41 protein-coding genes and 11 tRNA genes are annotated in these 44,806 nt (G+C 44.2%); 46 read left to right on the forward strand and 6 right to left on the reverse strand.

What is annotated here, in order from left to right:
• The first annotated feature begins 7 nt into the window (after positions 1-7).
• From ACQ4N8_RS20010 to ACQ4N8_RS20100, 19 genes are all read left to right on the forward strand, one after another.
• Positions 8-83 (forward strand) — tRNA-Asn (locus ACQ4N8_RS20010).
• A gap of 3 nt (positions 84-86) precedes the next feature.
• Positions 87-162 (forward strand) — tRNA-Thr (locus tag ACQ4N8_RS20015).
• Between the two features lie 8 nt (positions 163-170).
• Positions 171-245: transfer RNA gene (locus ACQ4N8_RS20020), tRNA-Glu, on the forward strand.
• Between the two features lie 65 nt (positions 246-310).
• Positions 311-386 (forward strand) — tRNA-Val (locus ACQ4N8_RS20025).
• Between the two features lie 7 nt (positions 387-393).
• Positions 394-468 (forward strand) — tRNA-Gln (locus ACQ4N8_RS20030).
• 10 nt (positions 469-478) lie between these two features.
• Positions 479-554, forward strand: a tRNA-Lys gene (locus ACQ4N8_RS20035).
• Between the two features lie 32 nt (positions 555-586).
• Positions 587-670, forward strand: a tRNA-Leu gene (locus ACQ4N8_RS20040).
• A 5-nt stretch (positions 671-675) separates the two neighbouring features.
• Positions 676-750, forward strand: a tRNA-Gly gene (locus ACQ4N8_RS20045).
• A gap of 6 nt (positions 751-756) precedes the next feature.
• A tRNA-Arg gene (locus ACQ4N8_RS20050) sits at positions 757-833 on the forward strand.
• Positions 834-886: 53 nt separating this feature from the next.
• Positions 887-963: transfer RNA gene (locus ACQ4N8_RS20055), tRNA-Pro, on the forward strand.
• Between the two features lie 13 nt (positions 964-976).
• A tRNA-Gly gene (locus tag ACQ4N8_RS20060) sits at positions 977-1,050 on the forward strand.
• A 582-nt stretch (positions 1,051-1,632) separates the two neighbouring features.
• Positions 1,633-4,428 carry a phosphoenolpyruvate carboxylase gene (gene ppc, locus ACQ4N8_RS20065; RefSeq protein ID WP_430706118.1) on the forward strand — a complete coding sequence of 932 codons (2,796 nt, stop codon included), beginning with the start codon at positions 1,633-1,635 and terminating at the stop codon, positions 4,426-4,428.
• Positions 4,429-4,635: 207 nt separating this feature from the next.
• Positions 4,636-5,211 (forward strand): RNA polymerase sigma factor SigW, encoded by a 576-nt coding sequence (sigW, locus tag ACQ4N8_RS20070; protein WP_430706119.1) that lies wholly within the window; start codon positions 4,636-4,638, stop codon positions 5,209-5,211.
• Between the two features lie 132 nt (positions 5,212-5,343).
• Entirely contained in the window at positions 5,344-5,964 is a 621-nt protein-coding gene (locus tag ACQ4N8_RS20075) for a zf-HC2 domain-containing protein (RefSeq protein WP_430706120.1), read from the forward strand.
• A 246-nt stretch (positions 5,965-6,210) separates the two neighbouring features.
• Positions 6,211-7,041 (forward strand): diadenylate cyclase CdaA, encoded by an 831-nt coding sequence (gene cdaA, locus ACQ4N8_RS20080; protein ID WP_430706121.1) that lies wholly within the window; start codon positions 6,211-6,213, stop codon positions 7,039-7,041.
• A complete protein-coding gene (locus ACQ4N8_RS20085; RefSeq protein ID WP_430706122.1) occupies positions 7,034-8,404 on the forward strand; it encodes a CdaR family protein in 1,371 nt (456 codons plus the stop codon). The genes cdaA and ACQ4N8_RS20085 overlap by 8 nt, the downstream gene beginning before the upstream one ends.
• A gap of 106 nt (positions 8,405-8,510) precedes the next feature.
• Positions 8,511-9,851: a phosphoglucosamine mutase gene (glmM, locus tag ACQ4N8_RS20090; protein ID WP_430706123.1), complete on the forward strand. Its 1,341-nt coding sequence runs from the start codon at positions 8,511-8,513 to the stop codon at positions 9,849-9,851.
• A 720-nt stretch (positions 9,852-10,571) separates the two neighbouring features.
• Positions 10,572-12,404, forward strand: a complete 1,833-nt coding sequence (gene glmS / locus ACQ4N8_RS20095; RefSeq protein ID WP_430706124.1) for a glutamine--fructose-6-phosphate transaminase (isomerizing) — start codon at positions 10,572-10,574, stop codon at positions 12,402-12,404.
• A gap of 211 nt (positions 12,405-12,615) precedes the next feature.
• The gene (locus ACQ4N8_RS20100) at positions 12,616-12,819 is read left to right on the forward strand and encodes a helix-turn-helix domain-containing protein (protein WP_430706125.1); all 204 of its coding nucleotides are present in this window, start codon (positions 12,616-12,618) and stop codon (positions 12,817-12,819) included.
• A gap of 142 nt (positions 12,820-12,961) precedes the next feature.
• On the opposite strand, the gene ACQ4N8_RS20105 is transcribed toward ACQ4N8_RS20100, so the two are convergent.
• From ACQ4N8_RS20105 to ACQ4N8_RS20115, 3 genes are all read right to left on the reverse strand, one after another.
• Positions 12,962-13,579 carry a pyridoxamine 5'-phosphate oxidase family protein gene (locus ACQ4N8_RS20105; RefSeq protein WP_430706126.1) on the reverse strand — a complete coding sequence of 206 codons (618 nt, stop codon included), beginning with the start codon at positions 13,577-13,579 and terminating at the stop codon, positions 12,962-12,964.
• A 129-nt stretch (positions 13,580-13,708) separates the two neighbouring features.
• Positions 13,709-15,040: a metallophosphoesterase gene (locus tag ACQ4N8_RS20110; RefSeq protein ID WP_430706127.1), complete on the reverse strand. Its 1,332-nt coding sequence runs from the start codon at positions 15,038-15,040 to the stop codon at positions 13,709-13,711.
• A 78-nt stretch (positions 15,041-15,118) separates the two neighbouring features.
• Positions 15,119-15,982 carry an SDR family oxidoreductase gene (locus ACQ4N8_RS20115; protein ID WP_430706128.1) on the reverse strand — a complete coding sequence of 288 codons (864 nt, stop codon included), beginning with the start codon at positions 15,980-15,982 and terminating at the stop codon, positions 15,119-15,121.
• A 266-nt stretch (positions 15,983-16,248) separates the two neighbouring features.
• Between ACQ4N8_RS20115 and ACQ4N8_RS20120 the strand changes: the two genes are divergently transcribed.
• The 7 genes from ACQ4N8_RS20120 (at position 16,249) to ACQ4N8_RS20150 (ending at position 23,298) form a co-directional block, all read left to right on the forward strand.
• Positions 16,249-16,851, forward strand: coding sequence for a cysteine hydrolase (locus ACQ4N8_RS20120; protein WP_430706129.1), 603 nt, complete (start codon positions 16,249-16,251; stop codon positions 16,849-16,851).
• 219 nt (positions 16,852-17,070) lie between these two features.
• Positions 17,071-17,790: an IclR family transcriptional regulator gene (locus ACQ4N8_RS20125; protein WP_430706130.1), complete on the forward strand. Its 720-nt coding sequence runs from the start codon at positions 17,071-17,073 to the stop codon at positions 17,788-17,790.
• A gap of 226 nt (positions 17,791-18,016) precedes the next feature.
• Positions 18,017-18,589 (forward strand): PTS sugar transporter subunit IIA, encoded by a 573-nt coding sequence (locus ACQ4N8_RS20130; RefSeq protein WP_430706131.1) that lies wholly within the window; start codon positions 18,017-18,019, stop codon positions 18,587-18,589.
• A gap of 86 nt (positions 18,590-18,675) precedes the next feature.
• Complete coding sequence (locus tag ACQ4N8_RS20135) at positions 18,676-19,503, forward strand: PRD domain-containing protein (protein ID WP_430706132.1); 828 nt, start codon at positions 18,676-18,678, stop codon at positions 19,501-19,503.
• A 99-nt stretch (positions 19,504-19,602) separates the two neighbouring features.
• Positions 19,603-21,030: a PTS transporter subunit EIIC gene (locus tag ACQ4N8_RS20140; protein WP_430706133.1), complete on the forward strand. Its 1,428-nt coding sequence runs from the start codon at positions 19,603-19,605 to the stop codon at positions 21,028-21,030.
• A gap of 33 nt (positions 21,031-21,063) precedes the next feature.
• A complete protein-coding gene (locus tag ACQ4N8_RS20145) occupies positions 21,064-21,813 on the forward strand; it encodes a ChbG/HpnK family deacetylase (RefSeq protein WP_430706134.1) in 750 nt (249 codons plus the stop codon).
• Between the two features lie 69 nt (positions 21,814-21,882).
• Positions 21,883-23,298 (forward strand): glycoside hydrolase family 1 protein, encoded by a 1,416-nt coding sequence (locus tag ACQ4N8_RS20150; RefSeq protein ID WP_430706135.1) that lies wholly within the window; start codon positions 21,883-21,885, stop codon positions 23,296-23,298.
• 85 nt (positions 23,299-23,383) lie between these two features.
• Here ACQ4N8_RS20150 and ACQ4N8_RS20155 read toward each other — a convergent pair whose 3' ends face one another.
• Positions 23,384-23,935, reverse strand: a complete 552-nt coding sequence (locus ACQ4N8_RS20155) for a helix-turn-helix domain-containing protein (RefSeq protein WP_430706136.1) — start codon at positions 23,933-23,935, stop codon at positions 23,384-23,386.
• 146 nt (positions 23,936-24,081) lie between these two features.
• Here ACQ4N8_RS20155 and ACQ4N8_RS20160 point away from each other — a divergent pair, with 146 nt between their 5' ends.
• From ACQ4N8_RS20160 to ACQ4N8_RS20205, 10 genes are all read left to right on the forward strand, one after another.
• On the forward strand, positions 24,082-24,483 hold the full coding sequence (locus tag ACQ4N8_RS20160) for a DoxX family protein (RefSeq protein ID WP_430706137.1): 402 nt from the start codon (positions 24,082-24,084) through the stop codon (positions 24,481-24,483).
• A gap of 23 nt (positions 24,484-24,506) precedes the next feature.
• Positions 24,507-25,166: an alpha/beta hydrolase gene (locus tag ACQ4N8_RS20165; protein ID WP_430706138.1), complete on the forward strand. Its 660-nt coding sequence runs from the start codon at positions 24,507-24,509 to the stop codon at positions 25,164-25,166.
• A 7-nt stretch (positions 25,167-25,173) separates the two neighbouring features.
• The gene (locus tag ACQ4N8_RS20170) at positions 25,174-25,944 is read left to right on the forward strand and encodes a DODA-type extradiol aromatic ring-opening family dioxygenase (RefSeq protein WP_430706139.1); all 771 of its coding nucleotides are present in this window, start codon (positions 25,174-25,176) and stop codon (positions 25,942-25,944) included.
• A 346-nt stretch (positions 25,945-26,290) separates the two neighbouring features.
• On the forward strand, positions 26,291-26,941 hold the full coding sequence (locus ACQ4N8_RS20175) for an ABC transporter permease (RefSeq protein WP_430706140.1): 651 nt from the start codon (positions 26,291-26,293) through the stop codon (positions 26,939-26,941).
• A gap of 16 nt (positions 26,942-26,957) precedes the next feature.
• Entirely contained in the window at positions 26,958-27,887 is a 930-nt protein-coding gene (locus ACQ4N8_RS20180; protein WP_430706141.1) for a glycine betaine ABC transporter substrate-binding protein, read from the forward strand.
• Positions 27,888-27,913: 26 nt separating this feature from the next.
• A complete protein-coding gene (locus tag ACQ4N8_RS20185; protein WP_430706142.1) occupies positions 27,914-28,681 on the forward strand; it encodes an ABC transporter ATP-binding protein in 768 nt (255 codons plus the stop codon).
• On the forward strand, positions 28,678-29,286 hold the full coding sequence (locus ACQ4N8_RS20190) for an ABC transporter permease (protein ID WP_430706143.1): 609 nt from the start codon (positions 28,678-28,680) through the stop codon (positions 29,284-29,286). The genes ACQ4N8_RS20185 and ACQ4N8_RS20190 overlap by 4 nt, the downstream gene beginning before the upstream one ends.
• A gap of 23 nt (positions 29,287-29,309) precedes the next feature.
• Entirely contained in the window at positions 29,310-30,278 is a 969-nt protein-coding gene (locus ACQ4N8_RS20195; RefSeq protein WP_430706144.1) for a zinc-binding alcohol dehydrogenase family protein, read from the forward strand.
• A 60-nt stretch (positions 30,279-30,338) separates the two neighbouring features.
• Positions 30,339-31,181 carry a Sir2 silent information regulator family NAD-dependent deacetylase gene (locus ACQ4N8_RS20200; protein ID WP_430706145.1) on the forward strand — a complete coding sequence of 281 codons (843 nt, stop codon included), beginning with the start codon at positions 30,339-30,341 and terminating at the stop codon, positions 31,179-31,181.
• Between the two features lie 26 nt (positions 31,182-31,207).
• Positions 31,208-32,119: a protein-ADP-ribose hydrolase gene (locus tag ACQ4N8_RS20205; RefSeq protein WP_430706146.1), complete on the forward strand. Its 912-nt coding sequence runs from the start codon at positions 31,208-31,210 to the stop codon at positions 32,117-32,119.
• A gap of 28 nt (positions 32,120-32,147) precedes the next feature.
• Here ACQ4N8_RS20205 and ACQ4N8_RS20210 read toward each other — a convergent pair whose 3' ends face one another.
• Positions 32,148-32,495 (reverse strand): winged helix-turn-helix transcriptional regulator, encoded by a 348-nt coding sequence (locus ACQ4N8_RS20210; RefSeq protein WP_430706147.1) that lies wholly within the window; start codon positions 32,493-32,495, stop codon positions 32,148-32,150.
• A 164-nt stretch (positions 32,496-32,659) separates the two neighbouring features.
• Between ACQ4N8_RS20210 and ACQ4N8_RS20215 the strand changes: the two genes are divergently transcribed.
• The 9 genes from ACQ4N8_RS20215 to ACQ4N8_RS20255 all read left to right on the forward strand — a co-directional run bounded on the left by ACQ4N8_RS20215 (position 32,660) and on the right by ACQ4N8_RS20255 (position 42,283).
• Complete coding sequence (locus ACQ4N8_RS20215) at positions 32,660-33,505, forward strand: SPL family radical SAM protein (RefSeq protein ID WP_430706148.1); 846 nt, start codon at positions 32,660-32,662, stop codon at positions 33,503-33,505.
• 184 nt (positions 33,506-33,689) lie between these two features.
• Entirely contained in the window at positions 33,690-34,022 is a 333-nt protein-coding gene (locus tag ACQ4N8_RS20220) for a hypothetical protein (protein ID WP_430706149.1), read from the forward strand.
• A gap of 451 nt (positions 34,023-34,473) precedes the next feature.
• Positions 34,474-35,307 carry a TnsA endonuclease N-terminal domain-containing protein gene (locus ACQ4N8_RS20225; protein WP_430706150.1) on the forward strand — a complete coding sequence of 278 codons (834 nt, stop codon included), beginning with the start codon at positions 34,474-34,476 and terminating at the stop codon, positions 35,305-35,307.
• Positions 35,297-37,501 carry a hypothetical protein gene (locus tag ACQ4N8_RS20230; RefSeq protein WP_430706151.1) on the forward strand — a complete coding sequence of 735 codons (2,205 nt, stop codon included), beginning with the start codon at positions 35,297-35,299 and terminating at the stop codon, positions 37,499-37,501. The genes ACQ4N8_RS20225 and ACQ4N8_RS20230 overlap by 11 nt, the downstream gene beginning before the upstream one ends.
• Positions 37,498-38,109: a hypothetical protein gene (locus ACQ4N8_RS20235; protein WP_430706152.1), complete on the forward strand. Its 612-nt coding sequence runs from the start codon at positions 37,498-37,500 to the stop codon at positions 38,107-38,109. The genes ACQ4N8_RS20230 and ACQ4N8_RS20235 overlap by 4 nt, the downstream gene beginning before the upstream one ends.
• Positions 38,099-38,770 (forward strand): ATP-binding protein, encoded by a 672-nt coding sequence (locus ACQ4N8_RS20240; RefSeq protein ID WP_430706153.1) that lies wholly within the window; start codon positions 38,099-38,101, stop codon positions 38,768-38,770. The genes ACQ4N8_RS20235 and ACQ4N8_RS20240 overlap by 11 nt, the downstream gene beginning before the upstream one ends.
• A 78-nt stretch (positions 38,771-38,848) precedes the next feature.
• A complete protein-coding gene (locus ACQ4N8_RS20245; RefSeq protein WP_430706154.1) occupies positions 38,849-39,157 on the forward strand; it encodes a hypothetical protein in 309 nt (102 codons plus the stop codon).
• Between the two features lie 6 nt (positions 39,158-39,163).
• Entirely contained in the window at positions 39,164-40,549 is a 1,386-nt protein-coding gene (locus ACQ4N8_RS20250; RefSeq protein ID WP_430706155.1) for a TnsD family Tn7-like transposition protein, read from the forward strand.
• 81 nt (positions 40,550-40,630) lie between these two features.
• The gene (locus ACQ4N8_RS20255) at positions 40,631-42,283 is read left to right on the forward strand and encodes a TnsD family Tn7-like transposition protein (protein ID WP_430706156.1); all 1,653 of its coding nucleotides are present in this window, start codon (positions 40,631-40,633) and stop codon (positions 42,281-42,283) included.
• Positions 42,284-42,727: 444 nt separating this feature from the next.
• Here ACQ4N8_RS20255 and ACQ4N8_RS20260 read toward each other — a convergent pair whose 3' ends face one another.
• Positions 42,728-42,868: an HIRAN domain-containing protein gene (locus ACQ4N8_RS20260; protein WP_430706157.1), complete on the reverse strand. Its 141-nt coding sequence runs from the start codon at positions 42,866-42,868 to the stop codon at positions 42,728-42,730.
• 538 nt (positions 42,869-43,406) lie between these two features.
• Between ACQ4N8_RS20260 and ACQ4N8_RS20265 the strand changes: the two genes are divergently transcribed.
• The gene (locus ACQ4N8_RS20265) at positions 43,407-44,708 is read left to right on the forward strand and encodes a hypothetical protein (RefSeq protein WP_430706158.1); all 1,302 of its coding nucleotides are present in this window, start codon (positions 43,407-43,409) and stop codon (positions 44,706-44,708) included.
• Positions 44,709-44,806 lie beyond the last annotated feature (98 nt).

Below are 44,806 nucleotides of genomic sequence, written 5' to 3' on the forward strand. Positions count from 1 at the left end.
GCAATATTCCCTGATAGCTCAGTTGGTAGAGCACTCGACTGTTAATCGAGTTGTCACAGGTTCGAGTCCTGTTCGGGGAGCCATATGCTCTCATAGCTCAGTAGGTAGAGTGCATCCATGGTAAGGATGAGGTCACCGGTTCGATCCCGGTTGAGAGCTCCATTACATAAGGCCCGTTGGTCAAGGGGTTAAGACACCTCCCTTTCACGGAGGTAACAGGGGTTCGAATCCCCTACGGGTCACCATTTTCTCTTATTGCTTCGACTTGGGTCAGGATTCTCTGGTTTGAAGTTAATGCAAGTCCCAGAACGGAGGCTTAGCTCAGCTGGGAGAGCATCTGCCTTACAAGCAGAGGGTCGGGGGTTCGATCCCCTCAGCCTCCACCATGAACATTGGGGATTAGCCAAGCGGTAAGGCAACGGACTTTGACTCCGTCATGCATAGGTTCGAATCCTATATCCCCAGCCATTTTTATTAAGAGCCATTAGCTCAGTTGGTAGAGCACCTGACTTTTAATCAGGGTGTCGAAGGTTCGAGTCCTTCATGGCTCACCATTTTACCCTTAGGTAAAATCATTAGGATTTGTGCGCGTGTGGCGGAATTGGCAGACGCACTAGACTTAGGATCTAGCGTCTTTGACGTGGGGGTTCAAGTCCCTCCACGCGCACCATTTATGCGGACGTGGCTCAGCGGTAGAGCATCGCCTTGCCAAGGCGAGGGTCGCGGGTTCGATTCCCGTCGTCCGCTCCATATTATGCGCCCTTAGCTCAGCTGGATAGAGCGTTTGACTACGAATCAAAAGGTCGGGAGTTCGAATCTCTCAGGGCGCGCCATTTAAATTTAATAAGTTTGGCGTTTCAACGCGCTGTAACTGTACTTTGATTAACGGGACGTAGCTCAGCTTGGTAGAGCACCTGGTTTGGGACCAGGGGGTCGCATGTTCGAATCGTGTCGTCCCGACCATTTATATTCAGGTGCGGGTGTAGTTCAATGGTAGAACTCCAGCCTTCCAAGCTGGTAGCGTGGGTTCGATTCCCATCACCCGCTCCATACATAACAGCAACATCATCTAATCCGATGATGTTTTTTGTTATAATTTTGCGAAAATCAGTACGACCTGGGGCATTCAACCATGATTTCCTATACTTCTATCCTTGCATTTTATTGCTTTACCGTGTTAGGGTAGTTAGGCCGGGTAAAATAACCGACACGTGGCTCTGCATACGGTTTAAGGAAAGCAACATTTTCCTCGGCAGCCAGAAGTACTATAGGGCCGTTCTCATTATCATGCATAATTATGAGGCCGTACCTCTGCAACTAACGCCCGAAATGCTTACGTAACAAAGGCTCCCGGCCTTGGATTCGATTGGTGATATAAATCATTGCGGATAATTAGTCAGAGTGCATGACTTGGGAAAGTCAAGGTTTCGTAAATTCTTACAAATTAAGTGAAGATTTTCAGGGAAGTTTATTGTATTATGTTAAGAAACGTCTTGCGACGTCCGTTTAGCCTAGCAGGGGCCCCGAGTGGCCGTGAAACTTGCGATATCGATAAGGGAAGCCCATAAGTGCTTTCAAATATGTTAAGCCAAGTTTTAGAAAGACGGAATAGGGATGAAATGGGGGAGAAACATGACTGAACTAACGGTTACCGCAGGTAAAGGCAACGCAAATAACCTGCTCCGGCGAGACATTCGTTTTTTGGGCAATATTCTAGGAGAGGTCCTTGTGCATCAGGGCGGCAACGAACTCTTGGATATTGTCGAGAAGATACGTGAAGCCAGTAAATCGCTGAGAGCCGTATTTTTACCGGAACTGCACGAAGAGTTTAAAGAATTGATCAATTCTCTGGAACCCGGAATTCGTCATCAGGTCATCCGTGCCTTTGCTATCTACTTCCAACTCGTGAATATCGCCGAGCAAAATCACCGGATCCGCCGTAAAAGGGATTATGAACGTTCGGCAGGGGACTCGATTCAACTTGGGACGATCGAGGCTGCCGTGAAGGATCTGAAGGATCGTGGATTCAGCTACTCGGAAGCCCAGGAAATTTTGAGCGGGATGTCCCTGGAACTGGTGATGACGGCTCACCCTACCGAAGCGATGCGGCGTGCTATCCTGGATATCCATAAACGTATTGCGGACGACGTGATGCAGTTGGATAACCCGACGCTGACTTACCGGGAACGGGAACAGCTTCGCGAGAAGCTGCTTAATGAAGTCATTACCCTCTGGCAAACCGATGAGCTTCGCGACCGGAAGCCGACCGTGCTCGATGAAGTGAGAAACGGAATGTACTATTTCCATGAAACGTTGTTTCATGTACTTCCCGAAGTATATCAGGAGCTGGAGCGCTGCCTGACCAAATATTATCCAGAACACTATTGGCACGTTCCTACCTACCTGCGCTTCGGCTCCTGGATCGGCGGCGACCGGGACGGCAATCCGTCCGTTACCTCTGACGTGACCTGGGAGACGCTGCGGATGCAGCGGAAGCTGGCTGTACGCGAGTACCAGCGGATCCTGTTCGAATTGTTCAAGCATCTCAGCTTCAGCACCAGCATCGTGGACGTTACCGATGTGCTGATGGCATCCATCCAGCGGGATCGCCTCGAGGTCACGTTGCGAAAGACGCAGCAGTGGAACAACGATAAGGAGCCTTATCGCATCAAGTTGACTTATATGACAGAGAAGCTGCATAACCTTTTGGACGATACGACTAAAGAAACGCCGGAACGTTATGCCGACGTGAATTCGTTTATCCAAGACCTGAAGATCATCGACCGCAGCTTGCGTCATCATTATGCGGATTATGTGGCCGATACCCATATCAAAAAACTGATCCGCCAGGTGGAGCTATTTGGTTTCCATACGGCTACCTTGGATATCCGCCAGCACAGCAAAGAGCATGAGAACGCCATGACGGAAATATTGGCCAACATGAACATTGTGGCTAACTATGCCGAATTGGAAGAAGAAGAGAAAGTGCGATTGCTGGAGCGCTTGCTGAATGATCCGCGTCCGTTGACTTCGCCATACCAGGAGTATAGTGAAAGCACGAAGGAATGCCTGGAAGTGTACCGCACGGTTTATCTGGCGCAAAAAGAATACGGCCAACAGTGCATCACCAGCTATCTGATCAGTATGACGGAGGCGGCTAGCGATATTCTCGAGGTCATGGTTTTCTCGAAAGAAGTAGGCCTGTTCCGTAAAGAAGCCGACGGAACGGTGACCTGCACGCTGCAATCCGTACCGCTGTTCGAAACGATCGACGACCTGCATGCCGCACCGGGCATCATGCGCCAGTTGTTCCGTATGCCGATTTACCGCCAGTCAGTGGCTGCGATGAACGACCTGCAGGAGATCATGCTCGGTTATTCCGACAGCAACAAGGACGGCGGCGTCGTCACGGCTAACTGGGAGCTGCGCGTCGCATTGAAGCAAATTACAGCGGCCGCCACCGAGTTCGGCGTGAAGCTGAAGTTCTTCCATGGCCGCGGAGGCGCGCTGGGCCGCGGGGGCATGCCGCTCAATCGCAGCATCCTCGTACAACCGCCGGAAACGATTGGGGGCGGGATCAAAATCACCGAGCAAGGCGAAGTGATCTCTTCGCGCTACTCCCTGCGGGGCATCGCCTACCGCAGCTTGGAGCATGCGACGTCAGCCTTGATTACTGCGGCGATTCAAGCTAAGCTGCACCAGGAGTCGAATCCGGAAGAAGAACGTTGGGAAGAGATCATGGCGGGCATTTCCGAAACGTCGTTGGACAAATATCAGGATCTGGTATTCCGCGAGCCGGACTTCCTGAAGTTCTTCCGCGAATCGACGCCGCTGGTTGAGGTGGGCGAGCTGAACATCGGCTCCCGGCCATCCAAACGCAAGAATAGCGATCGCTTTGAAGACCTTCGCGCGATTCCATGGGTGTTTGCCTGGACGCAAAGCCGGTATTTGTTCCCGGCATGGTATGCGGCCGGTACCGGCCTGATGAATTTTTATCAGAACAAGGAAGAGAACCTCAAGGTATTGCAGGACATGTACCGGAACTTCTCCTTCTTTACGTCCATCGTCGATACGTTGCAGTTCGCGTTAATCAAGGCTGATCTTGTCATCGCCAAGGAATATGCGAAAATGTGCTCCGATACGGACGTTAAAGAGCGCATCCTGGGGCAAATCGAAGAGGAGTTCCATCGGACGCGGGACATGGTGCTGAAGATCGCGGGCATTTCCGAAATCCTCGACAATGTTCCGGGATTGCAGGAGTCGATCCGCTTGCGTAATCCATACGTCGATCCGCTTAGCTATTTGCAGGTTCAGCTGTTAAGCGAACTGCGCACCGTTCGCGATCAAGGGCAGGATGATGCCGAGCTGCTGCGGGAAGTATTGCTTACCATTAATGGAATTGCCGCCGGACTCCGGAATACGGGTTGATACCCGGGCAGACAAGAAGAACATACGGCCGGGCCTTCTCGAGAAGGCCCGGCTTTTGCTTAATGTATTGCAATTTGCGGAAAGTTGCATTAACATTTGAATGAAGTGCCGACGACGGAATGTGCCCTTTGTCAAGCGCAAGGGGAACGAAAGCCGGACATGCAAGGTGCAAGCGTCTGAGCCCTTCCAAAGGATCTGGGGGAAAATATGGTGGTGGAACATTTCGATGCAAGACTGGTGAAGCTGGCCCGGAAAGGGGACCAGGGAGCGTTCGCCGAACTTGTCGATTTATATAAGGATAAGCTTTTTCATTTGGCATACCGGATGTTGTCCAACCGGCACGAGGCGGAGGATGTCGTTCAGGAGACGTTTTTAAGGGTGCACAAAAATTGGAGCCGGTATGACGATAAGCAGAAATTCTCCACGTGGATTTACCGGATTGCGACCAATTTATGCATTGACCGGCTGCGTAAGCGCAAGCCGAGCTATTATCTGGATGCCGAAATGAACGATCAAGAAGGAATGGATGGCTATACGCTGATCCCGGGGGATGAACGGACGCCGGAAACGGAATACCTCTTGTCGGAAACGCAGCAGACGATTCATCAAGCGATCGAGGGGCTGCCGGCCAAATACAAGTCGGTGATCATGCTGCGTTATCTGCAGGAAATGTCGCTGCAGGAAATTAGCGACGTGCTGGACATGCCGGTAACGACCGTGAAGACTCGCGTGCATCGGGGCCGCGAATTTTTGCGCAAAAAATTGGAACACAAAATGTTCTGATTCGGGAATCTTAATCGGACTTTTTTTATGAAACGATTTGACAGCCGCAACGTATTGTAAGGTAGGACGACTATATTCCCGCCATGCACTCCGCTTTTTCGCATAGATTGAACACTGAAAGGATTGGCTGATATGGAATGCAAACAAGCCTCCTCATTGATGCATGATTATTTGGACGGCGAATTGAGCCGCGACCATGCCGAACAGCTGAAGCAGCATCTTATGATTTGTCCCGATTGCCAGAAGGAATTCAGGGAACTGGAGCAAACCGAGATGATGTTGTTCGCCACCATTAAACAGCATACCAACCTATCGGCTCCCGATGAATTGGTGAACCGGATCATCAGCCAGATCCCGAATCAGCCAAAGCAACAGGCTTGGATCCTATGGATTAAACGCCATCCGGCATTGACGGCAGCGGCGATGTTTTTGCTGGTCATGCTGTTTAGCGCCGTATCCTTCTGGGATACCGACGATCAACTCGTCGTAAAAGGGGCGGACCTCGACCAGGTTATCATTCAAGGCGATACGGTCACCGTACCGAGCAATTCCAAAATTGCCGGCAACTTGACGATAGAAAACGGCAAAGCCGAGATCTATGGTGAGGTTGAAGGTAATTTGACGGTCATTGACGGTACTTACTACCAGGCTTCCACGGCGCATATCTCGGGCGAGGTCAAGCAGATCGACCAGGCGCTGGATTGGATCTGGTACCGGATCACCAACACGTTTACGGAAGTCGCTTATAGGTAAGGAAGGCAGTGTACGATGAATTGGCGCCTCCCATTGGGGAATCGGCGCTTTTTTATTTGTGTTCCTGCAGGAAAAAAATGCATTAGATACGAAATGATCCTATTTTTACTGGAGGCTTGCATCTGACTTGTGAACGTTATAACCTAGTAGTTAGGGGAACCTTATAGAGACAAGCATTTATGCTGTACATATCGTTTCCTTGTCGGCGGGCCATACGCCCGCAAGGAACATTCCGGGGGTCACACCATGAACTATTTTACGAATCTGACTTGGCAGGATAGCATCAAGGATGTCGTTGATATTCTGATCGTTACCTATATTATGTACCACTTAATACTGCTTCTGCGCGGAACGAGAGCCATTCAACTGCTGAAGGGGATTCTCGTTTTGATCGTGATTTGGGCCGTAAGTACGTGGTTCGATTTGTATACGTTGAAATGGCTGATGAATCAGATGTTTACGTTTGGCGTGCTGGCGATCTTTATTATTTTCCAGCCGGAGCTCAGACGCGCGTTAGAGCAGCTTGGACGGGGCAAGCTGTTCGGCCGGAATAGCGCCGATGAGGAAGAGTTCGGGAAGGAAATCGGCGAGATCATTAAGTCCGTGAATTATTTATCGCGTAGAAAAATAGGTGCCCTTATTGTTTTTGAACGCGAAACGGGACTTAATGAATACACTGAATCGGGCATTCCGATGCAGTCGATCATTTCTTCGCAGCTTCTGATCAATATATTCATTCCCAACACGCCGCTTCATGATGGGGCAGTCATCATCCAAGGCCATAGAATCTCCGCGGCCGCTTGTTATTTGCCTTTGTCGGAGAATCCGTTTATCAGCAAGGAGCTCGGAACCCGGCACCGCGCCGCCATCGGGATCAGTGAGGTCGGCGATGCCGTCTCTATCGTTGTTTCCGAAGAAACGGGGCAAATCTCGCTGGCGATCGACGGACAGGTCGTTCGGGACATTAACGAAGAATCCCTAATCTCCAAGCTATATGAGGAATTGGGTCCTAATTCCGGCACTACGGAGAAACGCGGGCCTTTCCGCAGAAGGAAGGAGGCCGGCAAAAATGGATAAATGGCTGACGCATAACAATTTCGCGAAAGTCATCGCGCTTGTTTTCAGCATTATTTTATGGGCCATGGTGCATTTGGACAGCGGGACTCCCGTGGATACAACCACGCTGGCACAACCGAAGATGATCGATAACGTGAAGATCGAAGTGACCGGGTTCGACGAGGAGAAGTACGTGCTGTACGATCTGGAGCCCAATACGGTCCGCATGGAGGTCAAAGGAAAACGCATCGATCTGACGACGAACTTTTCCGATTATAAAGTCAAGTTGAATTTGGAAAATGTAGGTCCCGGGACATTTACGCTTCCGTTGACCCATGAGCTTCCTCCCGGGGTGCAGCTGATTTCGATGGATCCCTCGATCGTCAAGGTCACCATCGAGGCCAAGGAGACCCGGACCGTCCCCGTGACCATCGTCACAAAAGGGGAGCCGGCCGAAAACCTGGTTCTGGGTACGCCGATTATCTCGGGGGATGGGACCGTAGACGTAACTTTGCCGGCCAGCGAAGCGGAAGAGCTGGGCAAGGTTCAGGGGACTGTGGACGTAACCGGGTTGAAGGAATCGGTCAAAGGAAAAAGCGTCAAGCTGACGGCATATGATAAGCAAGGGGAAGCAATGGATAACGCGGAGATTTCTCCGGGCTCCGTGGATGTCGATGTACCTATTAATAAACTGTATAAAAACGTGCCTCTGGAGGTGCGCAGAACGGGCCATTTGCCGGCGGGTTATGTGCTGGCCGGAATCGATACCGACGTAGAAGGCGTGGTCCTGTACGGCACCAAAGAAGCGCTGGAGGGTATATCCTCCTATCCGGTCACGGTCGATCTGAGCCGATTTGACGGGTTGGCTGAGACTAAATTCTCGGTGGACTTGACTCCTCCGGAAGGTTTTGAGAAAATCGAGCCGAGCTCCGTCACGGTCACATTGAATGTCATGCCGGCTGGCCAAAGGCAGATCGACGGTATACCGGTCACGCTCAAGAACGGGAATTCGCTTTATGACGTGAAATGGATCAAACCGGCCGATCATCGAATATCGCTGACGCTCCTGGGGACGAACGAGACGCTGAGCGCTCTGAAGCCGGAAGACATTGAGGTTACGGCCGATTTGACGAATCTCGGACCAGGCGCCCACACCGTTCCGGTGGAGATTAAGCTGCCGGCTTATGTGGAACTGGCCGAACCCGGCCAAACGCCGACGGTTGACGTGGAGCTAACGGAAAAAGGGAACCCGGCCTCAGGGGTACCTGAAGATCATGCAAATCAAGCGGAGAACGGCCAGAACCCGGCCGGAAATGAAACGCCTCCTCTTCATGAGGAGAACGGCGCAAACAAAGGAAATGACACGTCCGGCGAAGGCGAGTAATTTCGCGATAAACGGCACCAACGAAATTGGGATGTAGACCGGACAGCGGACCTTAGGGTCGGAATTCGCGGTACGGTCCTTTGCAAAATGTTGAAGGAGTGAAATCATGGGGAAGTATTTTGGAACGGATGGAGTAAGAGGGATTGCCAATAAAGAATTAACGGCGGAGCTGGCTTATCAGATCGGACGCTGCGGAGGATACGTGCTGACGGGCCAGGCGCACAAGCCTAAGGTCGTGATCGGGATGGACACGCGGATTTCCGGCGTCATGCTCGAGTCCGCCTTGGTGGCGGGGATGCTGTCGATCGGTGCGGACGTAATCCGTCTGGGCGTGGTTACTACGCCGGCCGTGGCTTACTTGACGCGGCTGCTGAAAGCGGACGCCGGCGTGATGATCTCGGCCTCTCACAATCCGGTGGAGGACAACGGAATCAAGTTTTTCGGGAGCGACGGCTTCAAGCTGTCCGACGAAACGGAACTGGAGATCGAAGCGCTGCTCGACAAGGAAAGCGATGAGTTGCCTCGTCCGGTAGGGGGAGGTTTGGGAACGGTCACGATCGACAACGATTCCAAGCTGAAATATTTGGAGCATCTGAAGACGACGATCACCTCTTCGTTCAAAGGGCTCAAGGTCGTTCTGGACTGCGCTAATGGAGCGGCTTACGAGTTGGCACCGATGCTGTTCCGCGAGCTGGGAGCGGAGGTGCATACCCTTGCCGCGGAGCCTAACGGCTTGAATATCAACGACCACTGCGGATCAACGCATCCGGAACGGCTGAAGGAGGAGGTCGTCCGCCTGGGCGCCCATCTGGGCCTGGCCTTCGACGGGGATGCCGACCGTCTGATCGCGATTGACGAGCAGGGGGAAGAAGTGGATGGCGACTATATCCTGTGTATCTGCGGCGACGCGATGAACAGGGCCGGCAGGTTGAAGGACAGCACGGTGGTGTCGACCGTCATGAGCAACTTCGGGTTTTACAAGGCGACGAAGAAACTGGCGTTGAACACCCAGCAAACCGCAGTCGGCGACCGCTACGTCATGGCGGAAATGCTGCGCGGCGGATATAATCTGGGCGGGGAGCAGTCCGGGCACGTGATCTTCCTGGACTATAACACGACCGGGGACGGGATTCTGACGGCCATTCAACTGGTGGATACGCTGCTCTCCTCCGGCCAGCCGCTGAGCGAGCTAAAGAAGGTTATGAAGCAGTATCCGCAGGTGCTCGTCAACGTCCGCGTGCAGGACAAGAGCAAATTCGCCGGAAATCCGGCGATTGCTGAAGCGGTTGCCGACGTGGAGCGCGAGCTTGGCGATAACGGCCGCGTGCTCGTACGTCCGTCGGGAACCGAGTCGCTAATCCGCGTCATGGCCGAAGGGCCGGAGAAAACGGAGCTGGAGAAGCTGGTTTCGCAGATCGTGGATGTCGTGGAGAAACAACTGGTATAACGCGATCATATAGATCAATCGTTCATTTAGGTCCAGACGGACCGCCGGACGGGAGAGATTCCCGACGGCGGTTTTTGCTTTAGGTCCAAAGGGGAACCGGACGAGTCTTATCGATCAGGACAACTTGATCATTGCCAAAACGTGTGAAGGTGCATATAATTAAGCATATTCGAGAAAAGAAAGCGAGGGTCGTAAGGTTACCGGAAGTTAAGCGCCAGAGCTACATTTCGCGCGTACGCCGGATCTACGGGATTACATTAAAGCTAGAGGCAACGGATGCATCGCCAATCAGCAGGGGCGGAAGGCCAGCCTGCAAGCGACGGATGGGGCCTTAAGCTTGTAGATTCGATCGGAACGGCAAATGATAGCTGACGAGGTGGAGGTGTTCGGAATGTTCGGCGGGGGCCTCCCGGTGTTGCATCGCACCGTAACCGCATCGGCAAAAGGAATGGGCGACCGTTCCCACAAACCGTGCGGGCAGATGGATAATAACATTCATAGGAAAATCATGAGTGTACGTAAGCAAGCAACGCGGAAGAAAGCCGCGGTAGACGGAGCAACATGGACATTCGTGAAAAATGGCTGAAAATCGAAAATAGCATCATTCACTTTTTTGACAATTGAATAGTTCTGTCTCGGTGTACCGCGCAAGGATTCTTCCGCATTCGCTCTTACGGCCAAAAACCATCTTGTAAGAATGAAACGGAGGAAATAAATATTATGTGTGGTATTGTTGGATACATTGGGAATCGGGATACGCAGTCGGTGTTGATTGATGGACTTAAAAAGCTGGAGTACCGCGGGTACGATTCGGCCGGCATTGCGGTGTTTACGTCGGAAGGACTGAAAATCGCGAAATCGCTGGGCCGGCTGGCTAACCTGGAATCGAAGCTGGAGGATGCGCCGCTATCGGGATCAGCCGGGATCGGCCATACCCGTTGGGCAACGCACGGCAAACCGTCTGACGTCAATTCTCATCCGCATACCGACCACAGCCAGAAGTTTTCGGTCGTGCATAACGGCATCGTCGAGAACTACCTGGAACTGAAGGAAGAACTGATCGAACAAGGGTATGTGTTTGTATCCGAGACGGATACGGAGGTCATTTCCCATCTGGTGGCCCGCGAATATCAAGGCGATATCGTGAAGGCCGTTCAGAAAGCGATCAGCTATATGCGCGGCGCGTTTGCGCTGGGGGTGCTGACGGAGTATGAGCCTAACAAGCTTGTCGCTGTCCGTCAAGCCAGCCCGCTCATCATCGGTCTCGGCGACGGGGAGAACTTTATCGGTTCCGACATTCCGGCATTGTTGAATTACACGCGCAACGTGTATATTTTGAATGACGGCGAGATGGCGGTACTGACGAAGGATGCTGTCGAATTGATGACCATTGAAGGGAATTTTATTTCTCGGGAAATGATTCGTGTCGATTGGGACGCGGTGACCGCGGAAAAGGGCGGTTTCGATCATTTCATGCTGAAGGAGATCCACGAACAGCCTAAGGCTTACCGCGACACGATGCTGGGCCGGATCGACGAGAGCGGACGCAAAGTCGTGCTTCCGGGACTCAAGCTGACAGACGAGAAAATCCGCAGCTTGACGGGCATCCACGTGATCGCTTGCGGTACGGCCTATAATGCCGGACTGGTCGGCGGGACCGCCATTGAGCAGCTGGTGCGGATTCCGGTGATGAACGACGTCGCCTCGGAATACCGTTACCGTTCGCCGCTCATTACGCCGGAAACGCTCGTGATCGTCGTCAGCCAATCCGGCGAGACGGCCGATACGCTGGCCGCGCTGCGCGAAGCGCAAGCCAACGGCGCGCACGTTTTGGCGATCACCAATGTGGTCGGGAGCTCGATCGCCCGCGACGCGGACGACGTGATTGCGACGCTGGCCGGACCGGAAATCGCCGTCGCTTCGACGAAGGCGTATACGTCGCAGCTGATCGCGTTCTACCTCCTTGGCCTGTACATGGCCCAGGTGCGCGGCACGCAAAGCGCGGACGAAGTCGCTCATGTGATCGCGGCGATGCATTCGCTGCCGGAGCAAGTGGAAAGCATGCTGGCCAAGGCGGATACGGTGAAAGCTTACGCTGAGCAAATCGCCAGCCATGAGCATCTGTTCTTCATCGGCCGCGGCCTCGACTATGCCGTCGTGCAAGAAGGTTCCCTGAAGCTGAAAGAGATCTCTTACATCCACTCCGAAGCGTATGCGGCGGGTGAGTTGAAACACGGCACGCTGGCCTTGATCGAAGAGGGCGTTCCCGTGATCGCCTTGGCGACGCAGGATACCGTGCTGGAGAAAACCGTCAGCAACATCAAGGAAGTGAAGGCCCGCGGTGCGGACGTCATGGCCATCACGCACGAGGAGCACGTTCCCGGCCTGCTGAAGTCCGTCGACCAAGCCATGGCCATTCCGAAGACGCTGCCATTGCTGACGCCGGCCCTGTCCGTCGTACCGCTGCAGTTGCTCGCCTACTACGCTGCCCTGGCCCGCGGCAACGATGTCGACAAGCCAAGAAACTTGGCGAAGAGCGTGACGGTGGAGTAAACTTTGAACTACGCATAAATATTTGATTCATTACAATAAAGTATTGCTCTGAACAATAAAGTTTTGATCTGTATAAAGAAATAACAAAAAAGTTGTGTTCTAACTCTTAATGGCATCAATACAGTCATAAGAGCGGAATTACACCTATCATCATGAGCCGTCCTCCTATTCAGAGGACGGCTTTTTATGAAATGAATGGGGGGCTTGTTTGATGAAGAGCATTGGCGAGAAAGTAAAGCTAATACGTGTAAAGTATGATTTAAACCAAATTGCTTTTGCGGAGAAAATCGGGATTTCCCAGGGGAGACTTAGTGAAATCGAACAGGGAAAAACAAAGCCCTCTGCTGAGACTCTGAGAGAGCTTAGGAAACATTTTGGAGTTGATTTAAACTGGTTATTTGACGAAGAAAACTGACATATCGTTATAGAGAACAGAGTAACTTGTGTAATTTACTCCGCATATCCTCAAGTCATCGATGATCGGGAATAATGAATATCTTAGAGAGTATAGTTAAACTTAAAAGCTGCCATCGCTACAAATTAATTCTTTAGTGACTTTACCATTCATACCGCAGCGTCGTTTCTTGTCTCTCGTTTGAAAACTCATAGATGGATGCCAAGCCATGATCGATATAGAACATTGTCAATATGGGGTTATCTGCCGAGCCATAAATCTTTTTTATGTTCGGAAACCTGTCCAGAGTGAGTTTTAATAAATTGTAGTTGTATTCAAAAACAACTTTGGCGCTTATTCTTAGCGATTCGGTGTAATCCGAGTTGCTGGAGACAAATTCAATATAGGGATATTTCTGCAGATCTTCATACAAAGAAGCATTGGTATCGGTCTGAAAATAGATTCTGCCGTTTTCGTATAGTTGAAATTGAATCGTCCGTATCGCTGGCTTCCCATCAATTCCAACCGTTGCCATCTGTACTTCTTTGTGGTCGGTCAAAAACTCTACAATTCGTTTCATGTTGTCATCGAGTCCTCTATAATCTTGCACAAAAATAGGAGCAGTATCTTCAGAGTTGATTTTGTTGAGGGGTGGTGCAGGGCTAGCGGTTGTGGTAGGTTTCACCATTGGTGTTGAAGCAGGCAGGACATTGTTGTTATCCGAGCATGCTGAAAATATTAATGTAAACATTAGCAATGCTGATAATGTGTGAAACTTCATTATATATTACTCCCCCTTTACATACTGAAAAGCTAATATAACCCCCAGAGCACAGACATGTAAGTAAGCACCTTTTTATTATTGACTAACCTATCACGAACAGTGGTTGTTGCTTAAGAAACCAAAAGATCATTTAGCTGAAGATAATTGTATGGAGGTGCGATTATTTTCTTTGGTATCTTTCAACATGCTTAAGACATAAGTCTTTAGGAATTGGGGTTTCGCCGTGTTCCATAACTTGATCCCATCCGAATAAATGAAATTTTTATCCATTTCATTTACTGTGCCGGCAAAGTAATGCAGATTTAGTTCCGTCATAACCCGGGCCATCTTATCTCGTTCTTCATCTGAGTAATTTTGTGAGGAGAGCGATTTATAGACTTTATCATAAGAGTTCTGCCGGAAGAAATCAGTCGAGTACTCTGTGAATTTCGTAAGGTCCACATTATTAGGTTTTGCAGATCTCCCCCAACTTTCAACATCAATCTTCTTGGTGGTGTATTCCAGGACTGCGGACGAATCCATATAGTGAAGGTCTCCAAACTGATGAGGATAGACTACAAAGGCACTTGTAGCAACATCAATCATCTGGTCTTGGGAACGAATGTCTTGTATGTGGCTGTGACCGGATAGCACAAGGTTTATCCCGGCAGCTTTAAGCTGTGCAATTACTTGTTCATTGTTGTTGATCGTAAATCCCAGTGAGGAAAGTTCGCTGTGATCAATGAGATTGTGATGCATTACGGCGAAGACTTGTGTTCCAGCTTTTTTGGCTAATGCGCCCTGTTCACCTATCCATGCGAGTGTTGATTGTGATAGTTCCCCCTCCGTTACAGGGTAGCCGACATCTAAGTTTCGGTCATATATGCTTGTATCTAGCATCAAAACCCAAAGATTGTCGGACAATTTGGCGAGATAGCTTAGAGAATCCTGATCTCTGTCCACTGCTTGGTTATAGCCAAGATCGGCGTAGATTACTTCGAATTGCTGAGGTGAAATGTAATCCGTTTTTAGCTGCTCTTCCTCTTTAAAACTTCTTGCCCAAGGATTCAGGATATCATGGTTACCAGGAATAACATAAACTTCTATACCCGAATTTTTAATAATGCCAAGTTTTTTTGCAAGTTCTTCATGGCTGACTTTTTCACCATTGTTTGTTAGATCTCCGCTAAGAATCACTGCCTTTGGTCTGGCATTAATCACTTGCTGCATCCAAGCATCCAATAACTCTTCAGAATAGTTAAGCATTTTGGAGTCACCACTCTTAATAAAGGCCTGAAAGGCTTCTCTGTTATCGTGAAGAGAGTGACTTATATAGTGAAGATCGGTAGCTACGTAAAAATTGGTTATCGCATATAGATCGTTAATGGAATTTGCTTTATTTGCAGAAGAATTGCATCCGACTATAGTAAGCAGGCAGCAGAGGAAGATAATTTTGAACGAAGATTTCTTAAATCTCATCTGCTTGGGATACCTCCACAACTCATATATATAAAATGCTGATCGATACAATAAGATGAGCTGTTATATCGATGCGATTCACACATTTTGGAGAGCATTGTTATAGTCGGTCTCGCCAGTTAAACCAAAATCGATATAAATAATTTGACCACTTAAATAGCTGCAGATATCACTTCCTACAACCACTAAAGGATAACCCATTTCCTCAGGTTTTCCGGGGCGACCATTCCAGCTCTTCAAGAATAAATCATGCATGAGTTGTTCGCCACTTTCTTCACTGCCATCCTGGCTTACAGCTAGATTGAAATCCTTAGTTAAGCCGCTGGTTGTATAACTTGGGGCGACAGCATTAATGCGAATCTTTCTGCCAATAAACTCTTCCGAACGAACCTTAGACTTCACATAGGCGTTTAAACATTGTTTAGAGAAGCAATAGGCGTCTGAAGAATAACCATCAGAGAATATTTCAAGGTGTTCATCGACCCAATTAGATTGAGCTTCGAATGTAGGACAAGCAAGGATCTCGCTAATTAAAGACATCTTAGACTCCCATCCATATCCACCTGAAGATGAAATGAATGACACGGATCCACCATCAGCAATTCGGGGCAATAAAGTTTCAACAATATATCGTTGTCCTATAAAGTTAACAAGCTGAATTAATTTTTCTTTTCCTTTAATGAGAGCCATTCCATGGCACACAAATAAAGCATCAATAGTTTTAGGCAACTCGGCGATAGCCATGTCGATTGTATTTTTATTCGCAAGATCACCCTTGATGGCTTCATAAACTGGCAAATCAATGTCACTGCGGTCGATTGCATAAACATTAGCGCCGAAGGCTATTAATAATTCTGTAGCAGCTCGTGACATACCAGAAGCAGAACCTGTAATTACAACATTTTTTCCCTTATATCCAAATAAGTCCACTATAGTTTTCACGTTATACCTCCTAGTAATTAATTTCACATAAGTGTTAATTGCACTATATAGTCGTTATACCGGTAGTGCAATAAGGCACCTTTTTATTACTAAGTAACTTAATAGTTACTTTTAAGGCTATGCTCACAAAATAAAATCCCTATATTTGATATTTTAATTGACCTTGTATCTTTATTTGACATTTTTAATGAGTAATCCTATACTTAATAAGGATTAATTGCTCTGACTAATTTCACAAACCACCTAAAGGGAAGGATAGATAAACCATGAAGTTTGATATCCATAAAACAGCCTTGCTGATTATTGACTTGCAGAATGACAACCTTATTAAAGGAGGGAAATTCGAAACATCCGGAGCTGTAGAACACGCTGAGAAACAGAATGTGGTTGAGAATATTAAGGCGATCGCAAATAAAGCGAGAGAAGTAGGCGTACCGGTTTTTCATAACCATTTCGTAGTGGAAGAAGGCGCGAAGGGTATTGGGAATAGAGCTCCAATATTCAGAGCAATTGCAGAAACGGGAAGTATTGTAAGAGGAACTTGGGGAGCTGCGCCTGTCACTGGAGTGGAGCCACAAGAAGGTGACTTTGTAATCGAGAAGTCCCGTATGAGTGCTTTTAATGGTACTCAACTGGATACTTTACTGAGAGGGCTAGGTATTGAAAATATTATTGTGACAGGTGTATGGACGAATATGGCTGTTGAGCACACCTGCAGAGATGGTGCGGACTTTGGTTACAACGTTACTATTGCGACGGACGGTACAGCGACAATCAATGAAGAGTGGCAGAGAGCGGCTTTAGACTACGCAATGAACAACATAGCAACCAAAATGACTACTGAGGAAATCATCGAAAGTTTAGGATAAACAAAAGGCTGCATAGCCAATGTTATCTTGGTACAGTTCTAAACCGGATTGAATTGCCACGGAGAGGTTGCGCTATGTCCAAGGAGCAGCTCAGTTTGTTCGGTACTAGTTACCGTTCATATGAGCTGTTCCTTTGTTAAAAGGTCTCCTTTAAATTGATTAGTCACTTGGTTATAATGAATGAACGATAGACTAACTATGTTTAGGAGACGGATCATTGTGAATGAGGTTGGCACTTTAAAAAAGGGCATTGATATATTGTGGTTAATCATTGAAAAAGGCAGCCTGTCAGTACTTGAGATCATGGAGATGCTTTCGTTAAACCGAAGTACTACATATCGGCTGGTTAATACGTTGGAGCAAAACCATTTAATTGAGAAGAACAGCGATAGCACCTACTCTGTATCAGGACAACTGATCCAGAGTCTTCAGGACAATAGCTTTAATTTCGACTTGGACTCCAGTATTCTTCGGGTTTCAGATGAGTTTAGAGAGTTAACAGGAGAAACTGTATTTATTGGTATTTTAAGCGGTGCTCACGTCATTGCAACTCATATTATCCCCGGCCGCTACGCTACAAGGACGCATTATGAAAGAGGAGATAAGCTTCCGGCGTATCAAAGTGCCATAGGGAAATGTATATTAGCGTTTCAACCGCCTAACATACAAGAACAATATATAGCAAATTTGTCTGATGAACAGAATGCTTCCTTTACTATGCTTGAACAGGTCAAATCAGCCGGGTTTTCCATTGATAATGAGGAAACAGAACCAGGGGTTCGTTGTATTGCAGCACCAATTTGGAGAGCCGGACGAGTTGCTGCTGCAGTAGCAATATCGGGACCTTCGGTTCGAGTATCAAGAGAAATGGATGAAGAGAACAGTAAACTTGTTCGGCGGTTTTCTCACCAAATTTCAGCTGCTCTAACCGAAAGATAACAAAATTTCAAAGCAGAGAATTCAAAAGAAAACGCATACTTTTCTACTTGTCAAAGGTAACTTAATATGATACTTTAATTATGGGATTGTTACTGAAAAGGCATAACCCAAAACATGTAGAATTGGACATGTTTTGGGCTATGCCTTTTTATATTATTCCATAATTTATGCTATATAGGTGTTTGGTTGTAGTGAATAACGGATATCCTAAAAGGAGTGCAGAGTCATGGGAAAAGAGAACTTTTCTGTAGAGCAGACTGGAAGTAAAAAAGGCTTATTTGGTAGGTTCATTAATAAAGTTTCTGGAGCATCACAACAAAAACCAGGAGGTGAGCAAGGTTCCGTTGATATTATTGTTTCCAGTCCGATGAAAGGTCAAGTTGTTCCACTTAGCGCTGTGAATGATGAAGCATTTTCGTCGGAGGCAATGGGAAAGGGAATTGCTATTATTCCAAGTCAAGGTAAAGTTTATGCGCCAGTAGATGGTGTAATGACAAATATTTTCCCTTCTGGACATGCTCTTGGAATTACGGGTGTAAGCGGTGTTGAAGTACTGATTCACGTCGGCCAAGATACCGTGAAGTTAAAAGGAAAATATTTTAATCCAATGGTAAAACAGGGTCAAAAAGTTAAGAAAGGTGATTTGTTGCTAGAATTTGATGTGGAGGGTATTAAGTCTGCAGGCTTTGATGTTACAACACCGATAATCATATCAAACACTGGGGATTTTTCAGGGGTTCAGGTAATTAGTAAAGATATCGTTGATCACACTGAACAATTGCTACTTGTCTCTACTTAGAAGTGGACTTAACTTGATGGGTAAGAACGTTTCGCTCTTAGTCTTGAACATTACCCTACAATTAGACGATTAAAGGTGGGGTCCCTATGAAGGTGATCAAAAAGATTAATAACAATGTAGCCTTGTGTGTAGATGGAAATAATAATGAATTAATTGCTTTTGGTAAAGGTATTGGATTTCCAACTATGCCATATGAAATATCTGATTTGAGTCAAATTTCAATGACTTTTTACAGAGTCGATCGTAACTTGTATCAATTTATACAGGAAATTCCAGAGAACGTGTTTGAAGTTGCGGCCCTTATTGTAAAAAAGGCACAGTCAGAAATTAAAAGTAATTTAAATCCCAACCTTGTAGTTGGTCTCGCGGATCATATTAACTTTGCACTTATCCGGATGCAGAATTATAAAGAAATGCAAATGTTGTTTTCTTATGACGTACAACAGCTGTATCCCAAAGAAACAGAGCTCGGAAAATATGCGGTTGAACTTGTTCATGAGAAGTTGTCGATAAGATTACCCGATAGTGAAATCACGAACATTGCAATGCATTTCGTTAACGCAGAAGAAGAAAGGGAGCCTGACGAGGGTATTGCCACGGAGGCGCTGATCTTAGAAATCGCCGAAAAGATTGAAGATTTCTATTCTATAGTTATTGATAGAAAAGACTTTAACTATAATCGTTTTGCTACTCACTTGAGATATTTCTTGAAGAGAGTAAACAATAAATCGCAATTTAAAGATGATAACGCTTCCCTCATAGAAGCAATTAAAGAATTAAATCCCCAAGTCTACGAATGTGCTTATTTGATCGCAAAATTTATTGATGAAAAACTTGACTCTAAATGTACAGAAGATGAAATATTGTACTTGATGATGCATATATATCGTATCGTTCGTAATTCAAAAATTTAAATGGGATTGTAACTCGTAATGGAGGCATTACCCAAAGTTGATGTGAGTGATTGCTCATATTAGCTTTGGGTTTTTTTATTAAATTTAGGGGTGATAAACATGGCTCAAAACGAAAAAATTGAAAAGACAGCTAGTGAGGTATTAAAGGCAGTCGGGGGAACAAACAATATCACAACAGTTACTCATTGTATGACCAGATTGCGATTTAACCTTAAAGATGAGAGTATTCCCAATGCAGAGGAAATCAAAAAAATTCCAGGAGTCTTAGGTACAGTAAGCGCCGGAGGGCAGTTCCAAGTAGTGATTGGGCAGACCGTTGATCAAGTTTACAAGTCTCTGAGCTCAATCGCTGGACTCGACAATAATGCAAAATCTGAGGAGAGTTCTGAAGGGCAGAAAAAACAAATTACTTTAAAATCAATTGGAAGCGGTATCCTTGATGGTATTGCCGGCTGTCTTACGCCTCTGATCCCACTACTGTTAGCCGCCTCCATGTTTAAGTTACTTGTAGCATTACTCGGCCCGAGCATGCTTGGAGTGATAAATGAATCCAGTGATTTATATACTTTGTTGACATTTGTAGGAGATGCGGGTTTCTACTTCTTCCCAATTGTAGTTGGTTTTACGGCTGCCAGAAAGTTCGGCGCAACGCCAGTATTAGCCATGTTTTTAGGTGGAATTATGATCCATCCTACCCTTATTGATATTGCGGCTAAAGGAACTGACTTTTCTGTATTTGGAATTCCAAGTAAAGTGCAAAACTATTCCAGTACTATTCTGCCGATTATCATGTCAGTGTGGGTCATGTCTTACATTGAGAAGTTCTTTAAAAAGTATCTACCTAATACAATGAAAACGATTTTGGCGCCATCTTTAACTATTCTTATTATGCTTCCCATTGCTCTTACGGTCCTTGGGCCGGCAGGCTCCTTTGTAGGAAGTTATGTCAGCAATGGACTACTAGGTTTGTCTGGTGTTACAGGCTTCCTTGGAGTGGCTATTATTGCGGCCATCTATGAGTTTCTGGTAATGAGCGGAATGCATATTGTACTGTTGACTGCGCTGATCCTTGCTTTTTCTACAAACGGACATGAAGCTTTAGTTACTCCTGCTGCTGTGGTAGCCAGCTTGGCTGTTGCGGGAATGTGTCTGGGAGCAGGTCTTCGCATTAAAGAGAAGGACCAGCGGGGTCTCTCAATCGGCTTTTTTATAGCTTCACTTATTGGCGGAGTGACGGAACCCGGGCTTTATGGTGTAGGCATGCGGTATAAACGTCCTTTTCTGGGATTGATTATCGGTGGATTTGCTGGCGGCCTCTATGCCGGAATCACAGGAGTCACTGCTTATACACTGATCCCGGTAGCAAGCTTTTTGGCTGTTATTGGATTTGCAGGCGGACCAATGTCCAATTTGGTAAATGGCATTATTGCTGCAACAATTGCTTTTATTGTGTCCGCAATCGCTACGTATTTCCTTGGATTTAAGAAAGATGATCCTATTGTAGTGAAAGGTACCGAAAATCATTAAAAAACGTGGTATTTCGTAGTGGGGGAGAACATTATGATCAAATTATTAGTAAGAGCTGATGACTTAGGGTATTCCGAGGGAGTAAATTATGGCATTGCTAAAAGTGTAAAGGAAGGCATTATTGGAAGCGTGGGAGTAATGCCCAACATGCCTACTGTTATTCACGGGCTGGATCTGCTAAAAGGTACAAATGTTTGTCTGGGACAACACACCAATATATGTCTCGGCAGACCGCTTACGCCTCCTTCCTTAATACCGAGCATAACAAATGAAAATGGGGAGTTTAAATCATCGCGAGATTACCGTCAAACAAAAGAAGACTTTGTCGTTCTGGATGAAGTTATTTTAGAAATCGAAGCACAATTTCATAGATTTGTCGAACTTGTCGGCGAGCCTCCGCGTTATTTTGAAGGACATGCCGTGTTCAGCGCTAATTTCTTTAAAGGATTGGAAATTGTCGCGGAAAAATACGGCCTTAAATATTCAGGGTTCTCTATGGACGGCAGTCCGGTGAAGATTGGGAGCAAGGATATTAAATTCCATATGGACAGTATGAAGCCTGATTACGTTCCGTTTGAATCGTTAAGAACAGCTTTGGAAAATGCACAAAAAGATGAGTATCATATGTTTATTTGTCATCCTGGATATTTAGACGGATATCTTCTGAAAAATTCGTCACTTACCTTGCCTAGACCCATGGAAGTCGATATGTTGTGCGATCCAAAGACAAAAGAATGGATAAATGAATCAGGAATAGAGTTAATCACTTACGATGACCTATAAGTGGGTTAAAGAAGATACATTCGCATTGGAATAAATTTGAATTTTACATTATAAAGGTGGGAAATAAAAATGAGCTTACAATTTCCGAAGAATTTTTTGTGGGGCGGTGCCGTCGCCGCTAACCAGTTAGAAGGAGCTTATCAGGAAGATGGTAAAGGCTGGTCTATACAGGATGTAACGCCTCACGGTATAAAAACACTTCCAACTGACATTCCAGTCGAAGAGAATCTTAAGTTGGTGGGGATTGATTTTTATCATCGTTATAAAGAGGATATCAAACTATTTGCCGAAATGGGCTTTAAGGTGTTCCGTACCTCTATTGCTTGGTCACGTATTTTTCCAAAAGGGGACGAAATGGAGCCGAACGAAAAAGGACTGCAGTTCTACGACAATTTGTTCGACGAATGCAGAAAATATGGTATAGAGCCGCTAGTCACAATTTCTCATTATGAAACACCGTTGCACCTTGCACGAGAATACAACGGTTGGGCAAATCGCAAGTTGGTGGGCTTCTATGAAAGGTATGCCCGTACGATATTTAGCCGGTATAAAGATAAGGTGAAGTACTGGCTGACTTTCAATGAGATTAATTCAATCCTGGAGGCTCCTTTTATGAGCGGGGGAATTAGCACTCCAAAGGAAAAACTAACTATGCAAGAATTGTATCAGGCTTGCCATCATGAGCTTGTTGCGAGCGCAATGGCTGTGAAGATCGGGCATGAGATTAATCCGGAGTTCAAAATCGGTTGCATGGTGCTCAGTATGCCTGCGTATCCACTTACCCCTAATCCGAGTGACGTGATTAAGGTTTTGCAATACGATCACAAAAATCTGTTCTTTGGCGACGTTCATGCACGAGGGTGTTACCCAAGTTACATGAAACGGTTTTTTAAAGAGAATGGCATAAGTATCCATTTCGAGCCAGGAGACGAAGAAATTTTAAAACATACAGTGGATTTCATTTCTTTCAGCTACTACATGAGCATATGCGAAACGGCCGACCCAGAGAAGCAAGTTAGAGGGGAGGGCAACTTGTTTGGAGGAGTGCCTAATCCATACTTGAAATCGAGCGAATGGGGGTGGCAGATCGATCCTCAAGGCCTACGGTATGTTTTGAACACGTTCTACGACCGTTATCAAAAACCACTATTTATCGTTGAAAATGGACTGGGTGCTGTTGATCAATTGATCACGGATGATAGAGGAGAGAAGACAGTCTTTGACGATTACCGGATCGAGTATTTAAAGCAACACCTGATTCAAGTTGCGGAGGCCATCGAAGATGGAGTGGAACTTATAGGTTACACGGTATGGGGATGCATTGACATCGTTAGTGCGTCGACTGCTGAAATGAAAAAACGATATGGCTTAATCTATGTTGATCGTAATGATGACGGATCAGGAACGCTTGAACGTTATCGGAAGAAGTCATTTTACTGGTATAAGGACGTCATAGAAAGTAATGGGCAGAGCCTGTTCCTCTAGACGGACTAGAACAAGATTACTTAAGTGACATATAAATTGCGAAAAGCCCTGCTCGGCCATCCAGGCACGATCGAGGGCTTTTCACCTATATGAGGTCTTGTCCGTTCTCATTCTCCGTGTAGATGGAAATCAGCACGATCGCCGTATCCTCACCTATATTCCTTACTAAATGGGGGGTACACGCGTTCCAACTGAAAGAATCGCCTTCTTTAAATTCCGCACCGTCCTCCCCTTGTTCCGCGTATATTCTTCCTTTAATGACTACATGGACTTCCTCGCCTTCATGAGCATGTGGAACTTCTCCTGTCGAAGCTCCAATTGGGAATTCCACAAGCATCATTCTCACATTCTTTGTCGAGCTCAAATGCTCAACCCTTAAATGCTCAGGGCCGCTCGTTGTGATTGTTCGTCCGTCTTTGCGAACAATCCGCATCCGTTCGTCCTTTTTTAAAAGTAAATAAGCCAGCGGTACCTTCAAGGCTAGGGCGATACTTTCCAACGTCGAGATGGAAGGGGAGGTCTTATTCGTTTCTACCTGACTCATAAAGCCCTGGGATAGGCCGGTTGCTTCGCATATCTGGGCGATAGTAATATTTTTTCGCTTCCGGATTGCTCGTATTGTAGAGCCAATATCCATCTGATCACACCTTTAAAATATTTGTAATACGAAACTTAATTTCATATTATCAATTTTTTTGTTGACAAGTCAATGCGGTCTGTATTAAATTACTCATATAGAAATTATATTTTTATTACTAATATTTTATGAAGGGAAGAATTTGTATGACAAAATCGAATGTTGTTTCGATTATTATGCGAGTGGTGCTGGGCATCATATTCGTATTCCATGGTGTAGATAAGTTTCAAATGGGACTTAGTAATGTAGAAGTATGGTTTAGCTCCTTGGGAATACCTGGATTCCTGGCTTATGTCGTAGCGGTGATTGAACTTATTGGCGGTATCATGTTGATTGTGGGGTTGTTTGCTCGTTATGTATCGGTGATTCTTATTGTTACACTCATTGGTGCAATTATAACAGCGAAGCTATCGGCCGGGCTTCTTGGCAATGGACAAATGGCTGGATATGAACTGGACCTTGGGTTTATTTTAGTTTTGTTGCATCTAGTAATAACAGAGTCTCATCTCTCGATCGACCGTATTATTTTTAACAAACGAAATCCATAATCTACAAGGTAAGGGTGGTCATGATGAATACGACTTATCAATATGACATTCATATACCGGCTAACCTGGAGCACAACAGGAAATATCCCGTCATTTTTACTTTACATGGCAAAGGCTCGAATGAACGAAATATGTTCGGTCTGGCCGCACCGTTAGCCGAAGATTTTATCATCATCGGAATACGAGGGAATCTGCCCCTTGGACCCGGGTTCCAGTACTACGAATTAAAAAGCCTTGGCAATCCGATTAGGGAAATGTTTGATGGAGCGGTTACTCAACTCGAAGCTTTCATTCATGATGCGACGGATAAGTATCCGATTGATCCGAATAAACGGTATTTGCTCGGCTTTAGCCAAGGTGCGATTCTATCTATGTCGCTTGCACTTACGATGGGAGATCAATTAAAGGGGATCGTAGCATTGAACGGGTACATCCCTGAATTTGTGAAGACGGAGTATTCACTACGAAACCTGAAGAAAGTTTCGGTTTTTGTTTCGCATGGGGAGTATGATTCCGTTTTCCCTGTTCGGATCGGCCAAGAGACGGCTGCATATTTGCAGGATCAAACAGAGCATTTGACTTTCAAGTTATATCCGACTGATCATGGGGTATCGGAAGAAAACCAGCTTGATTTTCTAAAGTGGCTGAAGAAGGATGCCGAGTCTAGTCTAAATAAGGAGTGAGAGATACATGCTGCCATCCTATTTTTTTGCACACGGCGCACCATCCATCGTGCTTGAAGATAATGATTATACACGTCTGCTTAAACACTTTAAAGACGATACGCCAAAACCGAAAGCGATTGTTCTCTTCTCCGCCCATTGGGAGGAATCGGTACAAACAGTCAGCGCAGCTGAAACTTATGAAACCATCTATGATTTTGGCGGATTCCAAGATGAGCTTTACCAGATGACATACCCGGCCAAAAGCGATCGTAAAATCGTGAATCAAATTCAAGCGTTGTTTGCTAAGCATGGTGTTGAGAATGTTCGAAATGAGACAAGAGGTTTGGATCACGGGGCTTGGGCAGTCCTCAATCTGCTGTATCCGGATGCGGATATTCCTGTCGTTGCCTTGTCCGTCAATCGATATCTGACTAACGAACAGCAATATCAGATCGGCAAGGCGCTTGGAGAGCTTCGCGAACAGAATGTTCTGATCATTGGCAGCGGAGGAACCGTTCATAACTTGGGACGATTAAATTGGCGGTCCCAAGGAGTTGATAACTGGGCAGAGCAGTTTGATACCTGGATCCAAAGTAGAATCGAATCTTGGGATACGGATTCGTTGTTTAAATATCGTGAGTTGGCTCCTAACGCCCAGGTTGCCGTACCGACAAGTGAGCACTTCATTCCGCTTCTTCTGGCCATGGGAGCGGGCGATACCAACCGTAAAGCGAAGTTTCTTCACCGTAGCTACCAATATGGGAACCTGAGCTTAAGTTGCTGGCAGTTTAGTTAACGTTAGTTAAAGGGACACTAGTAAGTACACTAGCAGTTCCGAAAAATTGCTAGTTATTATCATCAATTCTGCGAAATATGTCGATATTCTCAAAACTGTGTTCCAAAGGACAGATTTAGCCGGGGGATAACCGACTAAACTGTCCTTTTAATATTTCGATAATGAATACAATCGATACACTTTCGGTAAAATATAACAATTATGCGGCAGCAATCAGCGGCAATACCCAGTAGTCACAAAAAGGTAACTATATAATAAAAAGGTGCCTTCTTCATTAATGAAGGCATAGAGCTTAAAATCAATTTGAGCGATACGTAACGGTTTGATATTAAAGGGTGGGATCAGTTTGGATGGCGGTTTGTTTACACAGATAGCAGATTACTTTGCTAAGGATGCGGGTGATTATTTTTATTCGGTTGGAGAACACTTCCGGATTAGCGTCATTGCGATATCGATATCGTCCATTCTTGGCGTTTCCTTCGGATATTTATGTACCAAGTTTAGTAAGTCGGAAAAGTGGATCGTCTCCCTCTTTCAAATTTTGCGGATTATTCCGAGTTTGGCGATTCTTATTCTTTTGATACCGGTCATGGGTACAGGGGTTCGGCCAGCGATGACAGCGTTGGTCTTACTGGCGATCCCTCCGATCCTTATGAATACAATTACCGGACTGCAGGAAGTGCCTGCATTCATGCTGGAAACTGCCTATGGTATCGGGATGACGGAACGACAGGTATTGTGGAGAGTGAAGTTTCCACTGGCTTCCCCTCTTATTTTAACCGGTATCAAAACCGCCGTTATTGAGATTGTTGCTAGCGCGACTTTGGCTGCCAAGATCGGGGCAGGCGGGTTAGGAAGTCTTATTTTCACTGGTCTGGGGTTAAACCGGACAGATTTGCTGTTAATTGGCGGCATTTCGGTTGCAATTCTTTCCATAGTTTCAGGGTTATTGATTGATTTGGCGGACAGGTGTCTGTTCAAATATAAAACCAACTAGAAAGTAGGGCTAGGCAATGAAAAAGAACAAAATGTCATCGATGATCGCAATGCTGATTCTGATCCTTACGGTTACGGCGTGTGGATCGAATAACGCGACCAATTCAAATGCAAGCTCAAATGCGGATACGGCTTCGAGTTCAACGATCCGTGTCGGTTCCAAAGACTTCACGGAGAACCTTATTGTCGCTGAATTATACGCTTTGGCGCTTGAAGATGCTGATTTTAAAGTGGAAAGAGTTTTTAATATCGCTGGGTCGGTCATTCATACCTCTCTGATTAACAATGAGATTGATATGTATCCTGAATACACGGGTACCGGGCTGTTGACCATTTTGAAAAAGGATTTGATTACGGATCCTGAAGAAGTGTATAAAACCGTAAAAGAGGCGTACAATCAGGAGTTCCAGGTAACTTGGCTGGATTACTCGCAGGCGAACGACGGGGCAGGACTGGTTATTCGTACGGATGTCTCGAAAAAGCTGGGCATTACCACGATCTCCGATCTGCAAAAATATGCAAACGAACTTCGATTTGCATCGCAGGGAGAAGTGGACCAGCGGGAAGACGGAATTCCTGCGCTTGAGAAGGTGTACGGTCCGTTGAATTGGAAATCCTCGAAGGTGTACGATAACAGCTTGAAATACGAAGTGCTGAGCAACAATGAAGCTGACGTTGCACCGGCTTATACAACGGAAGGACGGCTGGTTGACACGGAGCAATTCACCTTGCTTGAAGACGATAAGCAGGTTTGGCCTCCTTATAATTTAGCTCCTGTTGTACGAAATAATGTTCTGGATGAAAACCCGGCGATTGCTGAGGTCATCAATAAAGTTAGCCAGACTTTGGATACCAAAACCATTACGGAATTAAACGCTAAGGTGGATGTCGATAAAGAAGAGTACGAGGATGTAGCTAAAGAGTACTACGATTCCATTACAAAATAAGTGGAATTGACGGAGGGCAGCGCGTAATGCCTACAGCGATTGAATTTAATAATGTGAGCAAAAAATATAACCAAGCCGGATACTATGCAGTGGACCATGTAAGTTTGTCCATTGAAGAAGGGGAGTTCATTACGATTTTGGGCTCCTCCGGTTCCGGAAAAACGACATTGCTTAAGATGATTAACCGTCTTTATGAACCCAATGAGGGGACGATTCGTTTGTTTGGAGAAGACATTGCCACGGTAGATCCCGTAATCGTAAGAAGGCGGATCGGGTATGTCATACAGCAGGTCGGACTGTTTCCCCATATGACTATAGCTCAAAACATTGCGACCGTTCCCAAGCTGCTAAAATGGAGCAAACCCGATATTGAAGCTAGAGTAGTAGAGTTGCTGACACTTGTGGGGCTGGACCCTAAGGAATTTAGGAACCGCTACCCGTCGCAGCTATCTGGCGGCCAACAGCAGCGTATCGGACTGGCGAGAGCTTTGGCTGTGGATCCGAAGATTATGCTGCTGGATGAGCCTTTTGGCGCTATTGATGCCATTACACGAATGAATTTACAGGATGAGCTTTTGCGGCTTCATGGGGGACTGAATAAGACGTTTCTCTTTGTCACCCATGATATTAATGAAGCGTTCAAGCTGGGAACCAGGGTCATTATTATGGATAAAGGACGGGTCTGTCAGTTTGATACTCCAAGAAACATCATTAGGCATCCTGCTGATGATTTTGTTTCATCGTTAATTGATTCCTCAAGGAAGCAAGAACGATTTTGGGAGGAATTGGAGTGATCGAGTACGCTCTTGAACATCCGGACAAATTGGGTAAGGCGCTCTTAGAACATTTAGAGATGGTGACCATCTCATTGATGTTCTCCCTCATCGTGGCCTTTATCTTGACAGTATTGGCTATGTATTCGAAGACGGTTTCCAATATACTGGTCCATATCTTTTCGGTGATTTACACGATTCCCAGCTTGGCCGTATTTGCTGTCATGATTCCAGTAACCGGATTAGGTACCGAAACGGCTGTTATTGTTCTCGTGCTCTACAATCAATACTTGCTTCTTCGCAATTTTATTGCTGGCTTAAACCATGTTGATCCTTCAATCATAGAGGCGGCGACGGGAATGGGGATGAGAACCATTCAGGTGTTCTTTCAAGTGAGACTGCCGCTATCCAAGAAAGCGATCTTTACAGGAATCCGGCTTGCAGTCGTGTCAACGATAGGGATGGCTACCATTGCTGCGTTGATCAACGCAGGAGGCTTAGGTGATATCCTGTTAGACGGGCTTCGCACCCTGAATGTCGATAAAATGGTGTGGGGCAGCGTCTTGTCAGCCGGTTTGGCTATTGGAGTAAATGCGTTATTCATTCAGATTGAAAAAAAACTGTAACTACTGAAAGAGGACGGTGAGCCATGAAGGCAGTTGTTTTAAATCAACCAGGCGCGCCTGAACAATTGAAAGTAAGTGAAGTACTCAAACCGGTAGTGAAGCCGGGCTGGGTACTCGTAAAGATAAAAGCTTTTGGCATAAACCGTTCTGAAATCTTCACACGTCAAGGACACTCGCCGTCGGTTAAACTTCCACGCATTATCGGCATAGAGTGTGTAGGTGAAATTGAGCATCCTTCGGACAGCGGGTTTTCAATAGGGCAGCGGGTCGTTTCATTGATGGGAGGTCTTGGACGGGATTTTGACGGCAGTTATGCGGAGTATAGTCTTATTCCTTCCAATCAGGTATATGCGATTGATAATGGTATGGACTGGGCAACACTTGCGGCTGTACCCGAAATGTATTATACGGCTTATGCTTCACTCTTTGATGTACTCAAGCTTTCCAATGGTGAAATCCTGCTAATCCGTGGCGGAACCAGCTCGGTGGGACTGGCTGCATTGCAGCTCGCCAAGAGTAAGGGGGTTTACGTTATTGCGACTACGAGGAACGAGAGCAAACTCGACTACCTGAAGCAGTTCGGAGCGGATGAGGTGTTGCTTGACAATGAAAGCTTAAAGGAACAGCTTTACACCGTTGCTCCTAAAGGCGTCGATAAGGTGTTGGAGCTGGTAGGAACCGCGACTCTGAACTCCTCCCTCCGACTCGTGGCTGAATACGGTATTGTGTGTATGACAGGGATTTTAGGCGGCGAATGGGTATTGGACCGTTTCGAGCCCATGGTTGATATTCCTACCGGGGTGTATCTTACCTCTTTTACAAGTACCCCTGTGAAAGAAGAGCTGCTTGTTGAGCTCTTCCGCTTTATTGATCAGTATCAAATTAAAGTTCCCATCGCAAAAGTGTTTTCTTTGGATCAAATTCACGAAGCCCATCAGTTAATGGAGAGTAATAAGGCGAACGGGAAAATTGTAGTAGTAAACGATAAGTAATGCAAGAATTTCTACGTCCCATCGCTTCCAAATGGGACTTTTTTATTGGAGGGAAAAAGAATGAATGACTGGGCTGGGCGAATAGAACAGGCGAAAAAGGCGCTGCATGAGGCTGAGTATGTATTATTGGGCGGAGGAGCTGGTTTGTCGGCCGCTGCAGGACTTACCTATAGCGGAAGAAGATTCACGGATCATTTTGCCCCATTTATTGAACAGTACGGGTTCACGGATTTGTATTCATCAAGTTTCTATAACTTTAAGACACAGGAAGAAAGATGGGCCTACTGGGCCAAGCATATCAGCCTTAACCGTTATGAGACAGAAGCCACCAAGCTTTATCAGGATCTGTTTGAAATCGTTAAAGAAAAGGAATACTTCGTCATCTCTACGAATGTGGAGAGCCAGTTCGTTAAAGCGGGTTTCCCTCCGCACCAAGTGTTTGAGATTCAAGGGGATTATTGTTATTTTCAGTGCGAGAATGCCTGCCACAATAAGTTATACTACAACGAAGAAGCAGTCCGAGAGATGGTGGCGGAGACTTTCAATTGTAAAATACCATCGGTTCTCGTTCCTAAATGTCCCGTCTGTGGGGGAGAGATGGATGTGAACTTACGGAAAAACCAATACTTTGTCCAGGATGAATATTGGGATCAAGCAAATACCCGGTATCAGGATTTTGTAAATACTGCAAACAGTCGAAAGACTGTCTATATGGAATTGGGTGTCGGATTTAATACACCAGGTATTATTCGCTATCCGTTTGAATTGTGGACCTATCATAATCCGGAGGCAACGTTGATTCGTATGAACCTGAATGATCCTGAGGGGTTTAAGGAGAACAAGGCAAAGACGATACCCTTTACTGAACCTATGGACAAAGTTGTTCAATCATTATTGAACTAGATCACCGCAAGGGAGAAAGTGATAACATGCAGCAGTTACCATTAAAGGAGTACGAGTCTGCAATCCATCTAAGATACAAGTATGCGCCATCCCTACATTATATAGACAGTAAAGTGAAAGTAGTGGACGAACTCGTTGAATTCTTTTTAAGAGAACGGGATTACGATGGCAGTACTGCTGCTCTTGGTGATCATGCTAGAAAAAGGCATTTATTAAAGGGACTATTAAACAAGCGGGAGCCGTCACCTTTGGGCCAAGATGTGCTTGACCGGATAGACTCTCTTTTGCAGTGCGAATTAATGGAAAAGGAAGTTGTACGTGTCGATAGACTTTCTCCGGTAACCTCACTGTTTCCTCAAAGTCCGTACAATCAATCAGAGAGGTTGGTTTTATGGCAAGGAGACATTACGCGGTTAAATACTGATGCTATCGTAAATGCGGCTAATAAGTACATGCTCGGCTGTTTTCAGCCGATGCACGCGTGCATTGATAATGCGATCCATTCTGCAGCCGGCCCCCGATTAAGGGAAGATTGCAACACCATCATGTCGATCCAGAAGGAGACCGAATTCACAGGAGGAGCCAAGATTACAAGAGGCTATAACTTGCCCTCCTCCTATGTACTGCATACGGTCGGCCCCATTGTACTCCAAGGAACAGTATTAACCCCTTTACAGCGTGAGGAATTAGCTTCATGCTACATTTCCTGCCTGGAACTGGCTCATGAATTACCGGAAATCAAGTCGGTCGCGTTTTGTGCGATCTCAACGGGGGTGTTTGGTTTCCCCAAGCCGGAGGCGGCATTCATTGCGGTAAATACCGTCAACGACTGGTTGAACGCCAATCCTAAACATCACTTTGAAAAGATTCTTTTTAATGTTTTTAGTGAAGCTGATTATCATGAATATGCTAAAGTATTTACAGAGCGCAAGAAATAAGACTGACGAAAGAACACCTATACATGTATTACTGGGCTTCCTCGTCATTTTTCTTGTAGATTTCCTGGTATCCATTGCCCCACTGTTCCATGGCGGCAATGATTGGACGCATCGTTTCGCCCAATTCGCTTAGAGAATACTCAACACGCGGGGGAACTTCCGCATATACGGTTCTCACTATGATGCCATCATTCTCCATGGAGCGAAGATTATCGGTAAGCACTTTCTGGCTGATGCCTGGTATAGTCTTTCTGAATTCGTTAAAACGATTCGGTGTAGCTAATAAATTCCTAAGTATCAGCAATTTCCACTTATTGCCGATTAATCCGACCGTGGTTGCTACTGGGCAAAAAGGGAGCTCGTCTTTTGTTAACATTTCGTTAATCCTCCAATCCTTGTTAATCATCTCTTGAATAGGTGAATGTATTATCTAATGTAGATAGTATAAAAAGGACCCCTATATCCGAAAAAGAATGCTACACTAGTATCATAATATTAGTAACCGATTAATGCAAACTTGATTGAGGTGTTACTCACTAGATGCGTACAGAAGTAAAAGCGTTGTTGTCAAAAAAAATTCTAAGCGAAGCAAAGGGATATTTGAATATTGGATTTACTCATTCCTTAAATCCGTACAGCGGGTGCGCTTTTGCTTGTAAATACTGTTATGTTAGAGAAATGCCTGTCCAAATATATAAAGAGATTCCGTGGGGCGAATGGGTGGATATTAAAACGAACGCTGCTGATAATTACCGGAGTGAAATGATCAAGCTTCGTCAGAGAACTAAACCGGTTAATATCTTTATGTCTTCTGCAACGGATCCATATCAGCCGATTGAAAGAACGTCGAACATAACACGACGGATTTTGGAGGAGATGGTGGATCATCCGCCTGATCTGCTCCAACTTCAGACGCGGAGCCCACTTGTCACGAGGGATCTCGATTTGCTTGTCACCTTAGCGGGAAAGTGCCGGGTGATTGTTTCTATGACAATCGAAACGGATCGGGAAGATATCAAACGGATTTTTGCTCCGTATGCTCCTGGAATTAAAGTGAGACTTAGTGCTCTTAGAAAGCTGCATGAGGTGGGTGTTCCGACTCAAGCCTCCATCTCTCCCGTGCTTCCATTTACCCCTGATTTCCCTAAGCTGCTGGAGGGGATTGTGGACCGCATTTGGATCGATACGCTCCATATTGGTGACGGTTCGATGGGGAAACGTTCAGAACGTTTAAGAATGCCTCAGTTATTTGAAGCTCACGACCTCTCTAAGTGGTATGAGCGAGATATTCATGTCAGAGTTGAAAGGTACTTTAAAAAGTTCTTCCCGGATGAGATGGTTAAGATTTCGAAGAGCGGAGCTTTCCCGTCAATAAAGACCAGGTGATAGAATGAGATTCACTGGAATTCTAAAATCGAATATAAATGAACTATTCGGCAGCCGTGAGCGGCTGCTTTTTGTGTTGTTTTCTCAGTTAAGGTTATCTAAAAGGAGATCAGGAGTATAAAAATATCCGAAAACGGATAACAATTTACTATTAAACTTTTTTGAAGTAGGGGGACAGTTATTTATGAGAATGAATGAGTATTTAATTGGAATTGCACAAGTAACTTCAAGAGGTGTTTTTTTCAGAGGGATTTATTACTCAACCTCGCAAGCTATAAAGGAGAGTTGGTTTGAAATTGCAAACCGGTCAGGAGATTGGCCGGTTGCAGTATTATTTGATCCTGAGACATTGAATAGAATATATATAGTGGATGAAAAGAAAAACAATAATTTGATTGAATGCGAGTCGATCAAGTCTAAAAGTGAGTATGCCGATTATAAGGAAAAGCTAGAGGAGTACTTTCAGCGTTTTCAAAAACTTCAAGGAGAGCGTTCCTCAGAAATAAAGCTTAAATGATTAGATGAGCGTTAATAAACATCAGAAATCACTTAGGAATATTCAACAGGTATAAGACGTGAATGGAACCTTATCTATTTTATGTCACCCAAAAAGACTATCAAGGTCTAGGAAAGATGTCCAGAAACAATAAAAAGATACTATCCCCTCGTGTGAAGTATGGATTTTGTCCAAAAGAGCAAATCATTTGAAGACAGGATGCAGATGGGGTTCAATCGGTTTCCGGGAAATCTCACTCTGAAAAATCAGTCCGGGATCAGGCTATATATGAAACAACCTGAGTGGAGTATCAAGTAATAAAAGAGAGGTTGATGTTAAAAGAGTTTGAAAGATATGCAATTGGGGTAAATCATTTTAAGAATTGAAATTTCAGAATTTAGAATAGAATACATATCATCTAGGACGACTCGCAGGCATAAGGCGGGTCGTCCTTTCTGTTGGGAGGATTAAAATGAGAGCCTCGCTTGAAAAACGAATAGCACGTTGGGTTAAAGAAGGGCGAGGTAAGGGAACTGGCGAAGGATATAAGCCTTGGTTGACAGCAAAAAGTGTACCTTCGAAAGGGAAGACACATCGGCCAAAAGGCATAAAGACAGAACGGGAGCATTTGTTTTTATCTGACTGGGAGTATTTTTACTTTCTTCTGGTAGATTGGTCCCGAGTAGTCGTTGATATTCGTGAGCAATTCCCGTTGCTCGATGAATCGGGCTTTGATATTTCAGAAACTGTTTCAATTGCGGAAGAGCTTGGAGTGGACCATCCTATCGATCCCCCAGGAAATGAACTGAAGGTTATAACTACAGACTTTCTTTTAGATTTGCTCGACAAACAGTTAGCGGTTTCCTTTAAGAAAAGCGACTCAATTACTAAAAGAGAAGTTGAAAAAATGGAGATTGAGCGAATGTACTGGGAACGAAGAGGAGTAAGGTGGGAGCTTGTAACAGAGAAGGACATCCCACTTGTGTATGTAAAGAACATTGAATACGTCCACTCCACTTATTATTTCGATGATTACCACATTTCCTCAACCACTGTTGAGAAAGCCAAGCGGGTCATGGAGCCGCTTTTCCTTAAGGGAGAGAAGAAAATAACCGACATCACTAATTTTTGTGATGATCGATTGGGTTTGCAGCCTGGAGAAAGTCTCACAATCGTCAGATACTGCATTGTCACTAAACAGTGGAAGATCAATATGGAGGAGTTAATCGAGACCAATCAACCGCTTGCTCTGATAGGGATCTCTATGCCCAATGAGAAGGGAGGCTTGAATCAGGTTGCAAACTGAACTCTATGTGAACAGTATTCTTGAGGTTTGGCCAACGGATAAGGATTACAGTGAGGAAGACGTGCAGCCGACGTTACACCGAGTGCTTTGGCTAAACCGTCATCTAGTGGTCACAATCGATATACATGACAAAACGGCTCAACCTGAAGTAATTAATCGAACGGAGATAGAACACCAGATTGAATCTCTGGATATTCAAGTCACATCATATGTCATTCCTCGACTATCTTTACCCGATCAAAGTCTGAATAAGAAAGAGATCCAAATAAGAGATAAGGTATGGGGGTACCTGGAGCCAGCTGTTACCGGGAAGCATGTTCCAGATATCTATAAAAAGCGGCTAAGGGGCATCATTATCGAGGAGATTCACGAGCAATCTAAAGTCTCAAAGACATTAATACGAAACAACCTTCGTAAGTACTGGCAGAGGGGGATGGTTATTAATGCACTACTTCCCGACTATACGAACTGTGGTGGAAGAGGAAAAGAACGATCCGGTTTAGGAAAGAAACTCGGATGTCCGAATAACGAAAGTAAGGATGACCCCGAACTCATAGGAATAAATGTCACGGAAGAAATAAGGAAACACTTCCGAAAGGCAATTGAACTCTGGTACAAAAAACGTGAGAAGCGCAGTCTGTATGAAGTATATGAGCTGATGTTAGGAAGATTCTTTAAAGCATACATCGACGAAGATGATGGTATTACACTCTTGCCTGAGCATGAAAGGCCTACTTTCCGACAGTTTTATTATTGGTACAGCAAAGAGAGAAACCTGGTTGAAGAATTATCGAAGCGATTAGGAACACGGAAAGTGAATCTTAAATATCGGGCAATCGATGGCAATTTCGATAAAGCTTCCTTTGGGCCAGGTTCCATCTATCAAATCGATGCAACAATCGGAAATATCTACTTGGTTAATCGAAAAAATCGTGATTGGCTAATCGGACGGCCTGTCATTTATTTTGTTATTGATGTATTTAGCAGGCTTATTGTAGGCTTGTACGTTGGCTTGGAAGGACCAAGCTGGATAGGCGCTACACTAGCACTCGAGAATGCCGCATCTGACAAGGTTGAATATTGCAAGCGTTTTGGCATTGATATTACGAAAGAAGATTGGCCCGCCTTCGGTTTACCGGAGCGATTAACGACTGACCGTGGTGAGTATGTAGGCAAAAAGCCTTCTAATCTGATTAAAACACTTAATGTAAAAGTCGAGCATCTCCCACCTTTTCGAGCAGATTGGAAACCGTTTGTTGAGAAAGCTTTTGATCTGAGTGATGATTTGTACGTCAAATGGACGCCAGGGGGTATCTTAGAACGAATGAAGGAGCGCGGAGATTCCGACACGAAGGATGATCGTGCCTTGGATATTCACGAGTTTGAGACCATCCTGATCGAGTGTGTCAGATACCATAACAAACACTACATGCAGAGTTACCGTAGAAATGATGCCATGATTGAAGATGACGTGACCCCTACACCGGTAGATTTGTGGCACTGGGGCAGGAAGAACAGCCTTGGCACATTGAGTTATGTAAGCAAAGATCAGCTCCGCATGAATCTACTTCCTTCTAGGAGAGCTCGATTCACAGCCAGTGGTATCAGATTTAATAAAGATCTCTATACGTGTGTCACAGCCGAAGAAGAAAATTGGCGTTTTCGCGCTCGCAATGGTGAGAAGATTAGTGTGGAGTATAGTTTTGATCCAAGGGATACATCACGGCTATTCTTGAGACACCCTGATGGTCGGTTTGAAGAATGCTTCAAGCTTGAGGAGCAGCATAGCAAGTATATCCAGAGCAATAGAGTTTTTCGGTGGGAAGAGGACTTTGATGTCGTTGCATATGAAGCTCGACAGGCGAAAAAGGGAAGGTCAAAAAACACGGAAGAAAAACTGAGATTGATTGATAAAAACAATAAAACTATTAAACAAGCGAAGAAGAAAACGGTGGCTGAAACTCAAGATCAGGCAAGGCGGACTAGGCCAGAGGATGTTCGTGAACACCGTGCAATTAGTAAACAGGAAGAACGCGAGGAGAGAGCGTGGAGACTCGAGAAGGATGAACCGTTAGAGGCAACCAAAAATGAGAAGGTTGTGTATCTGGCTGACAGAAAGTCTGATAAGTATGTCCCGCGAGTTGACCATACTGATTCAATACTCAGAGCAATGGAAGAGGATGATGAAGAATGAATGCTCGGAAACCTCTCCGGGGCAGAATTGAGTTCGCAACTTACAAAAAAACTGGGATCCAAGAGTATGACGACCACCCCTTGATCGAAGCTTTGCCTGAGATACTGGACCTACAAGAAACAGCCAAGAAAATTAAACTTGTTAAAAAATTCGATCTTGGAGAACGTGAACTACCCCCTGGCAAAAGAAAGCACTGTGTCGAGCGACTATCTTCCTTTATCATTCCATTAAATAAACATCTAGAGGTCGAAGAGAAGCTGTCTATATTAATTCGGAAAGGGTATCTGTCCAGAAATATTGCTAACGGCGATCACACGAGACGAGTACGGAACTGCATGATGAGATTCGAGCGTCCCGACATCGCAGATCTTGAGAAAGAGAAGTATAACATCCCGTCACCAACCGCTTCCGGACTCGGCATCATAGGCATATCCGGGGCAGGAAAATCTACAGGGATATCCAGGATACTGAACCTTTACCCCCAAGTAATCGTGCACCCTGAGTATAAGGTAAAACAACTTGTATGGCTTAAGATTGTGTCCGGTATCCGGGACGATAAAGCAGCTTTGTCTAAACTTCATACACGAGATCTCCGAGTTGGTAGGTGAAGTGGAATACAATACATTTATGGGTTACAAAACGGATGAGCTGATCCGGATCATGTCATCACTCGCGCTTAAGCATCACTTAGGTGTTCTTGTTATTGACGAGATTCAATATCTTTACGAAGTTAAATCCGGCGGTGCTGCATTGATGCTTAATTTTTTCAACACACTCACCAACACAATTGGAGTTCCGATTGTCCTAATTGGGACGCCAAAGGCTCGTCATTTGTTTACCAAAGAGTTCCGTAATATAAAGAGAATTACGGATCAAGGAAGTGTGGACTGGGATCGGCTTCAGCAAGATAGTAACGATTGGCGAACACTTATCAAATATATCTGGAAATATCAATGGACTAAAGAACATGTAGAATGTACGGTTGCCATGGAAAGAGCACTATATTATGAGTCGCAAGGTATCCCGGATTTGGTCATAAAAATATTCAAAGAGGCGCAGAAAAGAGCAATTGGTTTGGACGATGAACGATTGACAGTGGAAATTATTCATTCGGTTGCACAGGACCAGTTTCGGCTTTTGCAACCAGCTCTTGATGCACTGCGAAGTGGAAAGAAAGTGGAGATGCAAAAGTACTTAGATATTTTCATGAGCTTCGAGCCTGAGAAAATGATCAATAATGAAGATAGGGAGTTATTTTCAAAAGAGTAGGGCATTGAATTAGATGAGGCGCTTATAGAGCAGAAGGATGAGCAACTTTTTAACGAAGTCGTGTATTGGATAATGGACATGGGGTATACAGAGGATCAGGCGAAAGAGGTTGCCTTAGAGGGACGTGCGGATGATATATCAGTATGGAAAAAGGCAGCGTATTTAAAGGCAATGAGCAAATACGACAATGTTCAAGCTGGCATCTCCTCAAATTCGCCCACTCCTGAGAAATCCCAAAGAAAGAAGTCTAACAACTCAAGTAACAAAAAGGCAACTGGGTTAATGGCTGTTATCGACCGTAAGGCAAAATCAAAAACTACTTCATTTCATTTGCTGATAAAGCAAGCTGGATTCGTGCAGGATGTCAGAAGTAGATTGGGGCTATAGTGATCAATGGAAATATACCCGGATGAGATTTTGGTTAGTGCCCTCGCAAGAAAAGCAAATACCGGAGACAAACGAATAAAGCCATCCATGAAACGATTGTTTGGTTTTGATCATAAGAAGGCCTCCGTGGATTTGCCTTCCTCCATTGGGATGCTTACAGCGAACAAAGTTTTTACCATGTCAAATGAACAGATTATCCAAGAACATACGATGTATCCTTTGTTTCAATCTTTTATAACGGATGCTCAGGCGAAGAAGGTTTTTACTGCTATGATCGATGATCGGGGAAGTGCTGTTCATCTTACAACAGGAATTATGGCTAGTGTGGTCCGACACAAACAGAATTTAAAGTTATGTCCAGGTTGTTTGCGTGACGACTATACAGCCAATGGTGAACCGTTTTGGCACATAAAGCATCAACTTCCAGGAATGCTGGTATGTCCTAAGCATCTCCACAGGCTTATTTCGAATTGTAGTACTTGCGGAGAAAAGCTAGTAGAGCATACAGAATCCAGTCTCCCATTGTGCCCTTCTCACTGTCGGAATGGACATGATCTTTCAGAGGAAGTTGTGAGGGTTCACGACGATAAAGCCCGTTTATTATCGTGTGGTATTACGCAGGTTTATGAACTCGGAAGGTGTGGTGCCCTTAACTACCAGAAGTTTCATCAGGTATATCAGCAGCGTCTTATACAACTAGGGTTGTGTTCAACGAAGGGAAGAGTGGAGCAGGCTCAGGTTTCCCAAATGTTGAGGGGATTCTATTCTTCGGACCTGCTGAGTTTAATAGGAGTACCTTCACCTGTTGGAGTTGATTCATGGCTTGCATGCATCCTACGTGCTCCACGGCGCTCGTTTCATCCGCTGCTACATATATTGGTGATACAGTGCTTGTGGCAGGATGTTGAGAGTTTTTTTGAGGACTATAAAAACGTCGGGGACTATGTGACAAAAGGCTATATGAAGGGTGCCAGAGTGAGAAGTACCAGTATAAATAACAAACCGCGAGTTGACTGGATAAAGCGAGACAAACAAATTGCTCAAAGCATTAATGAAGCCATCCTAGAGATACGCTCTGCTTCAGGTAAACCCCTTCGGTTAACAATCTCTAGAATTGGGCGACACATCGGGCAGTTAGCTTTGTTAGAGCGACATTTAGACAAGTTGCCAATTTGTAGAGCGTTGCTGCACAGGAACTTGGAAACGGAAGTTCAACATCAAATGAGAAAGATAGATTGGGCTAGTGACTCTCTTATTTTAGCAGGAAAAGTTTTATCCGAGTGGAGAATACTGCGGAAGGCAGCCATTAGAAAATATGCTTCAATTGAAGTAGCAAGCTATTTACAACAAAAATTAATTGTAAACATAAAACAATTCTCAACTGCATCATAAAAAAACATGTTAGGTCACAAGTTATAGGAATATTACCTTTTAGATAGCCGGGCTTAGGACTATCTATGGGAGTGAAAAACCATGAATGATAAATTGTATTCTGACGAGCTGGTTTGCAGCTTCATTGCAAGGAAAGTTAACTGTCTCGGTAAGAAGGGCTATAAACGCTTGCTACGTAATATGTTTGGTAGCCCCCATGTACAAAATAAATTTGATTTGCCGTCTAGATTAGAAGATCTATCTTACGCAACTGGTCTTAAAGCCGATGAATTGCTTCATGAACATACCTTGTATCCTTATTACTATAGCTTCTTGACAAATAGCCAACGAGACAATCTAAAACTTTCAATGATTAAAGGAGCTGGTACTGGAAGGTCTCCTAATCAACATGCAGGATTGACTAGATCTTTAATTAGATCAAAAACTCAACTCTTTTTGTGCCCTCTTTGTTTGAAAGAAGATATCAACTCAGTAGGTGAACCGTACTGGCATCGTGCTCATCAATTACCTGGGGTGTTAGTCTGCTATAAACATAATGTTATGTTGCATTCTTCTTGCCCCATCTGTAAAGGAAACTTTTGTTTTACTACCACCAATGAGATCTGTATCACACCGACTTTTTGTGCGTCGGGCCACGATTTATCTCTTACATTCCAAAACCACGATGAAAATTTATTTATCGTTGCGGTCGAGAGCTACGGTTTACTAAGAGGTATCATCAGTGATAACACAACAATAATTCAACAAAAATATTTACAAGTATTAAGGGATAAAGGACATATAAATAAACTCAGAATTTCAGTGATAGATCACCATTTATTAATGGAACAGTTTTTCAAACGATTTAGTCCAGAGTTTTTAAAAGATATATCTGTAGATATTCCTCAATTTGATAACAAACAATCTTGGTTCAGAAAAATTATCAGGTATCAATATACCAAAAATATCCATCCCCTATATCACTTGTTAGTTATGGTTTTTTTAAGTGATTCGATTGAGTCGTTTTTAAATATCAATATCAAAAAAGATTTTAATGCAGGTGGATGGCCATGTTTAAACGTAGCATGTAGATTTTATAGAAAAATAGCTATAGATCGAGTTACTCTAAATTATAGAAAAGGGAACGTGCGACCTCTTGGGGTTTTTGAATGTAGATATTGCGGCTTTACATATTCTAGAGTCGGACCGGATAAAAAAAGGGATGACATTTATAAAATCCATCATATATTAAAGACCGGAGATTTATGGGATAAAAAGTGGGAGGAGCTCATCAAGGTTGCCAAAGGTGTTAAATATTTACAACGTGAGCTAAAGGTATCGGGGACGTTCATTTTAAAAAAACTAAGGGAAAGCAACGTAACGCATCTTCTCGGGGGGCGTGAAGATTTTGTTATTGCCAGAAAGACTATACGTGAACGTTTCACAATATTTTTGAAAGAGAATAAATCTACCTCTCGAACGGAACTAGCTAAAAAAAATGGACGCGATTATTTGTGGTTACGCAACTATGACAGAGAGTGGTTAGAAAAAAAAATAGCTAGGAAAGATCTTATTCTTAAGAAGAGAAAATTGTTTTTAATCACAATCAAACAACATCCAGAGGCTACCAGAACAGAATTACTAGAAATAGACGATGTGCTTTACCGCTGGCTTTGGAGAAACGATAACGACTGGCTACAAAAGTGGTTACCAACTTCTAGACGTTCAGGTCATCGACGAACTTATTCAGATTAATCCTAGGAGACCCTACATGTTTTTATGTATGTAAAATTAGAAAATTTACTTGAAAAATTGGAAACCATAACGAGTATAAACGGCATGCTAGAAGTTGTTACTTTTGATCTGAATAACTACACTACATTGTAGACTGGACACAGGCGTTATGGTGAATTCAACGAAGGAGATAGATTCTCTCGGAGTTAGAATTATACTATTACCTTGAGAGGCATAAAGGGATCTAACGTTTACGGATTTGCAATTGATAAAGAAGCAGATACTTAACATGAGCTTGAAGAGGCTTGAATTATATAACTTTGGACGGATCACAAGCCTCCGAATCGTCGGTGCCCGTTTTGCGCCAATGCTACAGAAAATTGGCTGGCCCAACGGAAATTTTTTCATCGACTACCGTCTGTAGACTTATTTCGATATGTTTCGGATACTTCCCTGTTACTGTAGCTACAAATCTAAAAATCCTTTATCCAATTTGTTCGATAAAATGGCTGCCCAATCTTTTGCGATAAAACCTAAATGAGTATTAATACTATCCATCACTTTTACCGCGTACGGATCAAACGGATTACCGAAAGAACAATTCACTTTTTAAGAAACCATGATTTACTATCGATTTTACATAATATAGACAATTTTGATGATAAAGTTCAAAGTTATTCTCAACTCATTAGTTCTCTTAGAAATGAAGTTTTACACTCAGGTACCCTTCGCGCTTCTGGTATAGAAAGAAAGATCAAAAGTGCTAGATTGCCTACAGACGATTCAACAGTCACTTCAAAGTTGCGAGTAAACCAAATTGCTCAGATGATTGTAATTAGATCTATACTTAAATTGTTGGGTATCGGAGATTACCATATGAAAATGCAAGATTTATCATTTTATTGCTAGCACTTTCAGGGGGCTATAACGGAGAGGTTAGTTCTATCAAACAGCCTGCCGGCGTGATCCGGCAGGCTGTTTAGCTAAACCAACTAATTCATAAAAAAATATGATACAAAGAGGAATAGTGCCGAGACATGCAGAATTACCTTTAATAATTAAACATTATAATGCAATGTAGGGTAGTAATATAAAAAATTATTATTTGGAGTAGCAACTTTCTATCGTTAAGAGAGAAAGGATGATGGCGGTAGTGTTACAAAATAAATTTAATTTCCAAAAATTAACTCCTACACAAAATGCCGATTTGAATATCTATGAGGATGCATTAGACTTTATTTTCAAACAAGATGATTTAAAAAACATTGCAATCACAGGACCATATAGTGCTGGGAAAAGCAGTATTTTGGAAACTTACAAAAATAAAAGATCAGATAAAAGGTTGTTAAACATTTCGTTAGCCCATTTTGAAGATTCAGTAAGTTTTGAATTGTTAAATGAAGAAGAAAGTAAAAAAAGTAATTTTGAGTCAAAAGACAACATAGTAAATGATAAATCTTTAGAGGGGAAAATTCTAAATCAGTTAATCCATCAAATTAATCCTGACAAGATTCCTCAAACTCAATTTAAGACTAAAAGGAAAATATCATTATTAAAAATGTGGGGTATTGCTTCTTTGGTTACCCTTTTTTTATTATTAGCGACATATGTATTGAGAGTGAACAATTGGAGGCACTTTGTAAAGAATTTGTCTAATAAAGAACTAAAAACAATTCTTACTTGGAGTACTAATGATAGTTTTGTTGTTATATCTGGAATTTTTTGCATAGTTATGTCAACTTACTTAATATTTGAATTAATTAGGTTATTTCAGTACAAAAGAGTCTTGTTTAAAAAATTGAAAGTACAAGGCAATGAGATTGAGATATTTGAGCAAACTGATCAGTCTTATTTTGATAAATATCTTAACGAAGTATTATATCTTTTTGAAAATGCCGATGTTGATGTCTTTGTGTTTGAAGATATGGACAGATTCAACAGTAACCAAATCTTTGGAAAGTTAAGGGAGATAAATTATCTTATTAATAAAAAATCTACTAGGATTATCCGGTTTTTCTATCTTCTTCGCGATGATATATTTACCTCTAAAGATAGAACCAAATTTTTTGACTTCATTGTTCCAATTGTTCCTATTGTAGATGGTTCAAATTCATATGACCAGTTTATTGATCACTTAAAAAAGGGTGGCATTTTTGAAGATTTTGATAAGAATTTTCTTCAAGAACTATCTTTGTATATTGATGATATGCGGCTTTTAAAAAATATCTATAATGAATACGTCATTTACCATGGACGAATTCAGTCTACTGAACTCGACTGCAATAAGCTACTTGCAATTATTTCTTATAAGAATATTTTTCCTAAAGATTTTAGTGAGTTACAGCTCGGTAGAGGATTTATACATAGTCTCTTTTCAAATAAATCAGCTTTTGTTTCAGATGAATTACAAAAAATCAATGTACAAACCTCTAGGCCCCCTAAATAAACTGGAGTCCTCCCCTACAAGGATTTACAATGGAAATAAGGGAGAGGATTAAGTTATGGGAAAAGCCAAAGATGAATTTCGTTTAAAGGTAGTAAGAG

The sequence above is a fragment of the Paenibacillus macerans genome (genome assembly GCF_050565405.1).
Lineage (GTDB): Bacteria > Bacillota > Bacilli > Paenibacillales > Paenibacillaceae > Fontibacillus > Fontibacillus macerans_B.

Excerpts from the sequence above, each read along its gene's own strand:
- ppc (WP_430706118.1), top strand. The coding sequence starts at position 1,633 with ATGACTGAACTAACGGTTACCGCAGGTAAAGGCAACGCAAATAACCTG.
- ACQ4N8_RS20145 (WP_430706134.1), top strand. The coding sequence starts at position 21,064 with ATGATCAAATTATTAGTAAGAGCTGATGACTTAGGGTATTCCGAGGGA.
- ACQ4N8_RS20160 (WP_430706137.1), top strand. The coding sequence starts at position 24,082 with ATGACAAAATCGAATGTTGTTTCGATTATTATGCGAGTGGTGCTGGGC.
- ACQ4N8_RS20235 (WP_430706152.1), top strand. The coding sequence starts at position 37,498 with ATGAATGCTCGGAAACCTCTCCGGGGCAGAATTGAGTTCGCAACTTAC.
- ACQ4N8_RS20140 (WP_430706133.1), top strand. The coding sequence starts at position 19,603 with ATGGCTCAAAACGAAAAAATTGAAAAGACAGCTAGTGAGGTATTAAAG.
- ACQ4N8_RS20265 (WP_430706158.1), top strand. The coding sequence starts at position 43,407 with ATGGCGGTAGTGTTACAAAATAAATTTAATTTCCAAAAATTAACTCCT.
- cdaA (WP_430706121.1), top strand. The coding sequence starts at position 6,211 with ATGAACTATTTTACGAATCTGACTTGGCAGGATAGCATCAAGGATGTC.
- ACQ4N8_RS20135 (WP_430706132.1), top strand. The coding sequence starts at position 18,676 with ATGAAGGTGATCAAAAAGATTAATAACAATGTAGCCTTGTGTGTAGAT.
- sigW (WP_430706119.1), top strand. The coding sequence starts at position 4,636 with ATGGTGGTGGAACATTTCGATGCAAGACTGGTGAAGCTGGCCCGGAAA.
- ACQ4N8_RS20120 (WP_430706129.1), top strand. The coding sequence starts at position 16,249 with ATGAAGTTTGATATCCATAAAACAGCCTTGCTGATTATTGACTTGCAG.
- ACQ4N8_RS20075 (WP_430706120.1), top strand. The coding sequence starts at position 5,344 with ATGGAATGCAAACAAGCCTCCTCATTGATGCATGATTATTTGGACGGC.
- ACQ4N8_RS20205 (WP_430706146.1), top strand. The coding sequence starts at position 31,208 with ATGCAGCAGTTACCATTAAAGGAGTACGAGTCTGCAATCCATCTAAGA.
- ACQ4N8_RS20155 (WP_430706136.1), bottom strand. The coding sequence starts at position 23,935 with ATGGATATTGGCTCTACAATACGAGCAATCCGGAAGCGAAAAAATATT.
- ACQ4N8_RS20100 (WP_430706125.1), top strand. The coding sequence starts at position 12,616 with ATGAAGAGCATTGGCGAGAAAGTAAAGCTAATACGTGTAAAGTATGAT.
- ACQ4N8_RS20165 (WP_430706138.1), top strand. The coding sequence starts at position 24,507 with ATGAATACGACTTATCAATATGACATTCATATACCGGCTAACCTGGAG.
- ACQ4N8_RS20255 (WP_430706156.1), top strand. The coding sequence starts at position 40,631 with ATGAATGATAAATTGTATTCTGACGAGCTGGTTTGCAGCTTCATTGCA.
- ACQ4N8_RS20170 (WP_430706139.1), top strand. The coding sequence starts at position 25,174 with ATGCTGCCATCCTATTTTTTTGCACACGGCGCACCATCCATCGTGCTT.
- ACQ4N8_RS20150 (WP_430706135.1), top strand. The coding sequence starts at position 21,883 with ATGAGCTTACAATTTCCGAAGAATTTTTTGTGGGGCGGTGCCGTCGCC.
- ACQ4N8_RS20200 (WP_430706145.1), top strand. The coding sequence starts at position 30,339 with ATGAATGACTGGGCTGGGCGAATAGAACAGGCGAAAAAGGCGCTGCAT.
- ACQ4N8_RS20225 (WP_430706150.1), top strand. The coding sequence starts at position 34,474 with ATGAGAGCCTCGCTTGAAAAACGAATAGCACGTTGGGTTAAAGAAGGG.
- ACQ4N8_RS20245 (WP_430706154.1), top strand. The coding sequence starts at position 38,849 with ATGGGGTATACAGAGGATCAGGCGAAAGAGGTTGCCTTAGAGGGACGT.
- ACQ4N8_RS20130 (WP_430706131.1), top strand. The coding sequence starts at position 18,017 with ATGGGAAAAGAGAACTTTTCTGTAGAGCAGACTGGAAGTAAAAAAGGC.
- ACQ4N8_RS20250 (WP_430706155.1), top strand. The coding sequence starts at position 39,164 with ATGGAAATATACCCGGATGAGATTTTGGTTAGTGCCCTCGCAAGAAAA.
- ACQ4N8_RS20195 (WP_430706144.1), top strand. The coding sequence starts at position 29,310 with ATGAAGGCAGTTGTTTTAAATCAACCAGGCGCGCCTGAACAATTGAAA.
- ACQ4N8_RS20180 (WP_430706141.1), top strand. The coding sequence starts at position 26,958 with ATGAAAAAGAACAAAATGTCATCGATGATCGCAATGCTGATTCTGATC.
- ACQ4N8_RS20220 (WP_430706149.1), top strand. The coding sequence starts at position 33,690 with ATGAGAATGAATGAGTATTTAATTGGAATTGCACAAGTAACTTCAAGA.
- glmM (WP_430706123.1), top strand. The coding sequence starts at position 8,511 with ATGGGGAAGTATTTTGGAACGGATGGAGTAAGAGGGATTGCCAATAAA.
- ACQ4N8_RS20085 (WP_430706122.1), top strand. The coding sequence starts at position 7,034 with ATGGATAAATGGCTGACGCATAACAATTTCGCGAAAGTCATCGCGCTT.
- glmS (WP_430706124.1), top strand. The coding sequence starts at position 10,572 with ATGTGTGGTATTGTTGGATACATTGGGAATCGGGATACGCAGTCGGTG.
- ACQ4N8_RS20110 (WP_430706127.1), bottom strand. The coding sequence starts at position 15,040 with ATGAGATTTAAGAAATCTTCGTTCAAAATTATCTTCCTCTGCTGCCTG.
- ACQ4N8_RS20215 (WP_430706148.1), top strand. The coding sequence starts at position 32,660 with ATGCGTACAGAAGTAAAAGCGTTGTTGTCAAAAAAAATTCTAAGCGAA.
- ACQ4N8_RS20105 (WP_430706126.1), bottom strand. The coding sequence starts at position 13,579 with ATGAAGTTTCACACATTATCAGCATTGCTAATGTTTACATTAATATTT.
- ACQ4N8_RS20185 (WP_430706142.1), top strand. The coding sequence starts at position 27,914 with ATGCCTACAGCGATTGAATTTAATAATGTGAGCAAAAAATATAACCAA.
- ACQ4N8_RS20210 (WP_430706147.1), bottom strand. The coding sequence starts at position 32,495 with ATGTTAACAAAAGACGAGCTCCCTTTTTGCCCAGTAGCAACCACGGTC.